The sequence below is a fragment of the Rhodococcus sp. IEGM 1302 genome (assembly GCF_030056935.1).
GTDB lineage: Bacteria > Actinomycetota > Actinomycetes > Mycobacteriales > Mycobacteriaceae > Rhodococcus_F > Rhodococcus_F qingshengii.
Map to the genome: position 1 here is coordinate 114,930 of NZ_JASHKY010000003.1, position 57,671 is coordinate 172,600.

The window sequence follows — 57,671 nt, forward strand, 5'->3', positions numbered from 1 at the left end:
GCTGGCGGACAGCGAACGCGCGGTGCTCGAAGCATCGCTTGTTCAGATGACGACATCGTAGATTTCGTTTCTCAGTTCACCCTAGGTACTGGTTGCCGCGGCTAGTCTCGAGTCAGAGATTGGTCGCGGCGATCAGAACCCACAAGGATGTGAGCCAGGAATGACAGACCGTGTACGGCAGCAGGGCACAGGCCTCGACGAAGCGACGTTGTTGACGCGTCTTCGCGAGGCCTTTTTCACGCATATCGACGAGGGTGACAGCGACGACGTCATCAACGGTCGATCGGATCGAGTCCTGCTCGCGCATCTTGCGCTCGGGAGGCAGCGGACCCCGGGCACGGCAGTATGGCGTGTGTACCGCCCGTCAGGATCCGAGGGTCTCGGCGCTGCCGTCCAGATCGTCACCGACGACATGTCGTTGCTCGTCGAGTCCGTTACCGCGATGCTCAACCGACAAGGTGTGGGAATCAGTCAATTCGCCCATCCGATCCTGACGGTTGAACGCGATGACTCGGGCAATCTGATGTCCTTGGGCGACAGCGGTATCCAAGAATCCTGGATGCACGTCCAGTTGGACTCCGAAGTCGAGGATTCCGCTCTCGACGCGATCGAAGCACACCTCGGCAAGGTGCTCGCGGACGTCCGCCAGGTGGTTGGTGACACCCCGGACATGAAGGCATTGCAACTGCGCGTTGCCGACGAGTTGGAGAGTGCTGCAGAAACTGCCTCCGGGAGGATCACCCCCGAAGAATTCTCCGATACCGCTCGGCTGCTGCGGTGGATGGCGGACGGAAACTATGCCGTGCTCGGATACCGGCGATTCGAGGGTACGAAGGACGGTTCACGCACGGTCGCCGGCAGCGGGCTCGGCGTGCTGCGCTCCGACGCGGTCACCGAAGGCCCGATGAGTTTGCCTCCCGTCGCAGATCTCCCGGATCGACCGCTTCTGGTCCTGACGCAGGGATCGTTCCCCGCCACGGTGCACCGCGCTGTCTACCCGTACTTCGTGGGTGTCTCGATCCTCGACGACGAGGGAAACATCGTGGGGGAGCACAGATTCCTGGGTGTGTTCACCGTGGTCGCACTCCACGAGAACGTCCTCGCGATTCCTCTGATCGAGCGCCGCGTTCGCGAAGTCATCGCGCGTGCCGGTGTCGACCTGCATTCGTACTCCGGTCAGGCGATGCTCGAGGTCATCCAGTCGTTCCCACGCACCGAGTTGTTCTCGAGCGACGCCGAGACCTTGTTCGAGACCGTCCACGCCGTGCACAGCATCGGGCTGCGTCGACAGGTGCGACTCTTTGTCCGCGAGGACACGTTCGGACGCTTCGTGTCCTGCTTGGTGTACCTACCCCGCGACCGGTACACGACGCGGGTGCGACTGGCGATGCAAAACCTGTTGTGGCGCGAATTCGGACCAGGAACAGTCGATTACACCGCCCGGGTTACCGAGAACGATCTTGCGCTGTTGCACGTGACGATCCGGCGCGATCCGGACAGTGAGCCGGTTCATCTGGATGTCTCCGAGGCCAACCGCGAGCGAGTTCAGGCTCTGTTGACCGAAGTCAGTCGTAGCTGGGACGACCGCATCAACGACCTTGTTCGTGAAAGTCCGGGTGTGGATCCGGAACTGGTGCAGCGGTATTCGCGGGTGCTTCCCGATGGATACAAGGAGGACTTCGAACCGTCACGCGCGTTGGCCGACATCGCCAGACTCGAGGCGTTGGCGCCAGGCGCGATCGACGTACTGCTCTATCGTGTTGTGGACTCCGCGCCCGGTGCCTGGCGCTTCACGCTCTTCGTCGGCGGCGACGGTATCTCGTTGAGCCAGGTGCTACCGGTGCTGCAGTCACTCGGCGTCGAAGTTCTCGACGAGCGGCCGCACGTCGTGCAGCGACTCGACGGCGTTCAGTGCTGGATCTACGATTTCGGATTGTCGGTACCGGCGGATCTTCGGGCGTCGGTCGAGATCGACCTCGATGCGCAGGTGCCGCTCGAGACCAGTACCGCCCCGCTGACCGAGGTCCAGAAGCGATTCACGGCTGCATTCGGTGCAGTCTGGTTCGGCCGGGCCGAAGCTGACCGATTCAACGAGTTGGTGCTGCGGGCCGGAATGTCCTGGCGGCAAGCCGTGGTGCTGCGTGCTTACGCAAAGTATCTGCGCCAGGCCACATTTCCATACAGTCAGTTCCACATCGAAGGAATCGCGCTTACACACCCGCAGACCGCGTTTGCATTGGTGCAGTTGTTCGAGGCGATGTTCGACCCCGAGAAGCAGGACGACATTCGCGTCGCCGAATTGGACGAGCAGTTGCGTGCGTCCATCGACGAGGTACTCAGCTTGGATGCCGATCGCATTCTGCGTGGAATGTTCTCCTTGGTGAAGGCGACCTTGCGTACCAATTTCTACGTCGTCGACGCCGATGGCCGCTCTCGCGACTACCTGTCGGTCAAGCTCGATCCCTCACGGATCAGCGAGTTGCCCAAGCCGCGGCCGGCTTTCGAGATCTACGTGTACTCACCCGAGGTCGAAGGCGTCCACCTGCGATTCGGCGCAGTCGCGCGCGGCGGGCTCCGCTGGTCCGACCGGCGCGAGGATTTCCGCACCGAGGTGCTCGGCTTGGTGAAGGCTCAGGCCGTCAAGAACGCGGTGATCGTGCCGGTCGGCGCCAAGGGCGGCTTCGTCGTGAAGAATCCGCCTCTGCCGACGGGTGATCCGGCCGTTGATCGAATGGTGACGCTGGAAACCGGCAAGGCCTGCTACACCACGTTCATCTCCGGATTGCTCGACATCACCGACAACGTGCACGCGGCTACCGGCGAAGTTGTGACGCCGGATCGAGTGGTGCGCAAGGACGATCAGGATCGCTACCTGGTGGTCGCCGCGGACAAGGGCACGGCGACGTTCTCGGATCTCGCCAATTCGGTTGCCGCCAAGTACGACTTCTGGCTCGGCGACGCGTTTGCCTCCGGTGGCTCCGTGGGATACGACCACAAGGGCATGGGTATCACCGCTCGCGGCGCCTGGGAAAGCGTCAAGCGGCACTTCCGCGAACTCGGGGTCGACACGCAGACGCAGGATTTCACGACGGTAGGCGTCGGCGACATGAGCGGAGACGTGTTCGGCAACGGAATGCTCCTCAGTCGGCACATCCGTCTGGTGGGCGCGTTCGATCATCGACACATCTTCCTCGATCCGAACCCGGATGCAGCGAGCTCGTTCGTCGAACGTCAACGACTTTTCGAGTTGCCACGGTCGTCATGGGCCGACTACGACAAGAGCCTGATCAGTGAAGGTGGCGGCGTATGGGACCGCACGGTCAAGTCGGTTCCGATCGCCGAAAGCGTCCGGATCGCACTGGGTCTGGCCGAGGGGGTCACGAAGCTCTCGCCGCCGGAATTGATGCAGGCGATTCTGTCGGCACCGGTGGATCTGCTGTGGAACGGCGGAATCGGTACATACGTCAAAGCGTCGACCGAGACCAATGCGCAGGTTGGCGACAAGAGCAACGACGCCGTGCGTGTCGACGGTCAAGATCTGCGGGTCAAGGTGATCGGGGAGGGCGGCAACCTCGGCGTCACTGCTCTGGGAAGAATCGAGTTCAGCGCCAGCGGCGGTCACATCAACACCGACGCCATCGACAACTCGGCCGGCGTCGACTGCTCCGATCACGAAGTGAACATCAAGATTCTTCTCGATTCGCTCGTGCGTTCGCAGTTACTGCCCACGCAGGAACGGAATCCGTTGCTGGCGTCGATGACCGACGACGTGGCGGCGCTGGTGTTGGCGGACAACATTGCTCAGAACGCGCTGCTCGGAATCTCCCGCGTGACCGCTTCTCAGATGCTCGGTGTTCACCGCCGTCAGTTGACGGATCTGACCAAGGCACGTGGCCTTGACCGCAAACTCGAGGCGTTGCCGACCGACAAGGAGATCGAGCGTCGACTCGAGGCCGGTGTGGGTCTGACGTCGCCGGAATTGGCGACGCTGACGGCGCACGTGAAGCTTTCACTCAAGGACGATCTGCTCGCAACCGAGTTGCCGGACAACGATTTCTTCGCCCAGCAGATCCCGCAGTACTTCCCGACCGCTGTTCGCGATCGGTTCGAAACGGAGATCAAGGCACACCCGTTGCGGCGGCAGATCGTCGCGACGATGCTCGTGAACGAAGTGATCGACAACGGCGGAATCACGTACGCCTACCGCTTGGCCGAGGAGACCGGAGCGAGCAGTACGGACTCGATCCGTGCCTACGCCGCTGTGCGAGAGGTGTTTGCGCTCGACGAGGTGTGGTCGCGAATCCGCTCGGCGGGCGTCAGTGCAGAGATCGAAAACGAGTTGATCGTTGAGTCGTGCCGCTTGCTCGACCGCGCGTCGCGGTGGTTCCTGGCCAATCGGCCCCAGCCGATCGCCGTCGGCGCCGAGGTTGCGCGTTACTCGGCGGCGTATCGGGCTACGGCACCTCTGGTCCCGGGGCTGCTTGCGGGCCATCAACTCGACGATCTGCTGGTGCGGGCTCAATCGGTGATCGATCGCGGGGCTCCGGAAGCGTTGGCGCTGGACGTGTTCCGACTGCTGGATGTCTACTGCCTGCTCGACATCGCGGATATCGCCGACATCGCAGATCACGACATCACCGAAGTCGCGGAGCTGTACTACGCCTTGGACGCGCATCTGGGAATCGACTGGTTGCTGAGCGCGGTCTCGGGACTCGAGCGCGGCGATCGATGGCACTCGCTCGCGAGGCTCGCGTTGCGAGACGACCTCTACAGTTCGCTTCGGCAGCTGACGATGGAGGTTCTGGCCGGCGGCGAGCCGGGGGAGTCGCCGCAGGAGAAGATCGACGAATGGGAGTCGACCAACGCCTCGCGTCTGAGCCGGGCGAGGGCAGCTCTCGTCGAGATCTTCGAGTCTGGGACGCTTGACCTCGCGACGCTCTCGGTGGCGGCGCGTCAGGTTCGTAGCATGGTGCGCAGCATGGGCACCCGATCGGAGGTAGGACGTTGAGCGAAGGATTCCACGCCGAAGTTGTGGTTCGGTGGTCCGACATGGATGCCTTCCAGCACATCAACCACGCACGGATGGTGACGTTGCTCGAAGAGGCGCGGATTCCTTGGTTGTTCGAAGACTCGCGCCCGACGGTCACCCTGCGTGACGGGGCCGTGATTGCCGATCTCCATGTGCGGTACCGCGGCCAACTGCGGCACGACGATTCGCCGCTCGACGTCTTCATGTGGGTGGAAAAGGTGCGCGCGGTGGACTTCACCATCGCGTACGAGGTTCGCCCCCGCGGTGCGGATCTCAGTGTCCCGCCGTCCATCGTGGCGTCGACTCAGATCGCGGCCTTCGATATCGACACTCAACGTTTGCGTCGCCTCAGCGGGCCCGAGCGCGAGTACTTGGAGAGCTGGCAACGTGCATGAACGTGTACTGACCGTGCCCGAGGAGGCCGAGCGAAAGAACTTGGCCGGCTTCATCGGTCATGCCTTGCGTTTGGACGAGTCCACGGTCATCCGGATGCGTCGACGCGGAGATGCTCACCTGAGCGTTTGGGCGTCAACGGGTTTCGACGCTCTCGCTACGCGAACCGTGGCGGGCACCATCAACCCTGACGACACCTCGGCTGCCGGCGATCAGTTGCTCTCGGCGGTGGAGCAGGCGACAAGTGAGCTGATCGATCCGGGGTTCGCCATGGATTCGGCGTGGCGTGGGGCGTTGCCGCCGATGGACGGCTTCGAGCACCTGGACGACGTACCCGCCCGGGTGCTGATCGAACTGGCGCAGCGGGGCAACGCCTTGGCGCTCGAGCATGGAAGTAGTCACGGTCCGCCGGCGTCGTTGCTCGATCAGGACGTGCTCGAGGTCAGTGGTCCGTCCGGCACGGTCGGGATCTCGATGCGGGTTATTTTTGCCTTGACCGCAATGGGATTCGTTCCGCACGCCGGGTCCGAGGCGATGACCGCCGACATCGACCTCGAGCAGATCGACGCCTCGGAACTGGTTCGGGTGCGGGCGAGCAAATCCTGGGTGCGGCTCGATGCACGGTTCGGTTCGATCTACCGTCACCGCGGTGGTTCGATACCGCTGATGGTCGCACGATAGGAGTTCAGGTGGCGGGTGCGGTGTTCTCTCAGATCAGCCACGCCGCAGCGTTGACGGGTAGTTGACCGTCGACGAGTGGTGCGCTGCTCAACAGCAGCTGCCCGCTCGGCAGTGCGATCGGCACCTCCGTGGTGTTGAGAGCACAGATCAGACCACCGCGTCGACGGAAAGCGAGGCAGCCGGGGGGACTGCCGTACCAATCGATGTCGGCGCCGGAGAACTCCGGCCTGGCGCTACGAAGTTCGAGGGCGGCGCGATAAAGCGAGAGCATCGAGTCGACGTCCTCGATCTGCGCCTCCACCGTAAGTGTCGACCACTCGCGTGGCATCGGCAACCAGGTGCTCGCACCGGTGGTGAATCCGAACGGGGGTTCGCTTCCTTCCCACGGAAGGGGCACTCGGCAGCCGTCGCGTCCTCGCTCGGCATGTCCGGATCGTTCCCAGACCGGGTCCTGTAGTGCCTCGTCGGGCAGGTCGACGTTCGGCAGGCCGAGTTCGGCCCCGTTGTAGATGAAGCTCGCGCCCGGAAGCGCCAGTTCGACGAGGATCATCGCCCGTGCGCGTTGGGTTCCGATCTCACCCCCGCCGTAGCGCGTGACTTCACGTTCGACGTCGTGATTCGACAGCGTCCACGTGGGCACACCCCCGACCTCGGCGACGGCCGCAAGAGAGTTCTCCACGGCCTCCCGGACGGACTCGGCGGAGAATTCGGTTTCTGCAAGTCGGAAGTTGAATCCGAGATGCAGTTCGTCTGGACGGATGTATTCGCCGAACTTCTGGTTGTCCTTCACCCAGATCTCGCCGACGGTCATCGCCTCCGGGAACTCGTCCATGACCTTGCGGATGCCGCGGTGGATTTCGTGAACTGCCGGGTTGTTGAACCGCGGGTCGTCGTCGGAATTGCGCATGAGCTCGTTGAGCTCCCAGTCGTGGTCCGGCAAACCGTCGGGCTTGGCCATTCCGTGGGCCACGTCGATGCGGAATCCGTCGATTCCGCGCTCGAGCCAGAAGCGCAGAGTCTTGGCGAGGTCGTCGAAGACCTCGGGGTTGTCCCAGTTCAGGTCGGGCTGTTCCTTGGCGAAGATGTGCAGGTACCACTGGCCGGGTGTTCCGTCGGCTTCGGTGACACGGGTCCACGCCGGGCCGCCGAAGATGCTCGGCCAGTTGTTCGGCGGTTCGTTGCCGTTCTCACCTTTGCCGTCTCGGAAGATGTAACGGGATCGCTCCGCCGAATCGGGCGCCGACGCCAGGGCTGCCTTGAACCACTCGTGCTGATCACTCGTGTGGTTCGGGACCAGGTCCATCGTGACCTTGATTCCGCGTTCGTGGGCTGACGTGATCAGCGAATCCATCGTCGCCAGATCGCCGAACAGGGGATCGATGTCGCGAGGATCCGAGACGTCGTAGCCGTGGTCTGCCATCGGTGACTTCATCACCGGGCTCAACCAGATTGCATCGATGCCGAGCAGTTCGAGGTAGCCGAGTTTCTCCTCGACTCCGCCGAGGTCGCCGATACCGTCGCTGCCCGAATCGGCAAAAGAACGCGGATAGATCTGATAGAAGACCGCCTCGTTCCACCACGGGGCTTCGGGCCGGCTTACAGAGGACGAATCCGCGGGGGTGCTCACAGCAGTTCATAGTGCCAAACGTCTGGCACTCTCACGACTTGGACACGGCAAAAGCGTGACTCTTTACCTAGCCTTGGTGTACTTTGCATTCACGCGGTGACACCATGTGGCAACTTTGGTGTTACTGCCGGGGGAGAAGTATTCGGGAATTCAACCAAGGGGGCTTGGCCTTGACTTTGTCGGCAATCGAAGCGGTCAGTTTGGATCATGTACTGCTCGAAGATGATCCGATCAACCGCGACTGGATAATCTTCGGCACACCGGTTGCACGGTCGGCGCAATGGTCGGCGAGTAAAGACGGGACCACGACTACACACGTCTGGGATTGCACGAAGGGGCGCTTCCGCTGGTACTTCCACGCGGACGAAATCGTGCACATCATCGAAGGGTCGGTCACCGTTCAGGCCGACGGAATCGCCGAGCGAACCCTGAGTGTCGGCGACGCCGCACTCTTCCGTGCGGGCAGTTGGTCGGAGTGGGAGGTCGAAGAGTACGTGCGCAAGCATGCAATCTTGAGTTCACCCCTGCATCCCACGGTGTCGTTCGGGGTACGCGCTGCCCGCCGAGTCGCGCGCGTGTTCAGGCCGAAGGCTAAGTAGACGGTCAGATAGCGGAGTTCACCATGGACGCGGCAGCCATCTCCATGTAGTCGATCAACTGCTTGCGGTGCACCGGGCTCAGAGTCTTCTCGTCGATGGACGCGATGGCGACGTGCATGCACCGCAGCCACGCATCACGCTCGATCGGGCCGATCACGAATGGATTGTGGCGCATCCGCAGACGCGGGTGTCCACGCTCCTCCGAGTACGTGTGCGGTCCGCCCCAGTACTGCTCGAGGAACATCCTCATCCGCCGCTCGGCCGGTCCGAGATCGGCCTCGGGGTAGAGCGGGCGCACAACCTCGTCCTTCGCGACTTCTTCGTAAAATCGCGCGGTGAGCTTGTGAAACGTCTCGGCTCCGCCGACGGCGTCGTAGAAGGTCTGCTGCACGTCGTGCTGTACGTCATTCATGGCAAGTTCCATTGTGCCTGACGGCCGTAGTGGTCGGTTTCCGGGTCGACGACGGTTGTATCGAGTCGGAGTGCGTACCCATTCACCGGAAATTCACCGGCCGTCCTGGCAATTTTGTTCGAAATGGGAGTGCGTAACGCGATCATCCGTGGTCAACTTGGGGGCAGTCTCCCGGAGGTCGTATGAAGAACCGACATGCTGCACGCAATCACCGACAACTCCAGCCCACTAGCGCGCGGAACGACCACGCGTTAGGGGCTGTTCTGGAAGTTGTTCCTGACGGGTTCGCGCACACTGCCGACCCACTCTTTTCCGACGAGCATTCTCACCTCGAGATGTTCCCTCCCGATCGCGTAGTCCCCGAGTGGGTGAAACGTCGGGTGCTACTGCTCAACGTCACGTACGAACCGCTGACCGCCCTTCCTGCCAGGCGCGCGGTCGTACTGATGGCCTGCGGCAAGGCCGATACCGTCCACGAGGACGAACAGGGCCCGGTAGTCCATTCCGCGGACTGGTCGGTGCAGGTTCCCTCGGTCATTCGATTGCGCACCTACGTGCGCGTTCCGTATCGCGCCCGCATCCCCATGACTCGTGCCGCGCTGATGCATCGTGACCACTTCCGATGTGCGTACTGCGGAGCCAAAGCCGAAACCATCGACCACGTCGTTCCTCGCAGCAGAGGTGGCGGGCATTCGTGGGAGAACTGCGTCGCGTGCTGTGCCCCCTGCAACCACCGCAAGGCCGACAAGATGCTCAGCGAACTCGGATGGACCCTCCGTGCGGAATTGGTCCCGCCGTCCGGACCTCACTGGCGTCTGCTCGCGGCGACCAAGGAATTGCATCCGGCGTGGATGCCGTATCTCGGCGTGGGCGCAGCCTGAGCAATGTGTCGGCGTGGGCGCAGCCTGAATTGAGTTCTAGCGTCACCGAAACGAAATTGCCCGAGAATTTGTGGCCCTGACGCTTTCCTTCCTGGCGTTCTGGGCTACGTTATCTGGTGTGAGCATTCTCGAGGTAGTACTGATATACGTTGGGATTCCGGCCTTGATCACCGCGTTCTTCGCGGCTGCGTCCTTCCTCGGGAAGAAGACGCCGGGACCGGTTCCGCCGGCGTTCCATCTCGGTGAGTCGTGGGATCACGCTCCCGTGCTGTGGAGTGCTGTCGACGAGGTCACCGTTCGCGGTGGCCATCACGGCAGTGCACACGCAATCGAAGCCGGTTCGGCTGATCTGATCGGAGGGTCCGCAAGTGGCAAGTGGTGATCATTCGACCGCGCTCGCAGTAGCGCCCGAGGACCTGCCCGTCGGCAGCGTCGTCACGTCCAGTGGACGCGTATCCGGTGTGCATCGCATCGGCGAGCCGTTCACCGACGATCTTCCGTTCGAGACCATGGATCTGGTCGCGCTCGACGTCGCGATGACCGAAGCGACGCGGGCCACCAAGGTGCGGTTCAACGCGTACGTCGGTGATCTCGGTTCTGATCCGGCAGCGGGTGCCGACGCATTGTTCCCGACCACGCCCGAAGCCGAGCGTTCCGTCCTGATCGCCGTTTCGCCCAACCAGCGCACCGTCGAGGTTCGCAGCGGTCGGGCAATCGCCGATCGGGTCACCGATCGTGTTACCCAGCTCGGAGCAACGGCAGCTGTTGCATCCTTCAGTGAAGGCAACCTGATCGACGGACTGATCAGTGCCATCCGCGTTATGGCAGCCGCAATTTCAGCGCCGTAACTGTTTGTCAGACACAGGCCGGTGCCCGCGTCGATTCGTGAGAATCGACGCGGGCACCGGCCTTTTGCATGTCAGCTCGCGTCGAACTTTCGTGCTGCGAGTGAACGAACCACGCCGGCCTGGCCTTCGACGACCAGGCGACGCAACGCGGGAGGGATGTCGCCTTCGAGGAACCGGTCTGCTGCCGCTACGGATTCGTCCGAGATCGACCACGACGGGTACAGCCCGATGACGACGGTCTGTGCCACTTCGCTCGAGCGTCGTTCCCACACCGCCGCGATATCGGCGAAGTAGCGGGAGACGAAGGGCTCGAGCAATTCGTCCTGGCCTTCGCGAGCGAACCCGCCGATGATCGATCGCGCGGTGATGTTGGGCACGGAGTCGTCGCCGACGACCTTTGCCCAGACCTCTTCCTTGACAGCGACCTGCGGACGTCCGGCCGCGGCCGCCGCGGCTTGACGAGCGCCCGCAGCGGTCGGGTCACGCTGAGCTTCGGCGTCGATGAATGGAGTTGCGGTTCCTTCGGCGTCGATCTCACCGGCGGCCGCGAGTGCCCCGACGATGCGCCAGCGCAGGTCCGTGTCGACGATCAGGCCGTCGAGCCCAACGGTGGAGGGATCGGCGTCGAGCAATTCGCGCAGTACCTCGGTGTGCCACGGGGAGAGTGCTGCGCCGGTGAGTGCGTTGACGAATGCCAGCTGGTGGTCGGACCCGGCCTCTGCCTCACGTGCGAGTTCGAGCAACCGATTGGCGAAGCTCGCCGCGCCTTCGGCCTCGGCCCAGGCCGGATCTGCGTAGGAGCCGATGGCGGTTTGGGCTTGGAGCAAGAGACGTTGCACCACACCGACTTCGGTCTCCGAACTGATGCCGCGCTCGACCAGCGCGACGAAGTCGCGTGCCTTCAGTTCGGCTTGACGGGTCATTTCCCACGCCGCCGACCAGACCAGGGTGCGGGGGAGTGAATCGGTGATGTCGCCGACCCGCTCGATCGCCGTCGCCAACGATTCGGGATCGAGTCGCACGGAGCCGTAGGTGAGATCGTCGTCGTTGACCAACACGAGTGCACCGCGGGCGACGCCGACAAGTTCGGGGACATCCGTGCTTTCCACAGCATCGAGGTCGAGTTCGACGCGATGGCTTCGTACCAACTTGCCGTCGACGTCGTCGTAGATGCCGATTGCGATCCGGTGGATTCGCCGCTCGCCGGCGCCTGGTGCAGCACCGTCCTGCAGGACGGCGAAGCGGGTGAACTTTCCGTCTGCGTCGACATCGAAGTCGGGGCGCAGGATGTTCAAACCGGTGGTCTTGAGCCACTGCCGACCCCAGTCGGAAAGGTCACGGCCCGAGGACTTTTCGAGTGAGCCCAGCAGATCGTCGAAGGTTGCGTTTCCGAATGCGTGCTCACGGAAGTACTCACGCAGTCCGGCGAGGAACGGCTCGAGTCCGACGTATGCCACCAACTGCTTGAGGACGCTGGCGCCCTTCGCGTACGTGATGCCGTCGAAGTTCACCTCGACGGCGGCCAGGTCCGGAATGTCCGCGGCAATCGGGTGCGTCGACGGCAACTGGTCCTGGCGGTACGCCCACGACTTCTCGACGTTGGCGAACGTCGTCCAGGCGTTCGTGTACTCCGTGGCCTCGGTCTGGCACAGGACCGAAGCGAAGGTCGCGAACGACTCGTTGAGCCACAGGTCGTCCCACCACGCCATCGTGACGAGGTCGCCGAACCACATGTGCGCCATTTCGTGCAGGACCGTTTCGGCACGACGTTCGTACGAGTAGCGGGTCACCTTGGAGCGGAAGACGTAGTCCTCGAGGAATGTCACGGCGCCGGCATTCTCCATCGCGCCGGCATTGAATTCGGGGACGAAGAGCTGGTCGTACTTGCCGAAAGCATAGGGAACACCGAAGTTGCGGTGATAGAAGTCGAATCCCTGCTTGGTCTCGGTGAACAGTCGCTCCTCGTCCATGAACTCGGCCAGCGAAGCGCGGCAGAAGATTCCGAGCGGGATGTCGCCGTGCTCGTCGGAGTAGTTGTCGGTCCACTGCGCGTAGGGACCGGCGATGAGCGCCACCAGGTACGTGCTCATCTTCGGGGTGGTCCTGAAGACGTGCTTGCCGGGATCGGCGGCTAGGGTCTCGACGACCGCGGAGTTGGAGATGACCTTCCACGACGTGGGAGCGGTGACGCGGACGTCGAACGTGGCCTTGAGATCAGGCTGATCGAAGCACGCGAACATGCGCTTGGCGTCAGCCGTCTCGAACTGTGAGTAAAGGTAGACGGCGTCATCGGTCGGGTCGACGAATCGGTGCAGCCCCTCGCCGGTGTGGGAGTAGATGCAATCGGCCTCGATGACCAACTCGTTGTCGGCAGCGAGGTCAGGCAGGCTGATGCCAGTCGACTCGTCGTAGCCGGAGACGTCGAGCGCGGTGCCGTTCAGGACCGCGGAATGGACTCTGGCCGCGACGATGTCGATGAAGCTGCTTGCTCCGGCCGTGGCGGTGAACGTGACGGTGGTCTTCGAGGAGAACGTCTCCTCGCCGGGTGCGTCTTTGCCGTCGGTGAGATCGAGTTCGATCAGGTAGTTCTCGACGGTCAGGATTGCTGACCGTTGCGCTGCGGTTTCGCGTGTCAGGTTCGGTGCGACCACAAAGATCTCCTCGTAGATGGTGCGGATCTATTACGTCCATCCCATCACGAAGAGAACGACTTCACTCAAGCGGACACTTCTGCCAGCGGAATCTCCGGATCGGCCAACCGCTCCGGATCGACGGGACGCGAAGACGCGACCAATTCCTTGATGGCGTCACCGGCATCCCAGATGTTCACGTTCATGCCGGCGAGCACCTTGTTCGCGGAATCGAGCCAGAATGCCAGGAACTCGCGCTTGTCGACGTCGCCGCGAGTGACGACACTCGAGTAGCCGCCGTGCGGTGCGTGACCTACGTATTCCATTCCGAGGTCGTACTGATCGGTGAAGAAATACGGCATGCGGACGTACTCGGCGGGCCGTCCCAACATGGTCTCTGCGGCCGTCTCGGGTTGGTTGAGTGCGTTTGCCCAGTGCTCCACCCGAATTCGTGCATTCAGAATCGGATGCTGTGCGGCCGCGATGTCACCCACTGCGACCACGTCGGGGTCGCTGCTCTGCAGACCGGCGTCGACGAGAACCCCGTTCTCGACGTCGATACCCGCCTCCGATGCCAACTCGGTGTTCGGCAATGCGCCGACAGCGATCAACACGGCGTCGGCCGGAATCACGGTTCCATCGCTCAAAGTGACGCCCGAGGCGTGACCGCCGTCGACAGAGATTGCAGTGACGTCCGTGCCGGTGCGTAAGTCCACCCCGTTCTGGCGGTGCAGCGCGGCGAAGACCTCACCCATTTCCGGGCCGAGGGTCGATTCGAGCGGAAGGCCGGCATGTTCGAGCACGGTGACCTCGACGTCGAAACCGCGAGCCGACGCGGCAATTTCGAGGCCGATCCAGCCGGCACCGACCACGACGAGCTTCTTGTCGGCGGCCAGGGTGCGCAGCAGCGCGGCGGCCTGATCGACTGTTCGCACGTAGTGAACGCCCTCGGCGTCGGATCCCGGGATGTCGAGGCGCCGCGACCGCGAACCGGTGGCCAAGGCGAGCTTGTCGTAGCTGATCGTGGAACCGTCCGGAAGTGACACGGTGTGCGCAGCGGGGTCGATGGCCGTTGCCGTCGTTCCCGGGCGAAGATCGACATGATGGTCGCGGAACCACTCGCCGTCGTGGACGGTGAATTCGGGGAGCGTCTTCTTGCCGGCGAAGAACTCTTTCGACAGCGGCGGACGCTCGTACGGGAGGTGGTCTTCTTCACTCAGTACGGTGATCTCACCGTCGAAATCTCTGTCACGCAGGGCTTCTGCGATCTTTGCGCCCGCGAGCCCGCCGCCGACGATCACGAATCTCCGGTTGGTGCTCATTACTGAACCACTCCTTCGTACTCGTTTCTTTTCGACACTACTGCGATCGGGAGGTGGTTCGGGGGAAAGCGCGGGAAGGATTGCGGGTTCATGATTGTTGGCAGAACGGGAGTATGTCCCCGAACTGATATGACCTGACCGACATGAACTGATAGGGAGTTTCTTCGTGAGCGCAACCTCGAGCAAGACCACGGACACTGCTGACTTCTGGTTCGATCCGCTCTGCCCGTGGTGCTGGATCACCTCACGCTGGATTCTCGAGGCCCAGCAGGTACGCGACATCGAGGCCAAGTTCCACGTGATGAGCCTTGCGGTTCTCAACGAGGGCCGTGACCTTCCCGACGAGTACCGGGAGATGATGACCAAGGCCTGGGGCCCGGTCCGTGTCGCCATCGCTGCAGCGCAGCTGAAGGGTGACGAGATCCTGCTGCCGCTGTACACGGCTATGGGGACGAAGATTCACAACGAGGGCAACAAGGACTTCGCCGACGTCATCAAGTCGTCCCTCGCCGAGGTCGGCCTGCCACCTGAACTGGCCGAGGCCGCCGACACCGACAAGTACGACGAGGCTCTGCGCGAGAGCCACCACAAGGGCATGGACGCCGTCGGACCCGACGTCGGAACCCCGACGATCCATGTCAACGGCGTGGCGTTCTTCGGCCCCGTGCTCTCACGCATCCCGCGCGGCGAGGACGCAGGCAAGGTGTGGGACGGCGCAGTCGCGCTGGCCGGCTACCCCCACTTCTTCGAGCTCAAGCGGACCCGCAACGAGGATCCTCAGTTCGACTGAGCGGCAGTGAGCGCCGGATTTCGGTAGAGCTGGCCCGGCCGGAAGAACAGATGCCCTGAGTGCGTGCGGTTGCGAAGTGCAGCCGCACGCCAGGTCAGCACCGGATGCGACGACAAGATGTTGACGAACCACGGGAAAAACCCGGATTCGAGTGTCGCCCGATCGGCCAGTTCGTCGAACCCGACCAGACCCACCAGATACTTTCCCGCGCCGAGGACGCCCATCGCGCCCGGTGCACCCTGCGGACGCATGTGAAAGCCGAAGTTGTCCGCCGTGTACTCCATGGAACGCGACAGCGAAGACCCGATCACCGGAATGTAGTTCGACGCGAACTGTCCCCACTGGCGCCAGTACGACGCATGCCCGGCAGCGATGTGGCCGACCTCGTGGCCGATGATGAATGCGAGCGCATCGGGCTCGCGTGCCTGCCCACCGACTTCGAACAGGTCGCTGTAGACGACGACGAAACGGCGAAATCCGTGCCCCGACGCAAACGCGTTGATCCGTCCGTTCCCCAGCACGACGTAGGCATCCGGCGGAGTTTTCATGCCGAACCGTGCCGCAGCCTCGGCAACCAGCTGATACCCCTCCGGAAACTGTGAAGGCGTCATCTTGATTCCGTTGACCTGTTGCGATCCGTACAGCTGACCTCGCGCGAGGAACAGCAGGATCGGAGCCGCGAGCACCACGAGGATCCACGTCGACAGATCACCCGCAGCGATCAGAACGATCGCCACCACATAAGTGACGACCGTCGTCAGCACCGCGAGCACGAGTAGCGGGATTTCCCACGGGTGGCGAACGGCGTCACTGCCCGGTGACATACGAAGGGCGGGTGCAGCGGCCTGGCCGTTGACGGGGTACATGGGCACCACGATAGGTGTGCTCGCGCGGCGATGCGTGTTCCTGAAAGTGTGACGTCGACCCGGGTGCGCCCGGCTGGTCGGGCCTGAGAGAATTGTCGCCATGCGCGTATACCTGGGTGCCGACCATGCCGGATTCGAACGTAAGAACGAGATCATCGAACACCTGAAAGCGAACGGCCACGAGGCCATCGACTGTGGTGCTCACGAGTACGACGCCGTGGACGACTACCCGGCTTTCTGCATCGAAGCCGCAAAGCGCGTCGTCGCCGACGAGGGCAGCCTGGGAATCGTCCTGGGTGGCAGTGGCAACGGCGAGCAGATCGCAGCGAACAAAGTTCCCGGCGCACGGTGCGCCCTCGCTTGGAGCGTCGAAACGGCGAAGCTGGCACGTGAGCACAACAACGCTCAGCTGATCGGCATCGGCGGACGTATGCATTCCCTCGAGGAATCGCTTGCCATCGTCGACGCTTTCCTCGCCACCGCATGGTCGGGTGAAGAGCGCCACCAGCGTCGTATCGACATCCTGTCCGAGTACGAGAAGACCGGCGTCGCACCGGCTCTGCCGCAAGCCTGATCCGAAAGTTGTTCCGTGCCTGAAGGTCATACCCTGCACCGGCTGGCACGGTTGCATGCCCGCAAGTTCGTCGGTTCACCGGTCCGCGTCCTCAGTCCGCAAGGCAGATTCGCCGAGGACGCGCGCCTGGTGGACGGACACGTACTCACGTCCTCGGATGCCTGGGGAAAGCACCTCTGGCACACGTACGACAACGGTCTGACAGTTCACGTACACCTCGGGTTGTACGGAAAGTTCACCGACGCCACCCTGCCGATGGAAGAACCGGTAGGCCAGGTCCGGATGCGAATGGTCGGTGCCGACTTCGGCACCGACCTTCGTGGTCCCACCGCCTGCGAAGTCCTGCTACCTCCTCAGGTCGCCGCGATCGAGGCCAGACTCGGGCCGGACCCACTGCGCCGCGACGCGGATCCAGAGAAGGCCTGGTTGCGAATCTCCAAGTCCAAGACGGCAATCGGCGCCCTGCTGATGGACCAGGCGGTCCTGGCGGGTGTCGGCAACGTCTATCGCGCCGAACTTCTCTTTCGTCACGGAATCAACCCTGAACGACCGGGGAATCTCGTCTCTCACGGCGAGTGGACCGCCATGTGGGCAGACCTAGTCGAATTGATGAAAGTCGGCGTCAGACGGGGGAAGATGCACGTCGTTCGCGCCGAGCACGACAACGGAGATCCGGCGTACGCGAAGGATCGTCCGCGTACCTATGTCTACAGAAGAGCAGGATCGCCGTGCCGCGTGTGCGGCACACCGATCCTGCATTCCGTCATGAAGGCACGAAACCTGTTCTGGTGCCCGGTGTGTCAGTCGGCTTAGAAGTCGAAGCCGCCGAAGTCCCCGCCGCCCCCGAAATCCATTCCGCCTCCGTCGCCACCAGACCAGTCGCTTCCGCCGTCAGCGGTGTAGTCCGTGTTGTCGATACTTCCTTGGTCGGCGCCGGGATCACCGGCGTCCATACCCTGATCTCCCGAGTCACCGGAGCCTGTGTCGGCGCCGGGATCGCCACCCTGGGCGAAAGCCTCTGCGCCGTAAGGAACCCCGGCCATGCCGGAGAACATGGTCGAGAACAGCATCATCGAACCCAGACCCCAGGCGCCGGCGACGAGTGCAGGCTTCCACCAGGGTTCGGAGTACCAGCCGGCCGGGACCGGGCGTCCGGCGACTCGGCCACCGGGGTAGTAGTTGGGTGTGTGCGACGACGGATTGGGTGATGCGGCGACCTTGCGGCCCTCGAATTCGACCTCACGGTCTTCGGTGACCGAACCGGCAGCCTTCTGTCCGTCGATGGAAGGAACTTCCGGTCCCGGATCCATGCCCATCGCCACCCGTGCCGCGCGGATGTAGTAAAGCCCTTCCAGTGCAGTCTGTTTCGCGAGACGTGCTTGGACCGGCGTTGCGGCCTGATCGATCTGCGAGCCTGCGGCGTTGTACCGTTCGGCCGCGTCGGCGAGGGCTTGGCGCGACGCGTCGTCACTGCCGGTCAGGTTGTAGACCTGACCGCCGAGGCGTTCGATCGCCTGCCGGGCATCGGCTTTCGCATCGTCGAGTTGTGTTGCGCTGTGGCCGGAACCGCGTTGCTGGCTTTTCATGACCAGAAATACGACTACGGCCAGAATGACGAGTATGAGAAGAATCGTGGTCACGAGTGGCCTCCCGAGCAGAATCGATCCGGACAACTCCAGGATACGGACCGCAGGGGAGTGGTCTGAGTGGACAAAGTCGGAATACAAAAAATCCGCACCGGCTGGGCCGATGCGGATCTTTTGTGGAGTTTCCCTCCTGATGGAGGGGATGACGGGAATCGAACCCGCGTGATCAGTTTGGAAGACTGAGGCTCTACCATTGAGCTACATCCCCGTGCATACGACAACTCGGGATCGCCGTGTTCGTCGTCTGCGATACGAAACTGTACCCAATGCCCCACCGGATTTCATAATCGGGGGGTCGGAGAAGTTCGAGACCGTCGTTCACCTGGGGAATTGGCGAATTGCTCGGCGAGTCGGGGTGTCTCGGCCGCAGGCGCGGCTTCTGATTCCGGCTCTGAATGGCAGTTGAGGCAAGGCTGTATGTGGCTGCCGTATGTGGCTGCCGTCGGATGACATACTGACGGGGTCGACAGCCGGGCCGTGTACAAATGGCGGTCGGGTTCGTGAGAGAGTAGTGAGCGCGATAGGGTTGTGCGCGGTCACCGATGGTGGCTGCCTTTGTGGCCCGCTGTCTTAGCGGCCTCGGATGGCCGTATCGTGTGTTTCATGTGATCGGAAACGGGATGTAGCGCAGCTTGGTAGCGCATCCGCTTTGGGAGCGGAGGGTCGCAGGTTCAAATCCTGTCATCCCGACAAGTACGTACATGGCACTTCACCTCCAGTAAGTCCGGGAGTGAAGTGCCGCGCCAGACAGCAGTACCGATTCAACACAAGTTGTGAGCAAGACCAGACGAAGGAGCGAAGTTTCGTGAAGAGCACCGTCGAGCAGCTCAGCCCGACGCGAGTCCGTATCAACGTTGAGGTGCCCTTCGCGGAACTCAAGTCTGATTTCGACAAGGCCTACAAGGCCCTCGCGCAGCAGATTCGTCTCCCCGGCTTCCGTCCCGGCAAGGCTCCGGCCCGCCTCCTCGAAGCGCGTGTCGGTCGCGGCGCTGTGCTCGAGCAGGTCGTCAACGACGCTCTGCCGTCGCGTTACTCCGAGGCTGTCACCAGCGCCGGCGTGAAGGCCATCGGCCAGCCCGAGATCGAGGTCACCAAGATCGAAGACGGCGAGCTCCTCGAGTTCACCGCCGAGGTCGACGTGCGCCCCGAGATCGAGCTCCCTGACTTCAGCTCCATCAACGTCGAGGTCGATCCGATCGAGATCACCGACGAAGCTATCGAAGAGCAGCTGCTTTCGCTGCGTCAGCGTTTCGGTACCCTCACCGGCGTCGACCGCGCAGTCGAGGACGGCGACTTCGTCTCCATCGATCTGTCGGCCACCGTCGACGGCGAGAACGTTGCCGAGGCAACCGCGAGCGGACTGTCGCACGAGGTCGGTTCGGGCCAGCTCATCGAGGGCCTCGACGAAGCCATCATCGGCCTCAAGGCGGGGGAGTCCAAGGACTTCACGTCGACGCTGGTCGCCGGCGAGTACGCAGGCAAGGAAGCTGTTGTCACCGTGACCGTGCAGACGGTCAAGGAGCGCGAGCTTCCGGCTGAGGACGACGAGTTCGCTCAGCTCGCCAGCGAGTTCGACACCCTGGAAGAACTGAAGGCTGACCTCCGTGAGCGCGTCGCACGCGTCCGCAAGGTCGAGCAGGCCGGTCAGATCCGCGACAAGGTTCTCGAGCAGCTGCTCGAGACCGTCGAGGTTCCGTTGCCGGAGGCTGTCGTCAAGGCTGAGGTCGACGCTGCACTGCACGACGCCGTTCACGGTCTCGATCACGACGAAGAGGCACTGAACAAGCTCCTCGAAGAGCAGGGCAGCAGCCGCGAAGAGTTCGACAAGGATGCACAGGAAGCCGCTGAGCGCTCCGTCAAGACGCAGCTCTTGCTCGACTCGATTGCCGATGCGGGCAACGTCACCGTCGGTCAGGACGAGCTCACCGAGCGCATCCTGTTCCAGGCGCAGCGTTACGGCATGGCTCCTGAGCAGTTCATCCAGCAGATCCAGCAGGCCAACCAGCTCGGCGCCGTCTTCGCAGACGTCCGTCGTGGCAAGGCTCTCGCGTCCGTCGTCGAGTCGGCCGGTGTCAAGGACACCTCCGGCGCAGTTGTCGACACCGCAGAGCTGTTCGGCAGCAGTGAGGCCGAAACCGAAGCGGACGAGTCTGATTCCGCCGAGAGCGAAGACAAGTAAAAACGCAGGCGGACGGGTGTTTTCACCACGATCGACTGCACTGAGTTTTCCGCTTTGAGCGAAGTAGGGCGGCACCGGGACTCCGGTGCCGCCCTACTTCGTTACTGTCTGTGTCAGTAGAAGTGTTTCGCATAGACGATCCACCGCACAAGTAGATCCACATAGAAGGCAGGTACCGTGACTTCCAATCACCTGGAGACTTTGCAGAGTCCCGCCATGACTTCAGCGACCGCTGGGTTGAACCTCAGCGACTCGGTGTACGAGCGCTTGCTGCGAGAGCGCATCATTTTCCTCGGTACCCAGGTCGACGACGACATCGCCAACAAGCTGTGCGCACAGATCCTGCTGCTCTCGGCCGAGGACCCGACGCGAGACATCTCGCTCTACATCAACTCGCCCGGTGGATCCGTGACCGCAGGTATGGCGATCTTCGACACCATGCAGTTCGCCGAGTGCGACATCGCCACCTTCGGCATGGGCCTTGCGGCGTCGATGGGTCAGTTCCTGCTCTCGGCAGGCACCAAGGGCAAGCGCTACGCGCTGCCTCACGCCCGCATCATGATGCACCAGCCGTCCGCCGGCATCGGTGGTTCCGCAAGTGACATCGCGATCATGGCCGAGCAGTTCAAGCACACCAAGCGCGAAATGGCCGAGCTGATTGCTCAGCACACCGGCCAGACGGTCGAGCAGATCACCGCGGACTCCGATCGTGACCGTTGGTTCACGGCGAAGGAAGCTCTCGAGTACGGCTTCGTCGACCACGTCGTCTCCCGTGCGAATCAGGCCGGCGGCACCGGCAACTGAGCCGGTACGCCCATCCTTTCGCTGCCCAATTCATACTTTGGAGAACTGATGACCAATCTTTTCGGAGCTAACTCGCTGGGCGGCCAGGCGCCGTCGGGCCCCCAATCGCGTTACATCCTGCCCCAGTTCACGGAGCAGACCAGCTACGGCGTCAAGACGTCCGACCCGTACAACAAGCTTTTCGAGGAGCGCATCATCTTCCTCGGCTCGCAGGTCGACGACGTGTCCGCCAACGACCTCATGGCGCAGTTGCTGGTTCTCGAATCGCAGGATCCGGACCGCGACATCACCATGTACATCAACTCGCCCGGTGGTTCTTTCACCGCGCTGATGGCGATCTACGACACGATGCAGTACGTCCGTGCCGACATTTCCACCGTCTGCCTCGGTCAGGCTGCTTCGGCAGCTGCCGTGCTTCTGGCCGGCGGTACGCCGGGCAAGCGCTTCGCGCTCCCCAACTCGCGCATTCTGATCCACCAGCCGGCTACGGGCGGCATCCAGGGTCAGGTTTCCGATCTGGAGATCCAGGCTGCGGAGATCGAGCGTATGCGTCGGCTCATGGAGAGCACGCTGTCGCTGCACACGGGTAAGGATCCGGAGACCATCCGCGTCGACACCGATCGCGACAAGATCCTCACGGCCGAGCAGGCCAAGGAGTACGGCATCATCGACGACGTGCTGGCTTACCGGAAGCTCAGCGCACAGAAGTAGTCGATTTCCGCCTCGTGTCGAGGATCTGTATCCCGATTCCCGACACGAGGCGGACACGTCGAGAAGTGCCTGGTGGAGCGCTTGCCAGGCTGAAATCTCGACTCTTTTCTTTTTTATCCGCAGACGAAACGCCGAGAACAGGTCGACCCCGTTCGGGATCTGCGGGTACCGTCACTTCACGGGCTGGTTCTCGACCGGCGTTCTGCGATTGTTCGACCAGATTTGTTCGATCAGTTTGTCTGATCTGACAACTACCGAAGTACTGCGGAGCGTCTCGACCGATCGAGTGGCGGCGAGTGCACGTACATGATGGAAAGTAGGGACCTCACGAGATGGCACGCATCGGCGACGGCGGGGATCTGCTCAAGTGCTCTTTCTGCGGTAAGAGTCAGAAGCAGGTCAAAAAGCTCATTGCAGGACCCGGGGTGTACATCTGCGACGAGTGCATCGACCTCTGCAACGAGATCATCGAAGAGGAATTGGCCGAATCGAGCGAGGTCAAGCTCGACGAGCTTCCCAAGCCTGCGGAGATCCGAGAATTCCTCGAGAACTACGTCATCGGTCAGGACTCCGCCAAGCGGACGTTGGCCGTGGCCGTCTACAACCACTACAAGCGCATTCAGGCCGGCGACAAGGGCCGTGACGCGCGGGGTGAGACGGTTGAGCTCGCGAAATCCAACATCTTGATGCTCGGCCCCACCGGCTGTGGCAAGACGTATCTCGCTCAGACTCTCGCGAAGATGCTCAACGTCCCGTTCGCCATCGCTGACGCGACGGCGTTGACCGAGGCCGGTTACGTCGGTGAGGACGTCGAGAACATTCTGCTCAAGCTGATTCAGGCTGCCGACTACGACGTCAAGCGCGCCGAGACCGGAATCATCTACATCGACGAGGTCGACAAGATCGCCCGTAAGAGCGAGAACCCGTCGATCACGCGTGACGTCTCCGGCGAAGGCGTTCAGCAGGCGTTGCTGAAGATCCTCGAAGGTACGCAGGCAAGCGTCCCGCCGCAGGGTGGCCGTAAGCATCCGCACCAGGAATTCATTCAGATCGACACCACGAACGTGCTGTTCATCGTCGCGGGCGCTTTCGCAGGTCTCGAGCGGATCGTCTCCGATCGTGTCGGCAAGCGCGGTATCGGATTCGGTGCCGAGGTTCGGTCGAAGGCCGAACTGGATACGGTCGATCGTTTCGCCGAGGTCATGCCGGAGGATTTGATCAAGTTCGGTCTGATTCCGGAGTTCATCGGCCGACTGCCGATGATCGCGTCGGTGACCAACCTCGACAAGGAATCGCTCGTTCAGATCCTGTCGGAGCCCAAGAACGCTCTCGTCAAGCAGTATCGTCGCCTGTTCGACATGGACGGCGTCGAACTCGAGTTCACCGAAGAAGCGCTCGACGCTATTGCCGATCAGGCGATCTTGCGTGGAACCGGCGCTCGTGGCCTGCGCGCCATCATGGAAGAGGTTCTTCTTCCCGTGATGTACGACATTCCCAGCCGTGACGACGTCGAAAAGGTGGTCGTCACCGCGGAGACCGTCAACGACAACGTACTTCCGACCATCGTTCCGCGTAAGCCGGAACGTGGCGAGCGTCGCGACAAGACGGCGTAGAACTTCAAAACGACTGTGGCCCGGTATCTCTCGCGAGATGCCGGGCCACAGTCGTTCGCGCAACACAGTGGTTCGTGCAGGGTGTCTGTGGGGTGGTCGGCTAGATCGGGTTGCCGAGCTCCTTGAGGGGGGTGCGGAACGTCTCCTTAGCGGTGAACGCCGAGACCGCGCAGATGACGCAGGCCACCGAAGTCAGAATGGCAACGGGCATCCAGTGTGTCTTGTCGCCGCCCATGAGGGCGTTGCCGATGGCGGGGGCAAAGCCTGCGAGGGCGAAGCCGACCTGGGTGCCGATCGCAATGCCCGAGTAGCGGACCTTGGTGTTGAACATCTCGGAGTAGAACGACGGCCAGATGGCATTCGGGGCAGCGTAGAAGACGGACATCAATCCGATTGCGGCGAGGAAGATCAGGGGAACGTTGCCGCTGGCGATTGCGCCGAAGTACACGTAGATGAACACCGCGCTACCGAGGGCGCCACCGATGAACAACGGCCTGCGACCGATCCGGTCGGAGAGCATCGCCCAGGCGGGCTGACTGAGCAGGGCTACGGCGTTGGCTGCGATGGCAACCCAGAGCATGGTCGACTTCGGAATCCCCACTTCTTCGGTGGTGGCGAAAGCGAGACCGAAGACGGAGAAGATGGTCGAGACGACGGCGATGAAAGCGCAGCAGATCACGCGAATCAGATTTGCGCTGTGGGTGCGAAGAAGATCGGCAACAGGCAATTTGGCGACGGTCTTGGATTCCTGCTGCTCGGTGAACTCTTCGGGCTCTTCGAGCTTGAGACGCATGATGTATGCCGCGACCAGAACGATCAGGCTGCCCCAGAACGGGATTCGCCAACCCCACGTGTAAAGGATGTCGTCGGGGAGCGCGGCGATGGGCAGGAATACGAGGCTGGCGAGGATGAAGCCGGCCTGGGTGCCGTTGAGGGTCCAACTGCAGAAGAACGCGCGTCGGCCTTCGGGGGCGTGTTCGAGCGTCAGTGAGCTGGCACCGCTCTGTTCACCCGCGGCGGAGATGCCCTGGGCGATTCTCATCAGGACAAGAAGGATCGGTGCAAGAACTCCGATCGAATCGGCGCTGGGAATACATCCGATGAGGAAGGTGGCTGCGCCCATCAGAATGAGCGTGAGCAGCATGATCTTCTTGCGGCCGACGCGGTCACCGAAATGGCCGAGGACTACAGCGCCGAGGGGACGCGCGACGTACGCGACACCGAAGGTGGCCAGCGAAAGCAGAGCCGCATGTCCGCTGTCCGGGAAGAACACCGTGGGGAAGATGAGCGCAGCGGCGGAGGCGTAGATGTAGAAGTCGTAGTACTCGAGCATGCTGCCGAGAAACGACGATGTTGCGGCGCGCTTGACCTTGGTCGTATCCGGCCTTGCCAAGGACCCCGCCTCGGGCCCGGACGGTGTAACCGTGCTAGCTGACATGCTCATCTCCTGGGTGGAAGCGTCGTGGAGGCTCTACATCCGCCGATTGTGTTCGTATAAAGAACGTCTGTGCGGAGAGCGATACAAGGAATGTAACCGACGCCACAGCAACTACACAAGATTATTAACCAAATAGTTCATAAAAATCTACTGGCGGTCACGCCGCTCGTCGAAACCGCAGTTCAGGGAGTTAGGAGGCCGGCTGTGCTGCGGCCGCCACCAACTGCTCCACCTGTTCCTCGGTGATCCCGAGGCCGAAGGTGGCGAGTTTTCCGAGCGGCATCGAGCCTGCGAGTGCCATCATCTCGGGGCTGACCGCCTGTGCACCGTCGCCCGCTGCGGCAGCCATGGCGGCGCCGAGAACTGTGCTGCCGACGGGATGGGCGAGCCATTCGCCGATGGTCGACATGGCGTCGAGCGTGCCGACGCCGACGTTCCCGGCCAGGGTGATCGTGTCGGTGGTTGCGATGTCCCGAGACGAGAAGCCGACGCGGATCTCGTAGTCGCCAGGTTCGATCGCCCAGTCCTGCGCCGCGACGGACCAATAGGCAAATGCCCTGGTGTCGAGCGTGATGGTCACAGTCGCGGATTCGTCGGGGTCGAGGTGGACCTTGGCGAAGCCCTTCAATTCCTGCGCGGGTCGATCGATGCTTGCCGAGGCGTCGTGAACGTAGACCTGAACGACGGTGCTGCCCGATCGGTCGCCGCTGTTGCGCACGGTGACGGTCACTTCGGCGGAGTTCTCACCGGCCTCGACGGAGGTATCGGTGATGTCGAAGGTGGTGTAGCTCAGCCCGAACCCGAACGGGTACGCCACTTCGCGCAGCGCGGAGTCGTAGTAGCGGTATCCCACGTACAGGCCTTCGCCGTAGCGGACGTGCTGCTGTGATCCCGGGAAATGCAGATACGACGGATTGTCTTGGAGGCGAAGCGGAATGGTCTCCGTCAGGCGGCCGGACGGATTCGTGATGCCGAACAGAAGATCGGCAATCGCCGAGCCGCCCGCCTGGCCGAGTAGCCAGCCCTCGAGGATTGCGGCGGCATGATCCTTCCAAGGCTCGATCGCAACCACGCCGCCGTTGGCGAGCACGACGACCGTGTTCGGGTTCGCGCCGTGGACCGCTTCCAACAGGGCGATCTGGTCAGCCGGCAGTTCGATGTCGGTTCGGTCGAATCCTTCGGATTCCGTGGCGGACGGTAGTCCGAGGAACAGCACCGCGACGTCAGCGCGGCGTGCGGCGTCGACAGCCTCGGTGACCATGTCGTCGTCCGGAGTGCCGTCGAAGGTGAAGCCCGGTGCGAAAGTGACGCGGTCGGCGCCTTCGAGGTCGAGTATCGCGTCCAAGGCATTGTCGAGCTTGGTTGGAACCACCTGCGAACTGCCGGCCCCCTGGTACCGCGGGCTGCACGCGAATTCGCCGATCACCGCGACGGTTTGCCCGCCGGGGGTCAGCGGCAGCAGTTCTCCGTCGTTCGCCAGCAATACAGCGGACTCCGCTGCAGCGGTCCGCGCCAGTTCGTGGTGACGCTCGACGTCGTACGTGTGGCCTTCGGTGCGCGCGGCGGCGGTGCGTGCCACCAGCGTCGCCAGGCGCTCGGCGGCAGTGGTGAGCACTGATTCGTCCAGGTCGCCGCCGCGCACGGCGTCGACGATCTGGGTATCGGTTCCGGTCGGCGGCATTTCCAGGTCGAGGCCCGCGGCGAGTGCCGCCACGCGGTCGTTGACCGCTCCCCAGTCCGAAACGACGAGGCCGTCGAAGCCCCACTGTTCGCGGAGTACCTCGGTGAGCAGCCAATGGTTCTGGCTCGAGTACACACCGTTGATCTTGTTGTACGAGCACATGACCGTCGTCGGGGCCGCGGTCTTGACGGCGTATTCGAAGCCGGCCAGATAGATCTCGCGCAGCGTCCGTTCGTCGACGTCGGCACTGACTCTCATCCGGTCGTGTTCTTGGTTGTTGGCAGCGAAGTGCTTGAGCGAGGTTCCGACGCCGCGAGACTGGATGCCGGTGATCAGCGCTGCCGCGACGCGGCCGGAGAGGAATGGGTCCTCGGAGACGTATTCGAAATTCCTGCCACACAAGGGTGATCGTTTGATGTTGATGCCTGGGCCGAGGAGGACCGAGACCTGTTCGGCTTTGGCCTCGTCGCCCAGAGCCTCACCGACCTGGCGGATGAGGTCGAGGTTCCACGACGAGCCCAACCCGACCTCCGGTGGGAAACATGTCGCTGGAATGCTGTGGCCGAGTCCGAGTGCGTCGCCGCCCTCGGGTTGTTTCCGGACTCCGTGCGGACCGTCGGTCAGGAGTATTGATTCGATTCCGGGAACGGACTGGCTGTGCCAGAAATCCGAGCCCGACGTCAACGACGCCTTCTCCTCGAGTGAAAGCCCGTCTACGTAATTCTCGGTCACGTCATTCCTCCCGGTGGCAGCTGTGAGTTCCACTCACCACCGTAGGGGGATTTTTCGGACTTCGGGGTGGGTCAGGACGGCGCCTTCGAGGTCAAGAACGCAACAACCATGTCGCCGAGCATTGTTCGAAGATGCTCACGATGCGTCGAGTCGGTCAGGTCGCGGTCGAAGAGCGCTTTGAAGGTGTAACGATTGGCGATACGAAAGACGCAGTAACTGCTGATCAACATGTGAATATCGAGAGCATCTACGTCGGAGCGGAATGCTCCCGACTGCTGTCCGTCGTGGAGGATCTGCGAGACCAGGTCGGCGGCGGGGGCGCCGAGACCGCTGAGTAGCTCGGATTTCTCGATGTGCTCACCGCGGAGCATGTTCTCGTTGGCTACCAGCCGAATGAAGTTCGGGTGTTGTTCGTGGTGGTCGAAGGTGAGTTCGGCCAAGGCGCGGACTGCTGCCGTGGGTTTCAATCCCTCGAGGTCGAGTTCACGTTCCTGCGCACGAATGACGCTGTACGCGTGTTCGAGGACGGACTTGTACAGCCCTTCCTTGTCGGTGAAGTAGTAGTAGATCATGCGCTTGGTGGTGTGAGTCTTGGTTGCGATCTCGTCCACTCGGGCGCCGGCAAAGCCTTTGTCGGCAAACTCCTCGGTGGCGACGGCGATGATGTTCACCCTGGTCAGATCGCTGTTTCGGCGTCGTTTCTCCGGCTTCGACACCACGGAGTTCACTGACTGCTCGGAAACCATGTGCTCACTCTATCTGTCAGCAGTTTGTCGACTTTGCTTGTCGAGTCCGCGTCGGGGGAGTAACGTCCAGTGAACTAACTCACTAGTTCGTACATTAGTTTCGAGCGTCAACCCCGAGGTGCCCCTGATGACTTCATCTCTACCGATTCTGGTCCTCAACGGGCCCAACTTGAATTTGTTGGGCCAGCGCCAACCGGAGTTCTACGGGAGAGACACGCTGGACGACGTAGTTTCCCGCTGTGAAGCGGCGGCCGCGAAGTTCGGAGCGGTGGTCGAGGCAAGGCAGTCGAACCACGAGGGCCAACTGATCGATTGGATCCACGAGGCCAGGGGAAACGTTGCGGGCATCGTCATCAATCCCGGTGGGTACTCGCATACCTCCGTTGCGTTGCGTGACGCTCTGGTCACACTCGATGCCCCCGTCGTGGAGGTGCACATCAGCAACATCCACAGTCGCGAAGAATTCCGTCACCACTCGTATGTCTCCGGGATCGCCGACGCTGTCATCTGCGGATTGGGAATCGACGGTTACAGCGCCGCAGTCGAATTCGTCTGCGTCCGAGAAGGGAAGAACTGATGAGTGATTCGATCCTCTGCGGTCTGATCGGCACCGGCATCGGAGCCTCCTTGACTCCGATCATGCACGAGGAGGAAGGGCGCAGACAGGGCCTGCCGTACGTCTACCGCATCCTCGATCTCGATGCGATGGGGATGGCGCCGTCGGACATCGGTGAACTTCTCACCTATGCACGACGTTTCGGGTTTCGCGGCCTCAACATCACTCACCCGTGCAAGCAGTTGGTGATCGAGCACCTCGACGAGCTCTCGCCGGATGCGAGCCGGCTCGGAGCGGTGAACACGGTCCTCTTCGACTCCGGCAAGGCGATCGGACACAACACCGATTGGTCGGGCTTCGGCCGAAATTTCGACGACGGACTTCCCGGAGCACAGCTCGATCGCGTCGTGCAGCTCGGTGCCGGCGGAGCCGGTGCGGCGGTTGCCTATGCCGCGCTCACCCGTGGCGTCGGGACACTGACGTTGGTCGATTCGAGCCTGCCTCGCGCGCAGGAACTTGCACAAACCTTCGCGCAGCAGTTTCCGGCGCAGGTTGTCGAGGCGCGGCACACGAGCGACCTCGCCGAAGTGCTCGGCAAGGCAAACGGATTGATCCACGCGACGCCGATGGGAATGGCGGCTCATCCCGGAATGGCATTCTCGCCGGATCTGCTTCGCCCTGATCTGTGGGTGGCCGAAATCGTCTACCGTCCACTCGAAACCGAACTGTTGCGTCAGGCAAGGTTGATCGGAGCCCCGACGCTCAGCGGAGGCGGAATGACTGTCTTCCAGGCCGTCGACGCGTTCCGGATCTTCACGGGCATCGAGCCCGACAGTAAGCGGATGCTCACGCACATGACGGAACTTGTACACGGCGAACAGACTGCGGCAGCGCTGTGAGTGCCCCGGTCCGGACGTCGATCGCGACGGTATCGCTCAGTGGCACTCTCGAGGAGAAGCTCGACGCCATCGCTGCTGCCGGCTTCGACGGCTTCGAGGTGTTCGAGCCGGATTTTGTTGCTTCGCCGTGGTCCCCGAAGGAATTACGAACGAGGGCTGCGGATCTGGGCTTGACCCTCGATCTGTATCAGCCGTTCCGTGACTTCGACACGGTGGACGAGGCCCAATTTGCTCGGAATCTTGTTCGAGTGCAACGCAAATTCGAGCTCATGGATCAACTGGGGTGCGAGACGCTCCTGGTGTGCTCCTCGCCCCTGCCGACCGCAAGTCACGATGACGGTCAGTTGACAGAGCAATTCGGAGCTCTCGCCGAACTGGCGTCCGAGCACGGCAAGAAGGTTGCATACGAGGCGCTCGCGTGGGGTGCCCACGTCAACACGTACGGCCATGCGTGGCAGATCGTCGAGGGCGTCGACCATCCTTCGCTCGGTACCTGTCTGGACAGCTTTCACATCCTCTCGCGCGGTGACGATCCCGCCGGAATTCGCGAGATTCCCGGCGAGAAGATCTTCTTCCTCCAGTTGGCGGACGCTCCGTTCTTGGCGATGGACATCCTCCAGTGGAGCCGGCATCACCGAAACTTCCCGGGGCAGGGCAGCTTCGATCTCAGTGCGTTCGCTCAGCATGTCTACGCCACCGGTTACGACGGACCGTGGTCGCTCGAGATCTTCAACGACGTATTCCGACGCGCGGACACCCAGCGGACGGCAATCGACGCTCATCGGTCGCTCCTCCATCTGGAAGAACAGGTCGCCGCCGCGAACCCTGCCGCCGGTGGACCCACGCTGTTCACCGCCCCGGAGCGCACCCCGCTCGAAGGGATCGTGTCTCTGCGAATCGCTGCGGGTCCGGCTAAACAGGACCAGGTGCACTCGATGCTCTCTCGCGTCGGTTTTCATCTGGTCGGACGGCACCACGATCACGACTTGCAGTTGTGGCGGCACGGACCGCTCACCGTTGCCGTCGACGCGACAGCGGGCACGGTGTGGACGGCGCCCGGGCTGCCCGCGGATCTGCCGGTTCTCACTCAGATCGGCATCAGGGCAACCGAACCCGAAGTGTGGGGAGAGCGCGCTCTGGCTCTCGAAGTACCGGCGACGCGCGTGCAGTTGCCGGGGTCGAGCGACGAGAACTCCGAGGTACCGGACGTCGTACGCTTGAAGGTCACCGATGCGACATCGATCGACCTTCGTGGCCCTGGCAGCGCTGCAGCGTGGGAATCGGCATTCGAGATCTACCCGCTGCCCGCCGAGCGCAATCGTGAACAGGGCGCAGTGTTCACCGGGATCGACCACGTGGCACTGGCAGTTCCGGCGGAGAGTTGGGACGGCATCATGCTGCTCCTGCGGTCCGTGTTCGAGATGCAACCGCACGAGGGGCAGGACGTCACCGATTCGGTCGGACTCATGCGGAGCCAGGCACTCACGCTCGTTCAGGACGGTGACGGACATACCCTGCGGATCTCACTGAACATGGTGGAGGGCAGTCGAAGCGGGCTGCCGACGGTCCGCCGCGGCGGCGTCAGCCACGTCGCTTTCGCGTGTGAGAACATCTTCGGTGCCGCTGCGTCCATGCAGGACTGGGGCTTTGCTCCGCTACCCATTTCCCCGAACTACTACGACGATCTGGACGCACGTTTCGGTCTGAATTCAGAACTGCTCGACCGGATGCGCAACGCCGGAATCCTTTACGACGCGGACGCTCACGGCGAGTTCTTCCACCTGTTCACCCCGACCGTCGGGGGAGACCTGTTCTTCGAGGTCGTGCAGCGGGTGGGTGGATACGAGGGCTACGGGGAAGTTAACTCCGCTGTGCGACTGTCGGCTCAGTTGCGCGCGAATCAGACGTGACCTCGACTCGGTGCGGGTGCGAGTAGATATTCATCGAATCGCCGCGGATGAAACCGGCGAGAGTCAGCCCGGACTCCTGCGCTAGTTCCACGGCCAGCGACGACGGCGCGGAGACAGCACCGAGGATCGGAATGCCGGCCATGACGGCCTTCTGGACGAGTTCGAACGACGCCCGACCGCTGACGATCAAGATCGTGTCGTAGAGGGGCACTCGGCCGTCGGTGATGGCCCAACCGATCACCTTGTCGACGGCGTTGTGACGGCCGACATCCTCGCGCAGTGCCAGGAGTTCGCCGGTGGCGGTGAACAATCCGGCCGCGTGCAGGCCACCGGTGCGCTCGAAGATCCGTTGGCTCTCCCGCAGTGTGACCGGCATGGCCGACAGGATGGTCGAGGTGACGGAAGTCGTGTCACCGACCAGCGGATGTCGCGTCGTGGTTCGGACGGCGTCGAGCGAGGTCTTGCCGCACACGCCGCACGCGGAACTGACGACGGTGTTCCGATCGGTGGTGTGGTCGGGCAACGGCACTCCGGGAGCGAGAGCGATGTCGAGGACGTTGTACGTGTTCGCACCGGATTCGTCGACGCCGTCGCAGTAGCGGACGACGCTCACGTCGTCGCGGGTGGCGATGACACCTTCGCTGAGAAGGAATCCGTGCACGAGGTCGACGTCGTTGCCGGGGGTCCGCATCGTCACTGCCAGCACCTGACCGCCCACTCTCATTTCGAGTGGTTCCTCGACGGCCAGCGTGTCGGGGCGCGTGACGACCCGATCACCCGAGATTCGAACGACCGGTGTTCGTGCGGTGACTCGTCCCATCTCAGGCGCCCGATGCTTCGAGTCGAACGGTGACGGCCTTCGACACCGGCGTGTTCGACTTGGCCGCAACGTGTTCGAGGGGAACGAGCGGATTTGTCTCCGGGTAGTACGCCGCAGCATTGCCGCGCGGGGTGTCGTAGGAGACGATGCGGAATTCCGTGACCCGACGCTCTTCGAGTGTGCCGTCGGGTGTTGTCCACTCGGACACGATGTCGACGAGATCGCCGTCACGGAATCCGAGCGCGGTGATGTCTTCGGCGTTGACGAGGATGACTTTGCGTCCGCCCTTGATGCCGCGGTATCTGTCGTCGAGGCCGTAGATCGTGGTGTTGTACTGGTCGTGGCTGCGCATCGTCTGCAGAATCAGGCGCCCACTCGGAGTGGGTATCCAGTGCAGGTCGTTCACGCCGAAGTTGGCTTTGCCGGTGTGCGTGCGGAACTCACGCGAGTCACGCGGCGGGTGGGGGAGTTGGAATCCGTCTGGCTCTCGAACGCGGGAGTTGTAGTTTTCGCAGCCTGGCACTACCCGTGAGATGGAATCGCGGATCAGGTCGTAGTTGCCCTCGAAGGCCGACCAGCGGACGGAGTGATCGTTGCCGAGTAGTTCGCGGGCGAGTTGGCAGATGATGGCGACTTCGCTACGCAGGTAGGGGCTGACCGGTGTGAGGCGTCCGCGCGACAGGTGCACCATGGACATCGAATCCTCCACGGAGACAAGCTGCTTTCCGCCGGCTTGGACGTCGAGGTCGGTGCGTCCGAGGGTGGGGAGGATGATCGCGGTCTGCCCGTGGACCACGTGACTGCGGTTCAGCTTGGTGGACACCTGCACGGTGAGTTCGCATTGACGCAACGCTGTTTCGGTCGCTGCGGTGTCCGGGCTTGCCTGGATGAAGTTGCCGCCCATCGCCATGAAGAAGCTTGCCTTGCCTGCGTTCATGGCGCGGATTGCGTCGACGGTGTCCCATCCGTGCTTGCGGGGACTCGAGATCGAGAACTCGGTGTCGAGCGCGGCCAGGAACTCTTCCGGCATCTTTTCCCAGATGCCCATCGTGCGGTCACCCTGGACATTGGAGTGTCCTCGCACCGGACAAACGCCGGCACCGGGTTTGCCCATCATTCCACGCATGAGCAGCAGGTTGACTGCTTCTTCGATGGTGGCGACTCCGTGTGTGTGCTGAGTGATCCCCATGGCCCAGCAGGTGACGGTTCGCTCGGATCGGGCAAGTGCGGCCGCCGTTTCCTCGAGCTGTGCCATCGACAGACCCGTTGCCTCGAGTACCGTGTCGAGATCGACCGCGCGGATGTGCTTCTCGTATTCGTCCCAACCGGCGCAGTACCGGTCGACGAAGGCACGGTCGACGACCGTCTCGGGAGCGCGATCTTCCTGCTCGAGCAGCAGCTTCCCCAGGCCTTGGAACAGCGCCATGTCGCCGCCCAGCCGGATCTGCAGGAACTCGTCCGCGATGTCGACTCCGTGCCCGATCACGCCGGACACCTTCTGTGGATCCTTGAACCTGCGCAATCCCGCCTCGGGCAGAGGATTGATGGCAATGATCTTGGCGCCGTTGCTCTTTGCCTTCTCCAGCGTCGAGAGCATTCGAGGGTGGTTGGTGCCGGGGTTCTGTCCGGCGATGAGGATGAGATCGGCGTTCTCGAGGTCGGGAACCGTCACCGAGCCTTTGCCGATGCCGATGGATTCGGTCAGTGCGCTTCCGGACGACTCGTGACACATGTTGGAACAGTCGGGCATGTTGTTGGTGCCGTAGCTGCGAATCATCAACTGGTAGAGAAACGCGGCTTCGTTGGACGTGCGACCGGAGGTGTAGAACACCGCTTCGTCCGGCGATGCGAGGCCGTTCAGATGTTCGGCGATCAGTGCGTACGCGCCGTCCCAGTCGATCGGCCGGTAATGGGTTGCTCCCGGCGTCAGGACCATCGGGTGCGTCAGTCGCCCCTGCTGTCCGAGCCAGTAGTCGGTCTTGCCTTCGAGATCGGCGATCGAGTGCTCCGCGAAGAATTCGGGTGTGACGGTGCGAAGCGTTGCTTCCTCGGCAACAGCCTTCGCTCCGTTCTCGCAGAATTCGGCGGGCTTGCGATGTCCGGGAGTCTCCGGCCACGCACACCCCGGGCAGTCGAAGCCGTGTCGCTGGTTGAGTCTGGTGAGCGTTCGGGCGGTCCGCAAGGCTCCCATCTGCTCGATTCCTCGTTGCAGCGACACCAGAACGGCCGGAACTCCGGCGGCGTAGTCCTTGGGGTGCGTGACTTCGAGATCCGATTCGTCGATGTCCTTCGAGGGGCCCTGGCGCGTCATGTCTCCATAGTGGCCCGAACGGCGCGGTACTGCCATCGAATGGGCCGGTCGAACTAGCCGGAATGAAGCTTTCATCGGCTAGCCTTACCTACCGAACCAGCAGACTTTAAGGGGTAGGAACATGGATCGAACGGACGCAGGTCGGCTGACCCGGCGCGGATTTCTGATCGGCACGTCGGGAGCGTTGCTGGCATTCGCCGCAGCCTGCTCCAGTTCGAACGACGAGGACACACCTCCCAGCGGTGACTCTGCGGAATCGATCACCCACAAGTTCGGGGCTACGGAGTTGCCCAAGGATCCGCAGCGGATCGTCAGTGTCGGATACAACGATCAAGATGCGATCCTGGCGCTCGGTGGGACCTTGGTCGGAACCTTCGACTGGTACGGCGATTACCCCTACGGAGTGTGGCCCTGGGCGCAGCCGCTGCTGAACGGGGCGACTCCCGAGATCATCGGAACTGCGGGCACCACCATTCAGATGGAGAAGGTCGCTGCCACGACACCCGACCTCATTGTCGGCACCTACTCCGGGCTCACTCAGGCGCAATACGACAAACTCAGTGCCATTGCGCCGACGGTGGCGCAGCCCAAGGAGTTCGCGGATTACGGAATCCCCTGGCAGAACCAGACGACCATCATCGGCGAAGCGTTGGGGCAGCAGGGTAAGGCCACCGAGCTGATCGCCGGCGTCGACCAGAAGTTCGCCGACGTGAAGACGGCCAATCCGGCGTTTGCCGGCAAGACCGTTCTGGTCGGCGCGTTGAAGGGGCCGGGGCAGTTCGGGGTCTACGGACCGGAAGACCCGAAGGTGCGGTTCTTCACCGAACTCGGATTCGTGAATCCGCCTGTCACCGATCAGATCACGGGTAACTTCGCCGAGATCAGCACCGAGCAACTCTCGCTCGCGGACGTCGACGTACTCGTCTGGTACGCCGGTGGCGGCTACGGCGACAAGCTTCGCGCGGAGCTGGACAAGACCCCGATCTACCAGGAACTCGACGTCGTGAAGGACGGCCGCGCGATCATTCTGGAAGACGCTGCTGCCGAAGCCATGACGTGGAGCACCGTACTGAGCTTGCCGTACGCGCTCGAACAGATTCCGCCGCGGATTGCGGGCTTGCTCGTCTGATCGGTTCAAGGACAGCGCTGTTCAAAGTCCAGTGATTCGGACAGTCGGCGGTACTCTCGCCTCATGGGTGTACACGTACGGCCGGCTGTCCGATCCGATATTCCGGCACTGTCGGCAGTGTTGGCCGAGGCGTTCGAAGATGATCCCTTGATGGCGTGGATGTTGCCGGACGAGGCCACCAGGGCTGATCGCCTGACGAAACTGTTTGCCGCAGAAGCTCGTTACCACCACCTCGCCGGGGGCGGCGTCGAGGTGGCCACCGACGACAACGGCCTGATCGGCGGGGCAACTCTGTGGGATCCGCCGGGGCGGTGGAAGCAGTCGTGGATTTCCGGGCTCGTGAGCCTGCCCGCAATGGTGCGTGTCTTCGGCAGGGGGCTACGACACGCGGCCGAGGTCAGCTCCGTTCTCGAAGGAGCACACCCGAATTCGCCGCACTGGTATCTCGCGACCGTCGGGACCGGCAGCGCGGCGCGCGGTGGGGGATACGGCAAAGCGCTGCTGAACTCTCGGTTGGAGCGTTGTGACCGTGAACATGTCGACGCTTACCTCGAGAGCAGCAAGGAATCGAACATCCCGTACTACAACCGCTTCGGTTTCGAAGTGACCCGTGACATCGTCATGCCAGGCGGCGGGCCGACGATCTACGCAATGATGCGTCAACCGCGGGGCGCGTGATACGAACTAGTGGTGACCCAGATTCCCGAGCTCCACGCAGGCACACCGTTCGACGAACTCGACGACTACATCGCTCTGGCCAGGTTGTCCGGCCTGGTGTTGTCACCTGACGGCTCGCTGCTGATCTGCGCGCGCGCCGTTCTCGACGACAAGAGCGCCGAATACGTGTCCTCGTTGTGGGAGATCGACCCGGAAGGCCGGCGTCCTGCGCGTCGGTTGACCTGGGGTTCGACCAGCGAGTCCGGTGCTGCCTTCGCGTTCGACGGCGACGTGCTCTTCACTGCCACGCGAGCCGTGCCGGGCGAGAGTGATCCGCAACCAGCACTCTGGCGCCTACCAGCGGCGGGCGGAGAAGCTCAGCTGCTGATCTCGCGTCCCGGTGGTGTCTCGTCGGTATCAGCGGCGAAGGCGGCGCCGACGTTCGTGGCCCAGACGTCGGTCATGGCTTCGGCGATCAGCCTCGACCAGGACGATCAGGTGCGATCGGCGCGCAAGGACAAGAAAGTCACGGCGATGCTGCACACCGGTTATCCGGTGCGCCACTGGGACCACGACCTGGGCCCCGATCATCCGCATCTGGTTGTGGCCGAGACGGATTCGAAGGAATCCGTCGAGTTGCGGGACATCACACCGACGGCAGGCGCAGCGCTGCGGGAGACGTCGACCACGATTTCCGACGACGGTCTCTTCGTCGTGACCACGTGGACTGTCGGCGATGCGAGTGCCGCCCGCCGATCGACGTTGGTTCGGATCGACACGGTGACCGGTGACCGAGTCACGCTTGTCGACGAGGCCGACGCGGACGTCTACAACCCGGTGCTCTCGCCGGACGGAACCAAGCTCGCGTTCATCCGGGAGACACTCACCACACCGGAGTCCGCACCACGAATGACTCTGCAGCTCTACGACTTCGGATCCGGTGCCGTGACCGGCGTCGCCGACGGCTGGGATCGCTGGCCTACCTCACTTGCCTGGCTACCCGACGGATCCGGGCTGGTCGTCACCGCTGACGACGGCGGCCGCGGTCCGATCTTCACCATCGACCTGTGGGGCCAACCAGTGCGCCTGACAGCCGACGACGCGGCGTACACCGACCTTCGAGTGGCGCCGGACGGTGAGTCGATCTACGCGTTGCGAGCCTCGTACGAAGCGCCCCCGCACGTGGTGCGGGTCGATCTGCGATCAGGTGAGATCACCGCACTTCGTGGGCCCGACACTTTGCCGGAGCTGCCGGGAACACTGACCGAGATCACCGCGCGTGCCGAGGACGGTTCGACGGTGCGTAGCTGGTTGGCGCTGCCGACGGGCGCCGCGCCGCATGCACCGGTGCCATTGCTTCTCTGGGTCCACGGCGGCCCACTCGGTTCGTGGAACACCTGGTCCTGGCGGTGGAATCCGTGGCTGCTCGTCGCCAAGGGCTATGCAGTACTGCTACCAGATCCCGCGCTCTCGACCGGATACGGCCAGGACTTCGTCCAGCGGGGGTGGGGTCAGTGGGGCAAGGCGCCCTTCACCGATCTGATGGCGATCACCGATGCTGCTGTCGCCCAGCCCGAGATCGACCCCAAGCGAACCGGCGCGATGGGTGGTTCGTTCGGTGGTTACATGGCCAACTGGATTGCCGGACATACCAACCGTTTCGACGCCATCGTCACCCACGCGAGTCTGTGGGCACTCGATCAATTCGGCCCGACGACGGACGCTGCCTGGTACTGGCAGCGCGAGATGTCGCCTGAGATGGCCGTCGAGAATTCGCCGCATCTGTACGTCGCGGACATCACGACTCCGATGCTGGTCATCCATGGCGACAAGGACTACCGGGTTCCGATCGGTGAGGGCTTGCGACTCTGGTACGAACTGCTTGCCGAGTCAGGTCTGCCCGCCGACGACGACGGGAAAACGGACCATCGCTTCCTCTACTTCCCCGACGAGAATCATTGGGTGCTCAAGCCGCAGCACACCAAGATCTGGTACGAGGTGGTCACCGCGTTCCTCTCCGAGCACGTTCTCGGCGAAGATGTCGCGCTACCGGAGATTCTGGGCTGAACCCGCGCGTGCCTCGTTCGGATGAAACACCGAACGAGGCACGAGCGTCTTCGCGTGGATCCGGACCGGAATCAGGCGCCGGGGCAACGAACGGTGTACGACCACTCGGTGTGGTCAGGGCCCGTGACGCGAACCAGAACGGACGACGCCCCACCGGCGGGCACGTTGACGACAGCTGAACCAGTTCCCTCGTTGATGTTGTCGCCGATGTATCCGGTGCTGTGGATCAACCGACCTTCGTAGTACACCTCGATCAGGTCCGGGACGTTTTCGGTCTCGTAGCCGAGCACGAACGAGGTCGGGCCACCGCGGCCGAGTTCGTGCTTGGTGCTGGTGATTCCTGCGCCGCCCGAGACGGTCGAGGCGTCGCAGCGCTGCGTGGGCGCAAATGATCCGCCGCCGCCGCTGCCGCTGGCCAGGCCACTGAGAATGTCCCTGACGTTGCCACTGGCCAGGCCGTTGACGATGTCCATCGCGCTGGTCGAGCCGGCGTTCAGGCCGCCGAGGACGTCGTTGAGGTTCCCAGTGGCGATCCCGCCGACGATGTCACCCACGCTGCCGCTGGCGATGCCGTTTGCGATGTCGTTCCCGATATCGCCGACGCTTCCGTTGATCGTGGCGCTGCCACTGTCGATGCTTCCTTGCACACTTTCTTCGATGCCGGGGGCAGCAGACGCAGTCGCCGGAAGCACGAGGGCAACCGCCGCTCCGATCGTCGCGGCCGCCGCCAAGGTTCGAACGCCGGGACGGCGAGAACTCCAGTTGTTCAACATATTTGCTCCACGGGTCGTTGGTCGGTCGTCCTTCAGAGCGATCCTGTCAGCGGAGCGGATCGGTGAATATCGTTTGTTCGGCTGACCCCGGACTGCGGGGCAGTCGTTCGTGTGCGCTGCGGCGGCCGACGGGCGAATTCGTTCACGACGGGGGAGTCACTAGGATCAAGTGGTGACCAGTGCAGCTCCAGAGAACCCCCAGACCCCCGCCGACGCCCTACCCAAGAGCTGGGACCCCAGCGCGGTAGAGGCCGATCTGTATCAAGGCTGGGTAGACGCCGGGTACTTCCAGGCCGACGCGACCAGCGACAAGCCCGGCTACTCCATCGTGCTGCCGCCCCCGAACGTCACCGGCAGCCTGCACATGGGCCATGCCCTGGATCACACCCTCATGGACGTGCTCAGCCGTCGCAAGCGGATGCAGGGCTACGAGGTGCTGTGGCTGCCAGGCATGGACCACGCCGGTATCGCCACGCAGTCCGTCGTCGAGAAGCAACTCGCTGCCGACGGAAAGACCAAGGAAGATTTCGGCCGCGAGCTGTTCATCGACAAGGTCTGGGACTGGAAGCGCGAATCCGGTGGAACCATCGGTGGCCAGATGCGGCGCATCGGTGACGGCGTCGACTGGAGTCGTGATCGTTTCACGATGGACGAGGGCCTCTCCCGCGCCGTCCAGACCGTCTTCAAGCGCATGTTCGACGAGGGCCTGATCTACCGCGCCGAGCGTCTCGTGAACTGGTCGCCGGTGCTGCAGACCGCGATCTCCGACATCGAGGTGAAGTTCGAGGACGTCGAGGGTGAGCTGGTTTCCCTGCGCTACGGCTCGCTCGACGACAACGAGCCGCACGTCATCGTCGCGACCACTCGCGTCGAGACGATGCTCGGTGACACCGCAGTAGCGGTCCATCCCGAGGACGAGCGCTACAAGCACCTCATCGGCACCACTCTCGATCATCCGTTCACCGGGCGTCAGATCCCGATCATCGCCGACGACTACGTCGACCCCGAGTTCGGAACCGGCGCGGTGAAGATCACGCCGGCTCACGATCCCAACGACTTCGAGATGGGCCTGCGGCACAACCTGCCGATGCCCACCATCATGGACAAGACCGGCAAGATTGCCGACACCGGAACCGAATTCGACGGAATGGACCGCTTCGAGGCTCGCGTCAAGGTTCGCGAAGCTCTCGCCGAGCAGGGACGCGTCGTCGCCGAGAAGCGCCCGTACCTGCACAGCGTCGGGCACTCCGAGCGCAGTGGCGAGGCCATCGAGCCTCGTCTCTCGTTGCAGTGGTGGGTCAAGGTCGAGACGCTTGCCAAGGCTGCGGGTGACGCGGTTCGCAACGGGGACACCGTCATTCACCCGGCGAGCCAGGAGCCACGCTGGTTCGACTGGGTCGACAACATGCATGACTGGTGCATTTCCCGTCAGCTCTGGTGGGGTCACCGCATTCCGGTCTGGTACGGCCCCGAGGGTGAAGTTGCGTGCTTCGGTCCTGACGAAACGGCGCCGGAAGGCTGGGTCCAGGATCCCGACGTCCTCGATACCTGGTTCTCCTCCGGACTGTGGCCCTTCTCGACGATGGGCTGGCCGGACAACACGCCCGAACTCGAAAAGTTCTATCCCACCAGCGTTCTCGTCACCGGCTACGACATCCTGTTCTTCTGGGTCGCCCGCATGATGATGTTCGGCACCTACGTGTCCGAGGACGAGTCGATCACCGCCGGTTCGGGTAAGTCCGGCGCGCAGATGCCGTTCAAGGACGTGTTCCTGCACGGACTGGTCCGCGATCAGTACGGCAAGAAGATGTCGAAGTCTCGCGGCAACGGTATCGACCCACTCGACTGGGTCGATCGTTTCGGCGCCGACGCCCTGCGATTCACACTTGCACGCGGCGCCAACCCGGGCAGCGACCTGTCCGTCGGTGAGGACTCGGCGCAGTCCTCGCGCAACTTCGCGACCAAGTTGTTCAACGCGACCAAGTTCGCTCTGATGAACGGCGCTGCCCCCGCGCCGCTGCCCGCTCGAAGCGAACTGACCGACGCCGATCGTTGGATCCTCGACCGTCTCGACACGGTCCAGGCCGAGGCGGACGCCGCATTCGATCGCTACGAGTTCAGCAAGGCGTGCGAAGGCCTGTTCCACTTCGCGTGGGACGAGGTCTGTGACTGGTACCTCGAACTCGCCAAGGTGCAGTTCGCCGCCGACGAGGCCGTCGCCGCGAACACCCGCGCCGTGCTCGGCAACGTTCTCGATGCACTGCTCCGCCTCCTGCACCCGGTCATTCCGTTCGTGACCGAAACCCTGTGGAAGGTGCTCACCGGCGGCGAGTCCGTCGTCGTCGCCGAATGGCCCGTGTTGTCCGGTGAGGCAGTCGACGCCCAGGCCGCAACCAGGATCGAAGACACGCAGAAGCTGATCACCGAGGTGCGACGATTCCGAAACGATCAGGGACTCAAGCCTTCCCAGAAGGTCCCGGCTCGTGCGTCCGGGCTCTCGGAGGCCGGCATGGACGGCCAGTTCGCCTACGTGGCGGCGCTGGCCAAGCTGACCGAACCCGAAGAGGGATTCACCGCGTCGATCTCCGTCGAGGTGCGCCTGAGCCAGGGCACCGTCACTGTCGACATCGACACCTCGGGCACCATCGACCTCGGCGCCGAGAAGAAGCGGCTCGAAAAGGACCTCGCGGCAGCGCAGAAGGAGCTCGTCACCGCTGACAACAAGCTGGCGAACGAGGCCTTCCTGGCGAAGGCGCCCGACGCCGTCGTGGACAAGATCAAGACACGTCGCCAGATCGCCGTCGAAGAGATCGAGCGCATCACGGGACGTCTGAAGGAGTTGGCCGACAAGTGAGTTCGTACGAACCGTCCCAATTCGACGCTCAGAGTTCGGTTCCGACTCCGGTCGACATCGCCGAACTGGCGCTGGTGGAAGCAGAACTCGACAAGCGTTGGCCCGAGACCAAGATCGAGCCGTCACTGACTCGTATCGAGGCGCTCATGGATGTCCTGGGCTCGCCTCAGCACAACTATCCGTCGGTGCACGTCACGGGAACCAACGGTAAGACGTCGGTGACGCGCATGATCGATTCGTTGATGACGGCTCTGCATCGTCGCACCGGGCGAACCACCAGCCCTCATCTGCAGATCGCGACCGAGCGGATCAGCATCGACGGTCATCCGATCTCGCCGCGGCTCTACGTGGACACGTTCCGCGAGATCGAGCCGTACGTGCAGATGATCGACGCACAGTCGGAGGAAGCCGGGGGACCGGCGATGAGCAAGTTCGAAGTGCTCACCGCCATGGCCTATGCGGCCTTCGCGGAGGCGCCGGTCGACGTCGCCGTGGTCGAGGTCGGCCTCGGCGGACGCTGGGACGCCACCAACGTGATCGACGGGCAGGTTGCGGTGATCACGCCGATCAGCCTCGATCACGCCGAGTACCTGGGCACCGACCTGGCCGGGATCGCGGAGGAGAAGGCCGGGATCATCAAGAAGGGCCGCGAGGACCTGGTTCCGGTGGACACCGTCGCGATCATCGCCGAGCAGACTCCCGAAGTCATGGAGGTATTGCTGCGGCGTGCTGTCGAGGTGGAGGCCGCGGTCGCTCGTGAAGGCTCGGAGTTCAAGGTGCTTGCTCGCCAGATCGCGGTGGGCGGACAGCAGCTCGAACTTCAAGGCTTGAGCGGTGTGTACACCGACATCTTCCTCCCCCTTCACGGTGAGCATCAGGCGCGCAACGCCGCGCTCGCGCTCGCTGCCGTAGAAGCGTTCTTCGGTGCCGGTCCGGATCGACAACTGGATCAGGATGCAATCCGCAACGGGTTCGCCTCGATCGTCAATCCTGGTCGCCTCGAACGTGTTCGGAGTGCGCCGACGGTCTTTCTCGACGCCGCCCACAATCCAGACGGTGCCCGCGCTCTCGCGGCCGCACTGGCCGCCGAGTTCGACTTCCGCAAGCTCGTGGGAGTGGTCAGCGTCATGGCGGACAAGGACGTCGACGCCATCTTGACTGCATTCGAATCCGTCTTCGACGAGATCGTCGTCACCCACAACGGGTCACCCCGGGCGATGGACGTCGAAGAACTGGCGAACATCGCCGTCGCGAAGTTCGGCGACGAGCGCGTCGTCGTTGCGCCGGTGCTTGCCGACGCCTTGGAAGTCGCGATCGAAATCGCCGAGCAGGTCGCCGAACCCGGTGAGGCCGTATCAGGGGCGGGTGTGGTGGTGACGGGATCCGTCGTGACCGCAGGCGCCGCCCGCACGTTGTTCGGAAAGGACCCCGCGTGAGTACCCCGTCAGATGCCAATCCCGAGTCCGGAGACCACGAGCCCGGAGACACTGCCGGCGAGTTCGGGCCGCCGACCAAGGACCCGTGGAAAAGCTTCCGCGGAGTGATGGCCGGAACCCTGATCCTCGAGGCGATCGTCGTGCTGCTGGCTTTGCCGGTTGTCGCGGTCGTCGGCGGAGGCCTCACCGCGGCCTCCGCGGGATTCATCATCGGGTTGGCGGTACTGATGATTCTGGGTGCGGGCATCCAGGGCAAGCCGTGGGCGATGGGGTTCAACGTCGCGCTGCAGGTGATCCTTCTGTTCGGTTTCTTCGTCCACCCGTCGATCGCCGGTGTGGCGATCACCTTCGGGATCGTCTGGGGATACCTCGTCTACCTGCAGAGAGACATCAAGCGCCGGATGGACAAGGGCCTGCTTCCCGGTCAGCGGGACTGACCATTTAGGCTGTCCGCTGTGACTGAGCGCACCCTCGTACTGATCAAGCCCGACGCCGTTGCCCGTGGATACGTAGGAGAAATCCTCAGCCGTATCGAGCGCAAAGGCCTGACAATTGCAGCACTCGACCTCCGCGTAGCTTCCGAAGAGGTGGCTGGTAGCCACTACGCAGAACACGCCGAGCGTCCGTTCTACCCGAGCTTGTTGGAGTTCATCACCTCCGGTCCGCTGGTGGCCGCAGTGCTCGAAGGCCCCCGAGCCATCGCTGCTTTCCGTCAGTTGGCCGGCGGAACCGACCCGGTCGACAAGGCTCTTCCGGGTACGATCCGCGGCGACTTCGGACTCGAAGCGCAGCAGAATCTCGTTCACGGCAGCGACTCCGTGGAGTCGGCAGAGCGTGAAATCGCTCTGTGGTTCCCCGCGCTGTCGTCCATCTGAATCTCCGATCGGGCCTCTGGCCCACATGAACGGGCCTTCGGCCCACATCTCCACAGCGAATTCTCGGCACGTATCCCACATCGGTGCGCCCTTTGCAGTTGCAGGCGCGTTGGTGTGGGATACTGCTTTCAGTTGAACCGCAATTTGTTTTACGCACGTTCAACCGGATGACACCTAGGTTCGATGCCCTTTCATCGCTGCTCCAGGTCAACAGGAAATCCCTGGACCTCTGCACGCTGGATGATCAGGCGCTCGCGCACAGGACAACGGCCATCCAGCCAGGCACTTCATGTGCTCGCAGTGAATAACGGGCATTGCGGACCATGCGGAGCGAGACCTTACAATCTCGTACTCACTTCTGAGTGCGAGTACACACAGCACGCTCCCGCGTGGCCGCGTGACAACTCGACTTCTGGGTTGGACGCGCCCGGGGGCTGAGGAGACTTACGTGGCCGATCAATCCCCAACCGAATCAGATTCCAGCACCACCCCGGAATTTCCCGACAAGATGCGCGTACACGCGCTGGCGAAGTTGCTCGGCGTCACCAGCAAGCAGGTCCTTGCCGAAGCCGCAGCGCTCGGTACCGAATTGCGCAGCGCGCAGTCGAGTCTCCACCGTGACGTCGCTCAGCGGATTCATGCCTCGTTGACTTCCGCGGCCGAGGCCATCGAGCCCGTCGTCGCCGAGCTCGACACCCTCATCGACCCGGTTGTCGAGGCGCCGGTTGCCGAGGAGCCTGCTGCAGAAGCTCCCGTGGAGGCTGCTCCTGTTGCAGAGGCTCCGGCCGAGAAGCCTGTCAGGGCTCGTCGCACTCGCAAAAAGGTCGTCGTCGAAGAACCTGCAGCAGAAGAAACAGTGGATCCGGCTGTCGCCGAGATCAGCGCTGGACTCGACGCCGCAGCTGCGCTGCAGAGCAAGGAAGCCGAGCAGTCCGATCTGTTCACTTCCTTCGAGGCGCCGCAGACCCATCAGCCCGAGGTGGCTCCCGCCGCGCCGCAGGTCCCGCTGTTCCTGCAGCCGGATCTCGAAGCCGCCGAGGTAGCTCCGCGTCGCCGTCGCGCACGCCGCGAGCCTGCTGCACCGGCGGTCGTCGAAGAGAAGCAGACAACCGCGGAAGCCGAAACCGTCGTTCCCGAGGCAGCGCCGGTTGCAGTTCCTGCCGTCGAAGAGCCGGCTGTGACCGCACCGCAAACCGAGGGCGAGAGCGCCGAGTCCGAGGACGAGGACGACGATCAGCCGCGTCGCCGTCGTCGTGGACGCCGTGGACGTGGACGTGGTCGCGGTGAACAGGGTGGCGAGCAGGGTTCGGACGAAGAGTCGGATACCGCTACCGAATCGGAGCAGGAATCTGCCCCTGCGGCAGTCGAGAAGCAAACCGACGACGCTGCCGGCGAAGAATCCGGTGATAAGTCCGAGTCCACCGCTGATGCGGATTCCGAGAATGCCGACGATTCCGATCTCGATGCCGACGGATCGAGCCGCCGTCGCCGTCGTCGTCGTCGTCGCAAGACCGGCACCGACGGCGCCACCGACGCGACTGCGACGTCCGAGGACGATCCGCCGAACACCGTCGTTCACGAGCGCGAGCCGCGCAACAAGACCCGCGTCAAGGACGAGGTCCAGGGCATCAGTGGTTCGACACGTCTGGAAGCGAAGCGTCAGCGTCGCCGCGACGGTCGTGACGCCGGTCGTCGTCGTCCGCCGATTCTGACCGAGTCGGAGTTCCTCGCGCGTCGTGAGGCCGTCGATCGCGTCATGGTCGTGCGCGATCGGGCAGACAGCGGTCAGCCGCATGCGACTACACAGGTAGCAGTCCTCGAAGACGGAGTGCTGGTCGAGCACTTCGTCACCAACTCGGCGTCCGCGTCGATGGTCGGCAACGTGTACCTCGGACGTGTCCAGAACGTGCTCCCCAGCATGGAAGCTGCGTTCATCGACATCGGACGTGGCCGCAACGGTGTTCTCTACGCCGGTGAGGTCAACTGGGAGGCTGCCGGTCTCGGTGGCAACTCGCGCAAGATCGAGCAGGCTCTCAAGCCTGGCGATCAGGTGCTCGTTCAGGTCAGCAAGGATCCGGTCGGCCACAAGGGTGCTCGACTGACGACACAGATTTCGCTTGCCGGTCGTTTCCTCGTCTACGTGCCTGGTGGTACGTCCACGGGTATCAGCCGCAAGCTTCCGGACACCGAGCGCAAGCGTCTCAAGGAAATCTTGCGCGACATCGTGCCCGCCGACGCGGGCGTGATCATTCGCACGGCGTCCGAGGGGGTCAGCGAAGAAGAGTTGGCGCGCGACGTGACTCGTCTGCAGGCTCAGTGGGCCGGCATCGAGGAGCAGGCCGCGGCTGCGGACACCGGCAAGTCCGGCAACCCGCAGGCGTTGTACGAAGAGCCTGACATGCTGGTCAAGGTCATTCGTGATCTGTTCAACGAGGACTTCTCCAAGCTGGTCATCGAGGGCGAGAAGGCGCACACGACGGTCGAGAACTACATCAACTCCGTTGCGCCCGACCTGCTTCCGCGGCTCGAGAAGTACACGCCGAACAACGGTATCGACGTCTTCGCGGCTCGCCGTATCGACGAGCAGTTGGCCAAGGCACTCGATCGCAAGGTGTGGCTGCCGTCCGGCGGCACCCTGGTGATCGACCGCACCGAGGCCATGACCGTCGTCGACGTCAACACCGGCAAGTTCACCGGAGCCGGCGGAAACCTCGAAGAGACCGTCACCCGTAACAACCTCGAAGCGGCCGAGGAGATCGTTCGCCAGATGCGCCTGCGGGACATCGGCGGAATGATCGTCGTCGACTTCATCGACATGGTTCTCGAATCGAACCGGGACCTGGTCCTGCGTCGGCTCACCGAATGCCTGGGTCGCGATCGCACGCGCCATCAGGTGTCGGAGGTCACGTCACTCGGGCTCGTGCAGATGACGCGCAAGAAGTTGGGCACCGGATTGGTCGAGGCCTTCTCGACCACCTGTGAGCACTGCCACGGCCGCGGCATCATCGTCCATTCCGAGCCCGTCGAGGTGAAGTCCTCGGACGACGGAGGATCGCGTTCGGGCTCGCAGCGCAGTGATTCCGGTACCTCGCGCAAGAACAAGCGTGGCCGCGGAGACAAGTCGGCTTCGACCGAGTCCAACGGACAGGAAGCTCCGGCGCCGGAGGTTCCGGCCGTCGACGCGACGGTCAAGCGGGCTCATCCGGTGGCATTGGCGATGGCCTCGCATCACCACGACGACGACGAGACCGTCGCGGCCGACTCGACCGAGTCTGATTCCGCCGGTGTGTCTTCGGGGGACGATGCATCCAAAAGTGCCGATCGGCAACAAGATCGGCCGATCGATACTCCTGCTGCTGCTGAGCACCATGACGTTCCTGTTGTGGACTCTGCTGCGGAAGAAGTATCCGCAGTGGACAACGAGTCGGCCGCAGCTTCGACCGAAGCAGCTCCGCGCGGTCGTCGGCGTAGTCGCCGGGCGTCGCGGGCAGCGTCGGCACCGGTTGCCGAGGCAGCTCCCGAGGTGGGCACGGTCTTCGTGATTCCGACTCCGGAACCCGTGGTGGACGCGGTCGCGGAAAACGTTCCGGCTCCGGCCACCGAAGTTCCGGCCGAGGAAGAAGTTGTCGTCGTCAAGAGACCCCGTCGCAGGCGTGCAGCAGCACGTCCCGCAGGTCCTCCGGTAGACGGAGAGTAAGAACTACTGGCTTTCGGTCGGTTGGATGACTTCGCGATGAGCGAGGACATCCAACCGCTATCCGAAGTTTCAGCTGGTAGAAGCAGTACAGAGTAGTAAGCACCACCCCTCGGCGGGGCGGTTTGACCCTGACGGTTGCTTTCCCGTAACCTTGGAGGGTCGCCACCCGGCGGTAGAGATTCCGTGTGCCTAGAGTGCGCGTGAATGTCCCGGTACGTCAGTGCCGAGCCGAGGTGACATAAACCAGACCAGTCGCGATGCATTTGAAGCCTCAGGCAGCAGCGCGAGCAAGTTCGAAGAAGCAAGGGGTAGCCCTCCGATGGCAACGTACGCGATCGTCAAGACCGGCGGAAAGCAGTACAAGGTCGCTGTTGGTGACCTCGTCAAGGTCGAGAAGATCGAGGGTGAGCCCGGCACTGCTGTCTCGCTTGCTCCCGTTCTCGTGGTCGACGGATCTGACCTGACCACCGACGCGGCCAAGCTGGCCAAGGTCGCAGTCACCAGTGAGATCGTCGAGCACACCAAGGGCCCGAAGATCCGCATCCACAAGTTCAAGAACAAGACCGGTTACCACAAGCGTCAGGGCCACAGGCAGCCGATCACGGTGCTCAAGGTCACGGGCATCAAGTAACCAGTTCTTTCTAGCTAATTTCACCCGAGGAGGGTCAATAGCATGGCACATAAGAAGGGTGCATCCAGCTCCCGTAACGGTCGCGATTCAAACGCCCAGCGCCTCGGCGTGAAGCGCTTCGGCGGCCAGTCGGTCAGCGCAGGCGAAATCCTGGTTCGCCAGCGCGGCACGCACTTCCACCCCGGCGTCAACGTCGGCCGTGGCGGCGACGACACCCTGTTCGCTCTCGCTGCCGGTGCAGTCGAGTTCGGCCAGAAGCGTGGACGCAAGACCGTGAACATCGTTCCGGCCGTCGTTGCGGCTGAGGTCTAGTCTTTCTCGCTAGTTGTGCGTCATCGGTTCTACTTCGGTAAGCCGGTTCTGCTTTCGGTAAGAGAGTGACGCGTTCCAAGCTCCCGATAGGGGCGGACCAGGGTTGAAATAACCCGGTCCGCCCCTATCGTTTGTTTAGCAGTACCCGTTTTGCCCCGAGCAACCCTGCTCACCAGAAGTTCAGCTCATCGCGTGAGACCCGCAATTGACTGAGGAAGGATCCGGCAGTCATGTCCCGATTCATTGACCGTGTTGTGCTGCACGTCAGCGCTGGAAAAGGCGGCAATGGTTGCGCCTCCGTACACCGCGAGAAGTTCAAACCGCTCGGCGGTCCGGACGGTGCCAACGGAGGTCGCGGTGGCGACGTCATCCTCGTGGTCGACGAGAACATCCACACCCTCCTCGACTTTCACTTCCATCCCAACGCGAAGGCGACCAACGGCAAGCAGGGCGCCGGCAGCAACCGCGAGGGTGCAAACGGTGAAGACCTCATCCTCAAGGTTCCGGATGGAACTGTGGTTCTCGATACCGACGGCAACGTGCTTGCCGACCTCGTGGGAGTCGGTTCGCGCTTCGACGCCGCTCAGGGCGGCCGCGGCGGACTCGGCAACGCAGCGCTGGCGTCGAAAGCCCGCAAGGCTCCCGGTTTCGCACTCCTCGGTGAGGACGGTGTCGAGCGTGACCTGGTTCTCGAACTCAAGTCGGTAGCCGACGTCGGTCTGCTCGGATTTCCCTCTGCCGGTAAGTCTTCGCTGGTGTCCGTTCTCTCTGCGGCCAAGCCGAAGATCGCCGACTACCCCTTCACCACTCTGGTCCCCAACCTCGGCGTCGTCTCGAGCGGTGACACCACCTTCACCGTCGCCGACGTGCCCGGGCTGATCCCCGGTGCAAGCGAAGGCCGCGGTTTGGGCCTGGACTTCCTGCGCCACATCGAACGCTGCGCCGTATTGGCGCACGTGATCGACTGCGCCACCCTCGATCCGGGACGTGACCCGATATCCGACATCGACGCCCTGGAAGCAGAGCTGGCCGCGTACACGCCCGCGCTCTCCGGCGACTCGGGACTCGGTGACCTCGACAAGCGCCCGCGCGTCGTCATCCTCAACAAGACCGACGTTCCCGAGGCCGCCGAATTGGCCGAAATGGTCACGCCTGAGATCGAAGCTCGCGGATGGCCGGTCTTTACCATCTCAGCGGTGAGCCGAGAAGGATTGCGACCGTTGACATTCGCGCTGGCGAAGATGGTCCGCGACTACCGCGAAGCTCATCCGAAGCCCGAGCCGAAGCGCCAGGTCATTCGCCCGGTCAAGGTCAAGGATTCCAGCTTCACCATCGAGAAGGATCCCGATATTCCCGGTGGGTTCGTCGTCCGAGGCACCCGCCCGGAGCGGTGGATTCGTCAGACCGCCTTCGACAACGACGAGGCCGTTGGTTACCTCGCCGACCGTCTTGCTCGATTGGGCGTCGAGGACGCATTGGTCAAGAAGGGCGCTCAGCCAGGAGCTTCCGTCACCATCGGTGACGTCAGCTTCGAGTGGGAGCCGATGACGCCGGCCGGTATCGATCTGACCCGCACGGGCCGTGGAACCGACCCGCGTCTCGATCAGGTGGAGCGCATCGGCGCCGACGAGCGCAAGCACGCGCGTCGTGTCCGCCGCGGCTTGCTCGACGAAGACGCCTGACCCACGCGATTTCAGGACGAAAACCGAAGAGAGGGAACGGGACTGTGCTCGGGTCCACCAGGGAGTCGATAGCGTCGGCTCACAGTATCGTCGTGAAGATCGGGTCGTCTGCGCTCACCAGTCTGGTGGCGGGACTCGATACTCACCGACTCGATCTGTTGGCCGATGCCATCGAGGCTCGCATGCGTGCGGGTTCCGATGTCGTCGTTGTCTCGTCCGGTGCCGTCGGCGCCGGACTGGCGCCGCTGGGACTGACCAAGCGACCGCGGGATCTCGCGACCAAGCAGGCTGCGGCCAGCGTCGGTCAGTTGGCTCTGGCTCACGCCTGGGGTACGTCGTTCGCCCGTTACGGCCGTACCGTCGGGCAGGTTCTACTCACGGCTGACGACATCGCTCGACGGACGCAGCACCGCAACGCCCAACGGACACTCGATCGTCTACGGGCATTGCACGCGGTGGCGATCGTGAACGAGAACGACACCGTTGCCACCACCGAACTTCGATTCGGTGACAACGATCGGCTGGCTGCACTGGTTGCTCATCTGGTCGGCGCCGACGCGTTGATCCTGTTGTCGGATGTGGACGGACTGTACGACGGGGATCCCCGAAAGGGCGATGCCACACTGATTCCCGAGGTCAACAGTCCCGAGGATCTCGACGGTGTGGTTGCCGGTTCGGGTGGCGCCCTCGGTACCGGAGGCATGGCGTCGAAGCTCTCAGCAGCACGCCTGGCCGCTGATTCCGGCGTGCCGGTTCTGCTCGCGGCAGCATCGGACGCTGCGCAGGCACTCAGTGGTGCCGATGTCGGAACGGCATTTGCGCCCCGGCCGACGCGATTGTCGGCCCGCCGATTCTGGGTTCGTCACGCCGCTGACACATCGGGTGACCTCCACCTCGACGAAGGCGCCGTCCGCGCGGTCGTGTCCAAGCGTCGAAGCCTGCTGTCCGCTGGCATCGTCGGTGTATCCGGTGACTTCCACGCCGGCGACGTCGTGTCCCTGATGGGGCCGGGGGAGAAGCCCGTCGCCCGGGGTGTCGTTGCGTTCGACGCTGCGGAGATCGAGGAGATCCTGGGGCGCTCCACCACCGATCTACCGGCCGACATGCAGCGTCCTGTGGTTCACGCGGACGACTTGGTGGCGCTGTAGCTTTCGTGCTCGACGAGGGCGGAAAGTGCTTCAGCGCAACCGACTTCGAGCTTGAGGTCGGCGAATTCGTCGCCGCGAGTCGTGCCTCGATTGACGATGGCGATCGGCTTCCCGGTCTTGGCGGCATGCCGGACGAAACGTAGGCCGGACATCACGGTCAACGACGACCCGGCTACCAACAGTGCGTCGGATTGGTCGACGAGGCTGTACGCACGGGCGACGCGTTCCTTGGGGACGGATTCGCCGAAGTAGACGATGTCCGGTTTGAGTAAGCCACCGCACACGGCGCAATCCACGACGCGAAAGTGTGCGGTGGATTCGATCACGGCATCTGCGTCGGGTGCGATTTCGACTCCTGTTGCAGCAGCGACTGTTTCGGCGAATCCAGGATTGGCTTCTTCCAGTCTCTCCGCGAGAGTGGTACGGGAGATCAGCCGCTGGCAGCTCAGGCATCGAACCTGCGCGTAGGTGCCGTGGAGGTCGATGACGTTTCGCGCGCCGGCCTTGGTGTGCAGGAGGTCGACGTTCTGGGTGATCACGCCGACGGCTCGCCCTGTTCGTTCCAGTGCCGCGACGGCCCGGTGGCCCTGGTTGGGGCGGGAGCTGTCCATGTATCGCCAGCCGATGTGGTTGCGCGCCCAGTAGTGCCGCCGAAACGCCGGATCGCCGATGAACTGCTGGAACGTCATCGGATTGCGCGGTGGCGAATCAGGGCCGCGGTAGTCCGGGATTCCGGAGTCTGTCGAGATGCCGGCGCCTGTCAGAACTGCCAGGCGACGGCCGGCCAGGAGCTCGGGGAGGGCGTCGAGGCGGCTGTTGTCGGTAGGCACCGTTCCAGGATAGGCGCGTGTGCGAGACGGAGGCGCGGAGGAAGTCCGAAATGTTCAATAGAACACGTGTGCGATCGCCAATACTCGTACACATGAACACAGTGAACCCGATCCCTGCTGGTTACCGCACGATCACTCCCTACCTTGCGGTGCCGGACGGCCATGCCGCACTCGACTACTACAAACGAGCACTTGGAGCTGAGATAGTCGATGCGATGAACGCACCTGACGGCTCCCTCATGCATGCGGAGATCCGGATCGGCGATTCGATGCTGCAGCTTTCGCAGGAGATGCCGGACTTCGGTCTCAAATCACCGCAGGACGGCTGGGTGCATTCGTCGATCGTCGTCTACACCGAGGACACGGACGAGTTTGTCGCTCGGGCAGTCGCCGAGGGAGGCACGCTGGTCACGGCTGTGGCCGATACATTTTCGGGCGACCGGCATGGAGTGTTTCTCGATCCGTTCGGCCACAGGTGGGCAGTATGCACGAAGGTCGAGGATGTACCTGCCGAAGAGGTCGCTCGCCGGGCGCGGGCGCTTTTCTTTCCGGAGACGCAGTCGTCACAGTAATTTGTGGCAACCGTCGTCCGAGCATTCGAGCTTCGGCGGCGTGCTCAGTATCCGGCTACGGGGTCCACGAGGGCAGCCAGCGCCTCACCCTTCGCGAAGCGGGTCACGTTCTTGGAGACGTGATCCGCGAACGCGGCGGGGCGAACGCCTGGCGGATTGGAATCGTGGGGTGTGATGATCGCATTCGTCAGATCCCACAGTGGGTGACCGTCCGGGAGGGGTTCGGGATCGGTGACGTCGAGACCGGCGCCGCCGATCTGTTCCGACTCGATGGCCTCGACCAGTGCGTCGGTGTCGACCAGTGATCCGCGCGCGACATTGATCACCCAGGAATGGGGTTGCATCGCCGCCAACTGCGCACGGCCCACGAGGTGACGGGTGGCCGGGGTGGCGGGCGCAGCAATCACGAAGTGATCTGCGCGAGAATAGATTTCATCCATCCTGGATGCGGGGTGCGTCGAGATCGCCCCGGGGACCGGGCTACCGGAACGATTGACTGCGATGCTGTCCGCCCCCTGCGCGGCCAGCATCGGAATCAGCGCGCGGCCGATACCGCCTGCGCCGATGATCGCAACCGTCGAGCCACGAAGGGTGCCGATCTTGGGAAAGAACTCGAACTGACGCCACGTTCGAGCCTCGATGTGTGCAGGCAAGTGGCGAACTCCGGCCAAGAGAAGCATGAGTGCATGCTCGGCCACCGACGCCGAAAACGCACCGGCCGCCGAGGTCCACGTGATTTCTGTGTCCCTCGGAATCACACCGGAGTCGAACCAATCCTCGATTCCCGCCGACGGAAGCTGCACCCACCTGACCGACGCCGGTAACTCCGACGGAAAGGTCTCGGGTGAGCCCGCCCAGATCAGGGCGTCCGCAGTGTCGATCGGACTGATCAGACCACCGCCCCGAAGCACCGCGCTGTCGAGCAGTGCATCGGGGACGGGGCCGATCGCTACGCGTGGAGAGGTGTCAGTCGCCATGACTAGACGCTACGCGGGGACCTCCACCAGTGGGTAGACACCGTTCTCGTCGTGCACCTCACGCCCGGTGACCGGCGGATTGAACACGCACAGCATGCGCATCTGCGTGTCCGGCTCGACGCGGTGACGCTCGTGGCCGTTGAGCAGGTACATCGACCCCGGTGCGAGATCGTATTCCTTGTTGTTGTCGAGGTCGATCAGCTTGCCGGTGCCCTCGACGAGCCAGACAGCCTCGACGTGGTTGGCGTAATGGAACTCGTTGACCGAACCCGCCTTGATGGTGGTCTCGTGGAACGAGAACCCGACGCGGTCGCCGCCGAGGACGATGCGCTTGCTGCGCCAGTTTCCGTCCTCACTCGTGATGTCGCGGTCGGTGTCGGTGATCTCGGTGGTGGTGCGAACGATCATGGGAGAGTCCTTCCTCTAGCTGCAGACCTTGAGTGTCGCCTCGGCCAGGATGGAGAGGCCGTGCTCGAGCTCGTCGTCGGTAATCGTCAGTGCGGGAAGCAGTTTCACAACCTGGTCGGAGGGTCCGGAGGTCTCGGCGAGCAATCCCTCGTCGAATGCCAACTGGCAGACCTTGCCGGCGCGCTCGGGCTGTTCGAACACGAGGCCCTGAACCAAGCCACGCCCGCGGTGCGAGACCTCGCCGGGGAACTGATCGGAGAGGTTGGCGAAGCATTCGCTGATGCGTGCGCCCTTCTTCAACGTCGTCTTGGTGAGTGCGTCGTCGGACCAGTAGTGGTCGAGTGCCACCTTGGAGGTGACGAACGCCGGGTTGTTGCCGCGGAAGGTGCCGTTGTGCTCGCCCGGTCCCCAGACGTCGAGTTCACGCTTGAACAGCGTGAGCGCCATCGGCATTCCGTAGCCGCTGATCGACTTGGACAACGTGACGATGTCGGGAACGATTCCGGCCTCTTCGAAGGAGAAGAACGGGCCGGTACGGCCGCAACCCATCTGGACGTCGTCGACGATCAACAGGATTCCGCGATCCGAGCACAGTGTTGCCAGCGCCCGAAGCCATTCGGGGCGAGCGACATTGACGCCACCTTCACCCTGCACGGTTTCGACGATCACTGCCGCGGGGCGGTTGATTCCACTGCCGGAATCATCGAGAACGCGGGAGAACCACTGGAAGTCTTCGGTGACGCCGTCGAAGTAGTTGTCGAAGGGCATCGGTGTCGTGTGCACGAGGGGGACACCGGCGCCCGCGCGCTTCATCGAGTTGCCGGTCACGGAGAGTGCACCAAGTGTCATCCCGTGAAATGCGTTGGTGAAGTTGATGACTGCCGAACGTCCGGTGACCTTGCGGGCCAGCTTCAGTGCAGCCTCGACGGTGTTCGATCCGGTCGGGCCGGGGAACTGGACCTTGTAGTCCAGGCCGCGCGGCTCGAGGATGTTGCGCTGAAAGGTCTCGAGGAACTCACGCTTGGCGACTGTCGACATGTCGAGACCGTGCGTGATGCCGTCGCTCATGATGTAGTCGACCAGTGCGGACTTGAGCACCGGGTTGTTGTGGCCGTAGTTGAGGGCGCCGGCACCGGCGAAGAAATCGAGGTAGTCGCGCCCGTTCTCGTCACGAATCCAGGATCCGGATGCGCTGGTGAACACTGCGGGCCAGTCACGGCAGTAGCTGCGAACCTCGGACTCGAGGGTTTCAAAAATGCTTGCTTCGTTGATATTCATATCTTCTTTGTTCCTCCGGGGCATGCTGTATGCCGAGCGCGAAGTGCGCTAGGCGCCGATCGTGTAAAGATCTTCGGCTTCGTGTCCATCGGGAAAATCGTTGGGCGAGAACAAGGTCTGCCTGGTTATCGGTACTTCGCGCCGACGTGCGAGCGCGGTGAAGAGTGCGATCGAAGCCTCGTTGTCGGGGCTGATCGTGGTCTCCAGATGTGTAACACCCAGTGGGGCAGTGCGATCCATCAAGTCGGACAGCATGCGGGCAGCAATTGCCTTGCCGCGCTGGTCTTCGTCGACCGCAACTTGCCACACGAACAGGGTTTCCTGCGCGCTGGGACGGGTATAACCGGAAACGAATCCGACTACGCGGCCGTCTACCTCCGCGACGATGGACGTCGCGCTGAAATCCCTGCACCACAACAGGTATGCATAACTCGAATTGAGGTCGAGCACCTTCGAATCACGTGCGATCTCCCAGAGCCGGACTCCGTCATCGATCTGTGGGCTTCTGAACAACACCGCGTCCGGCGCGGTGGTCGGGATAGCTCTCGTATCAACAGGCTTCATCGGTCATCTGAACGTAACAATCATTGCTGTCGAAGTCATGCAGATGTCCGTTTCGGGCCGTGTGGAACCCGTTGCGCCCCAGGTGAGGACATGAATGTGATGGTGCTCACATTATGTAACTTTTGCCGTTGTCGGAGCGACTATTTCGGGCAAAAACTCGCTATTTCGGGCTTGCGAGCGCCAACGGAAGTACAGAGTGAGCACCAGCCTGTCGAAGTGCGCGCGCGGCCATCGTGAAAGTCCAACCGGTATCGGCGATTGCGTCGACAAGAAGTATTGGTCCCTGATGGATACTCATGTCCGGGACTTCCCAAACATCGACCAGTCCGGACACGCGGTAGGCGGAGTTCGCTGCCGACACCGGAGGGTGGTCGGGTCGCAAGCGAAGGGTGCCCAGGTCGGTCAATCGCCCGACCTCGGCCAACTTGGCAGCCAGGCTCGACACCAACAAAGGATGCGTCGTGGATTCGAGGGCCATGACGCCGGTGGGTCGCTCGGCCCAATTCCAGGCGGCCAGAACGCTGATACACGCGCTGACCACCGCATCGGGTACCTCGGCGTCGGGACCGTCGAAAAGCGCGCGGAGACGTTGACCCCAGCCCAGGTCCGACATCCGTCCGAGAATGCGCCCGGTTTCGGGCCCCTCGGTGATCTTCCCGGACAGCTTGACGCCCAGCTTGCTCAGGCCGGTCGGCCACATCTTGCGCGGCTCCAGGTCGAATCCGGGGCGCTGCAAGCGCGCCCGAGTCTCGTCGAGGGCGGCGGTGTCGACAGTGGTGTCGTAGCGATTGCCTGTGCAGTTGTCACAGCGACCGCACTGTGAGTTCTCCGAGGTCAGACCAGGATCGTCGAGTTGTTCACGCAGGAAGGTCATTCGACACGTCGTGATGCTCTGGTACTCGACCATTGCGGCCTGCTCGGCCTGGCGAGCGTCGTCGAGTCGGCCGTAGCGCTCGGCGTCGTACACCCAGGGTTCGCCGGTGCTGATCCACCCGCCCTTGACGCGTTTGACCGCGCCGTCGACGTCGAGGACTTTGAGGACCATCTCGAGACGCGTGCGATTGAGCTCCACCAGAGGTTCGA

49 protein-coding genes and 2 tRNA genes (2 of these 51 cut by a window edge) are annotated in these 57,671 nt (G+C 63.0%); 32 read left to right on the forward strand and 19 right to left on the reverse strand.

Annotated features, from left to right (window positions below):
• From QM609_RS07645 to QM609_RS07660, 4 genes are all read left to right on the forward strand, one after another.
• Positions 1 to 61: the final stretch of an acyl-CoA thioesterase gene (locus QM609_RS07645; protein ID WP_050654618.1), read on the forward strand. 359 nt of this gene lie to the left of the window's left edge; only the last 61 of its 420 coding nucleotides appear in the window; its start codon lies beyond the left edge, outside the window; its stop codon occupies positions 59 to 61.
• 99 nt (positions 62 to 160) lie between these two features.
• Positions 161 to 5,008, forward strand: a complete 4,848-nt coding sequence (locus QM609_RS07650; RefSeq protein ID WP_050654619.1) for an NAD-glutamate dehydrogenase — start codon at positions 161 to 163, stop codon at positions 5,006 to 5,008.
• Entirely contained in the window at positions 5,005 to 5,424 is a 420-nt protein-coding gene (locus QM609_RS07655; protein ID WP_003944573.1) for an acyl-CoA thioesterase, read from the forward strand. The genes QM609_RS07650 and QM609_RS07655 overlap by 4 nt, the downstream gene beginning before the upstream one ends.
• The gene (locus tag QM609_RS07660; RefSeq protein ID WP_007730934.1) at positions 5,417 to 6,103 is read left to right on the forward strand and encodes a DUF8010 domain-containing protein; all 687 of its coding nucleotides are present in this window, start codon (positions 5,417 to 5,419) and stop codon (positions 6,101 to 6,103) included. Before QM609_RS07655 ends, QM609_RS07660 begins: the two co-directional genes overlap by 8 nt.
• Positions 6,104 to 6,131: 28 nt before the next feature.
• On the opposite strand, the gene QM609_RS07665 is transcribed toward QM609_RS07660, so the two are convergent.
• Positions 6,132 to 7,730, reverse strand: coding sequence for a glycoside hydrolase family 13 protein (locus QM609_RS07665; RefSeq protein WP_050654620.1), 1,599 nt, complete (start codon positions 7,728 to 7,730; stop codon positions 6,132 to 6,134).
• A gap of 170 nt (positions 7,731 to 7,900) precedes the next feature.
• Between QM609_RS07665 and QM609_RS07670 the strand changes: the two genes are divergently transcribed.
• Entirely contained in the window at positions 7,901 to 8,329 is a 429-nt protein-coding gene (locus QM609_RS07670; RefSeq protein ID WP_228232653.1) for a cupin domain-containing protein, read from the forward strand.
• A 4-nt stretch (positions 8,330 to 8,333) separates the two neighbouring features.
• Here QM609_RS07670 and QM609_RS07675 read toward each other — a convergent pair whose 3' ends face one another.
• Positions 8,334 to 8,741 (reverse strand): globin, encoded by a 408-nt coding sequence (locus QM609_RS07675; protein WP_003944464.1) that lies wholly within the window; start codon positions 8,739 to 8,741, stop codon positions 8,334 to 8,336.
• 182 nt (positions 8,742 to 8,923) lie between these two features.
• Between QM609_RS07675 and QM609_RS07680 the strand changes: the two genes are divergently transcribed.
• The 3 genes from QM609_RS07680 (at position 8,924) to QM609_RS07690 (ending at position 10,470) form a co-directional block, all read left to right on the forward strand.
• The gene (locus QM609_RS07680; protein WP_003944465.1) at positions 8,924 to 9,622 is read left to right on the forward strand and encodes an HNH endonuclease; all 699 of its coding nucleotides are present in this window, start codon (positions 8,924 to 8,926) and stop codon (positions 9,620 to 9,622) included.
• Between the two features lie 118 nt (positions 9,623 to 9,740).
• Positions 9,741 to 10,004 carry an aa3-type cytochrome oxidase subunit CtaJ gene (ctaJ, locus tag QM609_RS07685; protein WP_007730943.1) on the forward strand — a complete coding sequence of 88 codons (264 nt, stop codon included), beginning with the start codon at positions 9,741 to 9,743 and terminating at the stop codon, positions 10,002 to 10,004.
• Positions 9,991 to 10,470, forward strand: a complete 480-nt coding sequence (locus QM609_RS07690; RefSeq protein ID WP_003944512.1) for a DUF5130 domain-containing protein — start codon at positions 9,991 to 9,993, stop codon at positions 10,468 to 10,470. The genes ctaJ and QM609_RS07690 overlap by 14 nt, the downstream gene beginning before the upstream one ends.
• A gap of 71 nt (positions 10,471 to 10,541) precedes the next feature.
• Here the strand turns inward: QM609_RS07690 and pepN are convergent, their stop codons facing one another.
• Both pepN and QM609_RS07700 read right to left on the reverse strand, forming a co-directional pair.
• Positions 10,542 to 13,121 (reverse strand): aminopeptidase N, encoded by a 2,580-nt coding sequence (gene pepN, locus QM609_RS07695; RefSeq protein WP_050654621.1) that lies wholly within the window; start codon positions 13,119 to 13,121, stop codon positions 10,542 to 10,544.
• 65 nt (positions 13,122 to 13,186) lie between these two features.
• Entirely contained in the window at positions 13,187 to 14,422 is a 1,236-nt protein-coding gene (locus QM609_RS07700; protein ID WP_050654622.1) for an NAD(P)/FAD-dependent oxidoreductase, read from the reverse strand.
• A 166-nt stretch (positions 14,423 to 14,588) separates the two neighbouring features.
• Here QM609_RS07700 and QM609_RS07705 point away from each other — a divergent pair, with 166 nt between their 5' ends.
• Positions 14,589 to 15,212, forward strand: coding sequence for a DsbA family oxidoreductase (locus QM609_RS07705; protein WP_003944541.1), 624 nt, complete (start codon positions 14,589 to 14,591; stop codon positions 15,210 to 15,212).
• Here QM609_RS07705 and QM609_RS07710 read toward each other — a convergent pair.
• On the reverse strand, positions 15,200 to 16,036 hold the full coding sequence (locus tag QM609_RS07710; RefSeq protein ID WP_228232720.1) for a M48 family metallopeptidase: 837 nt from the start codon (positions 16,034 to 16,036) through the stop codon (positions 15,200 to 15,202). The genes QM609_RS07705 and QM609_RS07710 overlap by 13 nt on opposite strands.
• Before the next feature lie 142 nt (positions 16,037 to 16,178).
• Between QM609_RS07710 and QM609_RS07715 the strand changes: the two genes are divergently transcribed.
• Positions 16,179 to 16,652, forward strand: a complete 474-nt coding sequence (locus QM609_RS07715; protein WP_003944571.1) for a ribose-5-phosphate isomerase — start codon at positions 16,179 to 16,181, stop codon at positions 16,650 to 16,652.
• 15 nt (positions 16,653 to 16,667) lie between these two features.
• Positions 16,668 to 17,465, forward strand: a complete 798-nt coding sequence (locus QM609_RS07720; protein ID WP_050654623.1) for an Fpg/Nei family DNA glycosylase — start codon at positions 16,668 to 16,670, stop codon at positions 17,463 to 17,465.
• Here the strand turns inward: QM609_RS07720 and QM609_RS07725 are convergent.
• On the reverse strand, positions 17,462 to 18,238 hold the full coding sequence (locus QM609_RS07725) for a hypothetical protein (RefSeq protein ID WP_050654637.1): 777 nt from the start codon (positions 18,236 to 18,238) through the stop codon (positions 17,462 to 17,464). The two genes, QM609_RS07720 and QM609_RS07725, sit on opposite strands and share 4 nt — an antisense overlap.
• Positions 18,239 to 18,432: 194 nt before the next feature.
• A tRNA-Gly gene (locus QM609_RS07730) sits at positions 18,433 to 18,506 on the reverse strand.
• A 408-nt stretch (positions 18,507 to 18,914) separates the two neighbouring features.
• On the opposite strand from QM609_RS07730, the gene QM609_RS07735 reads away from it, so the two are divergent.
• The 5 genes from QM609_RS07735 to clpX all read left to right on the forward strand — a co-directional run bounded on the left by QM609_RS07735 (position 18,915) and on the right by clpX (position 23,605).
• Positions 18,915 to 18,988: transfer RNA gene (locus tag QM609_RS07735), tRNA-Pro, on the forward strand.
• A 115-nt stretch (positions 18,989 to 19,103) separates the two neighbouring features.
• Complete coding sequence (gene tig / locus QM609_RS07740) at positions 19,104 to 20,477, forward strand: trigger factor (protein ID WP_007730958.1); 1,374 nt, start codon at positions 19,104 to 19,106, stop codon at positions 20,475 to 20,477.
• Between the two features lie 216 nt (positions 20,478 to 20,693).
• On the forward strand, positions 20,694 to 21,281 hold the full coding sequence (locus tag QM609_RS07745; protein ID WP_007730960.1) for an ATP-dependent Clp protease proteolytic subunit: 588 nt from the start codon (positions 20,694 to 20,696) through the stop codon (positions 21,279 to 21,281).
• A 48-nt stretch (positions 21,282 to 21,329) separates the two neighbouring features.
• On the forward strand, positions 21,330 to 21,992 hold the full coding sequence (locus QM609_RS07750) for an ATP-dependent Clp protease proteolytic subunit (RefSeq protein ID WP_003944539.1): 663 nt from the start codon (positions 21,330 to 21,332) through the stop codon (positions 21,990 to 21,992).
• Positions 21,993 to 22,324: 332 nt separating this feature from the next.
• Positions 22,325 to 23,605: an ATP-dependent Clp protease ATP-binding subunit ClpX gene (gene clpX, locus QM609_RS07755; RefSeq protein ID WP_003944582.1), complete on the forward strand. Its 1,281-nt coding sequence runs from the start codon at positions 22,325 to 22,327 to the stop codon at positions 23,603 to 23,605.
• 100 nt (positions 23,606 to 23,705) lie between these two features.
• Here the strand turns inward: clpX and QM609_RS07760 are convergent, their stop codons facing one another.
• The 3 genes from QM609_RS07760 to QM609_RS07770 all read right to left on the reverse strand — a co-directional run bounded on the left by QM609_RS07760 (position 23,706) and on the right by QM609_RS07770 (position 28,202).
• Positions 23,706 to 25,043 carry an MFS transporter gene (locus QM609_RS07760; RefSeq protein ID WP_283337263.1) on the reverse strand — a complete coding sequence of 446 codons (1,338 nt, stop codon included), beginning with the start codon at positions 25,041 to 25,043 and terminating at the stop codon, positions 23,706 to 23,708.
• A 190-nt stretch (positions 25,044 to 25,233) separates the two neighbouring features.
• On the reverse strand, positions 25,234 to 27,456 hold the full coding sequence (locus tag QM609_RS07765) for a glycoside hydrolase family 3 C-terminal domain-containing protein (protein ID WP_050654638.1): 2,223 nt from the start codon (positions 27,454 to 27,456) through the stop codon (positions 25,234 to 25,236).
• 71 nt (positions 27,457 to 27,527) lie between these two features.
• Complete coding sequence (locus QM609_RS07770; RefSeq protein WP_007730968.1) at positions 27,528 to 28,202, reverse strand: TetR/AcrR family transcriptional regulator; 675 nt, start codon at positions 28,200 to 28,202, stop codon at positions 27,528 to 27,530.
• A gap of 127 nt (positions 28,203 to 28,329) precedes the next feature.
• Between QM609_RS07770 and aroQ the strand changes: the two genes are divergently transcribed.
• From aroQ to QM609_RS07785, 3 genes are read left to right on the forward strand one after another with little or no spacing between them, the layout of a single operon-like run.
• A complete protein-coding gene (aroQ, locus tag QM609_RS07775; protein WP_007730969.1) occupies positions 28,330 to 28,779 on the forward strand; it encodes a type II 3-dehydroquinate dehydratase in 450 nt (149 codons plus the stop codon).
• Positions 28,779 to 29,657: a shikimate dehydrogenase gene (locus tag QM609_RS07780; protein ID WP_007730970.1), complete on the forward strand. Its 879-nt coding sequence runs from the start codon at positions 28,779 to 28,781 to the stop codon at positions 29,655 to 29,657. Before aroQ ends, QM609_RS07780 begins: the two co-directional genes overlap by 1 nt.
• On the forward strand, positions 29,654 to 31,567 hold the full coding sequence (locus tag QM609_RS07785) for a sugar phosphate isomerase/epimerase and 4-hydroxyphenylpyruvate domain-containing protein (RefSeq protein WP_050654624.1): 1,914 nt from the start codon (positions 29,654 to 29,656) through the stop codon (positions 31,565 to 31,567). Before QM609_RS07780 ends, QM609_RS07785 begins: the two co-directional genes overlap by 4 nt.
• Here the strand turns inward: QM609_RS07785 and fdhD are convergent.
• Positions 31,518 to 32,387, reverse strand: a complete 870-nt coding sequence (gene fdhD / locus QM609_RS07790) for a formate dehydrogenase accessory sulfurtransferase FdhD (protein ID WP_050654625.1) — start codon at positions 32,385 to 32,387, stop codon at positions 31,518 to 31,520. The two genes, QM609_RS07785 and fdhD, sit on opposite strands and share 50 nt — an antisense overlap.
• Position 32,388: 1 nt before the next feature.
• Complete coding sequence (locus QM609_RS07795; protein ID WP_283337266.1) at positions 32,389 to 34,698, reverse strand: FdhF/YdeP family oxidoreductase; 2,310 nt, start codon at positions 34,696 to 34,698, stop codon at positions 32,389 to 32,391.
• 121 nt (positions 34,699 to 34,819) lie between these two features.
• On the opposite strand from QM609_RS07795, the gene QM609_RS07800 reads away from it, so the two are divergent.
• The 3 genes from QM609_RS07800 (at position 34,820) to QM609_RS07810 (ending at position 38,551) form a co-directional block, all read left to right on the forward strand.
• Complete coding sequence (locus QM609_RS07800; protein WP_030536639.1) at positions 34,820 to 35,827, forward strand: iron-siderophore ABC transporter substrate-binding protein; 1,008 nt, start codon at positions 34,820 to 34,822, stop codon at positions 35,825 to 35,827.
• A gap of 63 nt (positions 35,828 to 35,890) precedes the next feature.
• On the forward strand, positions 35,891 to 36,505 hold the full coding sequence (locus QM609_RS07805) for a GNAT family N-acetyltransferase (RefSeq protein ID WP_030536638.1): 615 nt from the start codon (positions 35,891 to 35,893) through the stop codon (positions 36,503 to 36,505).
• Between the two features lie 12 nt (positions 36,506 to 36,517).
• Entirely contained in the window at positions 36,518 to 38,551 is a 2,034-nt protein-coding gene (locus tag QM609_RS07810; protein ID WP_050654660.1) for a S9 family peptidase, read from the forward strand.
• Between the two features lie 71 nt (positions 38,552 to 38,622).
• Here the strand turns inward: QM609_RS07810 and QM609_RS07815 are convergent, their stop codons facing one another.
• Positions 38,623 to 39,324, reverse strand: coding sequence for a hypothetical protein (locus tag QM609_RS07815; RefSeq protein WP_007730988.1), 702 nt, complete (start codon positions 39,322 to 39,324; stop codon positions 38,623 to 38,625).
• Positions 39,325 to 39,496: 172 nt separating this feature from the next.
• On the opposite strand from QM609_RS07815, the gene QM609_RS07820 reads away from it, so the two are divergent.
• From QM609_RS07820 to proB, 9 genes are all read left to right on the forward strand, one after another.
• Positions 39,497 to 42,178, forward strand: coding sequence for a valine--tRNA ligase (locus tag QM609_RS07820; protein WP_050654661.1), 2,682 nt, complete (start codon positions 39,497 to 39,499; stop codon positions 42,176 to 42,178).
• Positions 42,175 to 43,614: a bifunctional tetrahydrofolate synthase/dihydrofolate synthase gene (gene folC, locus QM609_RS07825; protein WP_003944455.1), complete on the forward strand. Its 1,440-nt coding sequence runs from the start codon at positions 42,175 to 42,177 to the stop codon at positions 43,612 to 43,614. Before QM609_RS07820 ends, folC begins: the two co-directional genes overlap by 4 nt.
• Positions 43,611 to 44,051 (forward strand): DUF4233 domain-containing protein, encoded by a 441-nt coding sequence (locus QM609_RS07830; protein ID WP_003944448.1) that lies wholly within the window; start codon positions 43,611 to 43,613, stop codon positions 44,049 to 44,051. The genes folC and QM609_RS07830 overlap by 4 nt, the downstream gene beginning before the upstream one ends.
• Before the next feature lie 18 nt (positions 44,052 to 44,069).
• Positions 44,070 to 44,489, forward strand: a complete 420-nt coding sequence (gene ndk / locus QM609_RS07835; RefSeq protein ID WP_003944527.1) for a nucleoside-diphosphate kinase — start codon at positions 44,070 to 44,072, stop codon at positions 44,487 to 44,489.
• A 448-nt stretch (positions 44,490 to 44,937) separates the two neighbouring features.
• Entirely contained in the window at positions 44,938 to 48,186 is a 3,249-nt protein-coding gene (locus tag QM609_RS07840; protein WP_030536634.1) for a translation initiation factor IF-2 N-terminal domain-containing protein, read from the forward strand.
• Between the two features lie 319 nt (positions 48,187 to 48,505).
• Positions 48,506 to 48,817 (forward strand): 50S ribosomal protein L21, encoded by a 312-nt coding sequence (gene rplU, locus QM609_RS07845; RefSeq protein ID WP_003944533.1) that lies wholly within the window; start codon positions 48,506 to 48,508, stop codon positions 48,815 to 48,817.
• Positions 48,818 to 48,859: 42 nt separating this feature from the next.
• Positions 48,860 to 49,129, forward strand: coding sequence for a 50S ribosomal protein L27 (gene rpmA / locus QM609_RS07850; RefSeq protein ID WP_003944532.1), 270 nt, complete (start codon positions 48,860 to 48,862; stop codon positions 49,127 to 49,129).
• A gap of 230 nt (positions 49,130 to 49,359) precedes the next feature.
• Complete coding sequence (gene obgE, locus QM609_RS07855) at positions 49,360 to 50,811, forward strand: GTPase ObgE (RefSeq protein WP_003944579.1); 1,452 nt, start codon at positions 49,360 to 49,362, stop codon at positions 50,809 to 50,811.
• Positions 50,812 to 50,855: 44 nt separating this feature from the next.
• Positions 50,856 to 51,959, forward strand: coding sequence for a glutamate 5-kinase (gene proB / locus QM609_RS07860; protein ID WP_003944552.1), 1,104 nt, complete (start codon positions 50,856 to 50,858; stop codon positions 51,957 to 51,959).
• On the opposite strand, the gene QM609_RS07865 is transcribed toward proB, so the two are convergent.
• Entirely contained in the window at positions 51,932 to 52,789 is an 858-nt protein-coding gene (locus tag QM609_RS07865) for an NAD-dependent protein deacetylase (protein WP_042450219.1), read from the reverse strand. The genes proB and QM609_RS07865 overlap by 28 nt on opposite strands.
• A gap of 50 nt (positions 52,790 to 52,839) precedes the next feature.
• Between QM609_RS07865 and QM609_RS07870 the strand changes: the two genes are divergently transcribed.
• Positions 52,840 to 53,361: a VOC family protein gene (locus QM609_RS07870; RefSeq protein ID WP_081305478.1), complete on the forward strand. Its 522-nt coding sequence runs from the start codon at positions 52,840 to 52,842 to the stop codon at positions 53,359 to 53,361.
• Between the two features lie 44 nt (positions 53,362 to 53,405).
• On the opposite strand, the gene QM609_RS07875 is transcribed toward QM609_RS07870, so the two are convergent.
• From QM609_RS07875 to QM609_RS07895, 5 genes are all read right to left on the reverse strand, one after another.
• Entirely contained in the window at positions 53,406 to 54,338 is a 933-nt protein-coding gene (locus QM609_RS07875; RefSeq protein WP_050654639.1) for a D-isomer specific 2-hydroxyacid dehydrogenase family protein, read from the reverse strand.
• 9 nt (positions 54,339 to 54,347) lie between these two features.
• Positions 54,348 to 54,746, reverse strand: a complete 399-nt coding sequence (locus tag QM609_RS07880; protein ID WP_003944463.1) for an ectoine synthase — start codon at positions 54,744 to 54,746, stop codon at positions 54,348 to 54,350.
• A gap of 15 nt (positions 54,747 to 54,761) precedes the next feature.
• Positions 54,762 to 56,024: a diaminobutyrate--2-oxoglutarate transaminase gene (ectB, locus tag QM609_RS07885; RefSeq protein WP_007731008.1), complete on the reverse strand. Its 1,263-nt coding sequence runs from the start codon at positions 56,022 to 56,024 to the stop codon at positions 54,762 to 54,764.
• Positions 56,025 to 56,072: 48 nt separating this feature from the next.
• Positions 56,073 to 56,588 (reverse strand): diaminobutyrate acetyltransferase, encoded by a 516-nt coding sequence (ectA, locus tag QM609_RS07890; RefSeq protein WP_003944572.1) that lies wholly within the window; start codon positions 56,586 to 56,588, stop codon positions 56,073 to 56,075.
• Positions 56,589 to 56,748: 160 nt separating this feature from the next.
• Positions 56,749 to 57,671: the final stretch of a RecQ family ATP-dependent DNA helicase gene (locus tag QM609_RS07895; RefSeq protein WP_030536630.1), read on the reverse strand. It continues 1,177 nt past the right edge of the window; only the last 923 of its 2,100 coding nucleotides appear in the window; its start codon lies off the right edge, out of view — the gene reads right to left on this strand; it ends in the stop codon at positions 56,749 to 56,751.

Excerpts from the sequence above, each read along its gene's own strand:
- QM609_RS07715 (WP_003944571.1), top strand. The coding sequence starts at position 16,179 with ATGCGCGTATACCTGGGTGCCGACCATGCCGGATTCGAACGTAAGAAC.
- QM609_RS07760 (WP_283337263.1), bottom strand. The coding sequence starts at position 25,043 with ATGTCAGCTAGCACGGTTACACCGTCCGGGCCCGAGGCGGGGTCCTTG.
- QM609_RS07725 (WP_050654637.1), bottom strand. The coding sequence starts at position 18,238 with ATGAAAAGCCAGCAACGCGGTTCCGGCCACAGCGCAACACAACTCGAC.
- QM609_RS07745 (WP_007730960.1), top strand. The coding sequence starts at position 20,694 with ATGACTTCAGCGACCGCTGGGTTGAACCTCAGCGACTCGGTGTACGAG.
- QM609_RS07880 (WP_003944463.1), bottom strand. The coding sequence starts at position 54,746 with ATGATCGTTCGCACCACCACCGAGATCACCGACACCGACCGCGACATC.
- QM609_RS07675 (WP_003944464.1), bottom strand. The coding sequence starts at position 8,741 with ATGAATGACGTACAGCACGACGTGCAGCAGACCTTCTACGACGCCGTC.
- obgE (WP_003944579.1), top strand. The coding sequence starts at position 49,360 with ATGTCCCGATTCATTGACCGTGTTGTGCTGCACGTCAGCGCTGGAAAA.
- QM609_RS07805 (WP_030536638.1), top strand. The coding sequence starts at position 35,891 with ATGGGTGTACACGTACGGCCGGCTGTCCGATCCGATATTCCGGCACTG.
- aroQ (WP_007730969.1), top strand. The coding sequence starts at position 28,330 with ATGACTTCATCTCTACCGATTCTGGTCCTCAACGGGCCCAACTTGAAT.
- QM609_RS07680 (WP_003944465.1), top strand. The coding sequence starts at position 8,924 with ATGAAGAACCGACATGCTGCACGCAATCACCGACAACTCCAGCCCACT.
- QM609_RS07795 (WP_283337266.1), bottom strand. The coding sequence starts at position 34,698 with ATGACGCGCCAGGGCCCCTCGAAGGACATCGACGAATCGGATCTCGAA.
- QM609_RS07780 (WP_007730970.1), top strand. The coding sequence starts at position 28,779 with ATGAGTGATTCGATCCTCTGCGGTCTGATCGGCACCGGCATCGGAGCC.
- QM609_RS07650 (WP_050654619.1), top strand. The coding sequence starts at position 161 with ATGACAGACCGTGTACGGCAGCAGGGCACAGGCCTCGACGAAGCGACG.
- fdhD (WP_050654625.1), bottom strand. The coding sequence starts at position 32,387 with ATGGGACGAGTCACCGCACGAACACCGGTCGTTCGAATCTCGGGTGAT.
- clpX (WP_003944582.1), top strand. The coding sequence starts at position 22,325 with ATGGCACGCATCGGCGACGGCGGGGATCTGCTCAAGTGCTCTTTCTGC.
- QM609_RS07700 (WP_050654622.1), bottom strand. The coding sequence starts at position 14,422 with ATGAGCACCAACCGGAGATTCGTGATCGTCGGCGGCGGGCTCGCGGGC.
- QM609_RS07750 (WP_003944539.1), top strand. The coding sequence starts at position 21,330 with ATGACCAATCTTTTCGGAGCTAACTCGCTGGGCGGCCAGGCGCCGTCG.
- QM609_RS07710 (WP_228232720.1), bottom strand. The coding sequence starts at position 16,036 with ATGTCACCGGGCAGTGACGCCGTTCGCCACCCGTGGGAAATCCCGCTA.
- ectB (WP_007731008.1), bottom strand. The coding sequence starts at position 56,024 with ATGAATATCAACGAAGCAAGCATTTTTGAAACCCTCGAGTCCGAGGTT.
- QM609_RS07770 (WP_007730968.1), bottom strand. The coding sequence starts at position 28,202 with ATGGTTTCCGAGCAGTCAGTGAACTCCGTGGTGTCGAAGCCGGAGAAA.
- ectA (WP_003944572.1), bottom strand. The coding sequence starts at position 56,588 with ATGAAGCCTGTTGATACGAGAGCTATCCCGACCACCGCGCCGGACGCG.
- rplU (WP_003944533.1), top strand. The coding sequence starts at position 48,506 with ATGGCAACGTACGCGATCGTCAAGACCGGCGGAAAGCAGTACAAGGTC.
- QM609_RS07800 (WP_030536639.1), top strand. The coding sequence starts at position 34,820 with ATGGATCGAACGGACGCAGGTCGGCTGACCCGGCGCGGATTTCTGATC.
- QM609_RS07870 (WP_081305478.1), top strand. The coding sequence starts at position 52,840 with ATGTTCAATAGAACACGTGTGCGATCGCCAATACTCGTACACATGAAC.
- QM609_RS07875 (WP_050654639.1), bottom strand. The coding sequence starts at position 54,338 with ATGGCGACTGACACCTCTCCACGCGTAGCGATCGGCCCCGTCCCCGAT.
- QM609_RS07815 (WP_007730988.1), bottom strand. The coding sequence starts at position 39,324 with ATGTTGAACAACTGGAGTTCTCGCCGTCCCGGCGTTCGAACCTTGGCG.
- rpmA (WP_003944532.1), top strand. The coding sequence starts at position 48,860 with ATGGCACATAAGAAGGGTGCATCCAGCTCCCGTAACGGTCGCGATTCA.